The sequence below is a fragment of the Chromobacterium piscinae genome (genome assembly GCF_021129175.1).
Taxonomy (GTDB): domain Bacteria; phylum Pseudomonadota; class Gammaproteobacteria; order Burkholderiales; family Chromobacteriaceae; genus Chromobacterium; species Chromobacterium piscinae.
Map to the genome: position 1 here is coordinate 1 of NZ_JAJOHV010000033.1, position 42,707 is coordinate 42,707.

General features: G+C 64.1%; 47 protein-coding genes and 1 pseudogene. 18 read left to right on the top strand and 30 right to left on the bottom strand.

Annotation, left to right across the window (positions count from 1 at the left end):
• The 4 genes from LQR33_RS11020 to LQR33_RS11035 all read right to left on the bottom strand — a co-directional run.
• The coding region (locus LQR33_RS11020; protein WP_231468931.1) for a UbiA family prenyltransferase at window positions 1-271 on the bottom strand (271 nt) is incomplete at its 3' end.
• The gene (locus LQR33_RS11025; RefSeq protein WP_231468933.1) at window positions 268-1,302 is read right to left on the bottom strand and encodes a COX15/CtaA family protein; all 1,035 of its coding nucleotides are present in this window, start codon (window positions 1,300-1,302) and stop codon (window positions 268-270) included. The genes LQR33_RS11020 and LQR33_RS11025, both read right to left, overlap by 4 nt.
• Before the next feature lie 48 nt (window positions 1,303-1,350).
• Window positions 1,351-1,860: a hypothetical protein gene (locus tag LQR33_RS11030; RefSeq protein WP_046156254.1), complete on the bottom strand. Its 510-nt coding sequence runs from the start codon at window positions 1,858-1,860 to the stop codon at window positions 1,351-1,353.
• Window positions 1,847-2,461, bottom strand: a complete 615-nt coding sequence (locus LQR33_RS11035; protein WP_166439546.1) for an SURF1 family protein — start codon at window positions 2,459-2,461, stop codon at window positions 1,847-1,849. The genes LQR33_RS11030 and LQR33_RS11035 overlap by 14 nt, the downstream gene beginning before the upstream one ends.
• A gap of 103 nt (window positions 2,462-2,564) precedes the next feature.
• Between LQR33_RS11035 and LQR33_RS11040 the strand changes: the two genes are divergently transcribed.
• The gene (locus LQR33_RS11040) at window positions 2,565-2,762 is read left to right on the top strand and encodes a DUF2909 family protein (RefSeq protein WP_021478398.1); all 198 of its coding nucleotides are present in this window, start codon (window positions 2,565-2,567) and stop codon (window positions 2,760-2,762) included.
• Window positions 2,763-2,768: 6 nt separating this feature from the next.
• Here the strand turns inward: LQR33_RS11040 and LQR33_RS11045 are convergent, their stop codons facing one another.
• The 6 genes from LQR33_RS11045 to bioD all read right to left on the bottom strand — a co-directional run bounded on the left by LQR33_RS11045 (window position 2,769) and on the right by bioD (window position 7,947).
• Window positions 2,769-3,626 carry a cytochrome c oxidase subunit 3 gene (locus LQR33_RS11045; RefSeq protein WP_046156255.1) on the bottom strand — a complete coding sequence of 286 codons (858 nt, stop codon included), beginning with the start codon at window positions 3,624-3,626 and terminating at the stop codon, window positions 2,769-2,771.
• Between the two features lie 10 nt (window positions 3,627-3,636).
• Window positions 3,637-3,813, bottom strand: coding sequence for a DUF2970 domain-containing protein (locus tag LQR33_RS11050; RefSeq protein ID WP_166439545.1), 177 nt, complete (start codon window positions 3,811-3,813; stop codon window positions 3,637-3,639).
• The gene (locus LQR33_RS11055) at window positions 3,810-4,358 is read right to left on the bottom strand and encodes a cytochrome c oxidase assembly protein (protein ID WP_231468935.1); all 549 of its coding nucleotides are present in this window, start codon (window positions 4,356-4,358) and stop codon (window positions 3,810-3,812) included. The genes LQR33_RS11050 and LQR33_RS11055 overlap by 4 nt, the downstream gene beginning before the upstream one ends.
• A 14-nt stretch (window positions 4,359-4,372) precedes the next feature.
• Window positions 4,373-6,010 (bottom strand): cytochrome c oxidase subunit I, encoded by a 1,638-nt coding sequence (gene ctaD, locus LQR33_RS11060; protein ID WP_166439543.1) that lies wholly within the window; start codon window positions 6,008-6,010, stop codon window positions 4,373-4,375.
• A gap of 13 nt (window positions 6,011-6,023) precedes the next feature.
• Window positions 6,024-7,139 carry a cytochrome c oxidase subunit II gene (coxB, locus tag LQR33_RS11065; protein WP_166439542.1) on the bottom strand — a complete coding sequence of 372 codons (1,116 nt, stop codon included), beginning with the start codon at window positions 7,137-7,139 and terminating at the stop codon, window positions 6,024-6,026.
• 175 nt (window positions 7,140-7,314) lie between these two features.
• Entirely contained in the window at window positions 7,315-7,947 is a 633-nt protein-coding gene (gene bioD / locus LQR33_RS11070) for a dethiobiotin synthase (protein WP_166439541.1), read from the bottom strand.
• A 223-nt stretch (window positions 7,948-8,170) separates the two neighbouring features.
• On the opposite strand from bioD, the gene LQR33_RS11075 reads away from it, so the two are divergent.
• Window positions 8,171-8,614 (top strand): hypothetical protein, encoded by a 444-nt coding sequence (locus LQR33_RS11075; RefSeq protein ID WP_166439540.1) that lies wholly within the window; start codon window positions 8,171-8,173, stop codon window positions 8,612-8,614.
• Window positions 8,615-8,894: 280 nt separating this feature from the next.
• On the opposite strand, the gene LQR33_RS11080 is transcribed toward LQR33_RS11075, so the two are convergent.
• The 3 genes from LQR33_RS11080 to LQR33_RS11090 all read right to left on the bottom strand — a co-directional run bounded on the left by LQR33_RS11080 (window position 8,895) and on the right by LQR33_RS11090 (window position 12,917).
• On the bottom strand, window positions 8,895-10,682 hold the full coding sequence (locus tag LQR33_RS11080) for a 2-isopropylmalate synthase (RefSeq protein WP_166439539.1): 1,788 nt from the start codon (window positions 10,680-10,682) through the stop codon (window positions 8,895-8,897).
• A 185-nt stretch (window positions 10,683-10,867) separates the two neighbouring features.
• On the bottom strand, window positions 10,868-12,271 hold the full coding sequence (locus tag LQR33_RS11085) for a sensor histidine kinase (protein WP_166439538.1): 1,404 nt from the start codon (window positions 12,269-12,271) through the stop codon (window positions 10,868-10,870).
• Window positions 12,261-12,917: a response regulator gene (locus LQR33_RS11090; RefSeq protein WP_046156262.1), complete on the bottom strand. Its 657-nt coding sequence runs from the start codon at window positions 12,915-12,917 to the stop codon at window positions 12,261-12,263. Before LQR33_RS11090 ends, LQR33_RS11085 begins: the two co-directional genes overlap by 11 nt.
• 206 nt (window positions 12,918-13,123) lie before the next feature.
• Here LQR33_RS11090 and LQR33_RS11095 point away from each other — a divergent pair, with 206 nt between their 5' ends.
• The gene (locus tag LQR33_RS11095) at window positions 13,124-14,110 is read left to right on the top strand and encodes a DUF2860 domain-containing protein (RefSeq protein WP_221663739.1); all 987 of its coding nucleotides are present in this window, start codon (window positions 13,124-13,126) and stop codon (window positions 14,108-14,110) included.
• Between the two features lie 216 nt (window positions 14,111-14,326).
• A complete protein-coding gene (gene asd, locus LQR33_RS11100) occupies window positions 14,327-15,169 on the top strand; it encodes an archaetidylserine decarboxylase (protein WP_166439536.1) in 843 nt (280 codons plus the stop codon).
• 130 nt (window positions 15,170-15,299) lie between these two features.
• Here the strand turns inward: asd and LQR33_RS11105 are convergent, their stop codons facing one another.
• The 4 genes from LQR33_RS11105 to ilvB all read right to left on the bottom strand — a co-directional run bounded on the left by LQR33_RS11105 (window position 15,300) and on the right by ilvB (window position 19,172).
• Window positions 15,300-15,662 (bottom strand): hypothetical protein, encoded by a 363-nt coding sequence (locus LQR33_RS11105; RefSeq protein WP_166439535.1) that lies wholly within the window; start codon window positions 15,660-15,662, stop codon window positions 15,300-15,302.
• A 178-nt stretch (window positions 15,663-15,840) separates the two neighbouring features.
• On the bottom strand, window positions 15,841-16,857 hold the full coding sequence (ilvC, locus tag LQR33_RS11110; RefSeq protein ID WP_166439534.1) for a ketol-acid reductoisomerase: 1,017 nt from the start codon (window positions 16,855-16,857) through the stop codon (window positions 15,841-15,843).
• 46 nt (window positions 16,858-16,903) lie between these two features.
• Window positions 16,904-17,395: an acetolactate synthase small subunit gene (gene ilvN, locus LQR33_RS11115; protein ID WP_011134142.1), complete on the bottom strand. Its 492-nt coding sequence runs from the start codon at window positions 17,393-17,395 to the stop codon at window positions 16,904-16,906.
• Window positions 17,396-17,405: 10 nt separating this feature from the next.
• Complete coding sequence (ilvB, locus tag LQR33_RS11120; RefSeq protein WP_231468937.1) at window positions 17,406-19,172, bottom strand: biosynthetic-type acetolactate synthase large subunit; 1,767 nt, start codon at window positions 19,170-19,172, stop codon at window positions 17,406-17,408.
• Window positions 19,173-19,365: 193 nt separating this feature from the next.
• On the opposite strand from ilvB, the gene LQR33_RS11125 reads away from it, so the two are divergent.
• Genes LQR33_RS11125 through LQR33_RS11140 form a run of 4 tightly spaced genes read left to right on the top strand, consistent with a single transcriptional unit; the run spans window position 19,366 to window position 21,215 of the window.
• Window positions 19,366-19,932 carry an RNA polymerase sigma factor gene (locus LQR33_RS11125; RefSeq protein ID WP_021478381.1) on the top strand — a complete coding sequence of 189 codons (567 nt, stop codon included), beginning with the start codon at window positions 19,366-19,368 and terminating at the stop codon, window positions 19,930-19,932.
• Window positions 19,929-20,309 carry a DUF3619 family protein gene (locus LQR33_RS11130; protein ID WP_231468938.1) on the top strand — a complete coding sequence of 127 codons (381 nt, stop codon included), beginning with the start codon at window positions 19,929-19,931 and terminating at the stop codon, window positions 20,307-20,309. The genes LQR33_RS11125 and LQR33_RS11130 overlap by 4 nt, the downstream gene beginning before the upstream one ends.
• Entirely contained in the window at window positions 20,302-20,697 is a 396-nt protein-coding gene (locus LQR33_RS11135) for a DUF3106 domain-containing protein (protein WP_231468940.1), read from the top strand. Before LQR33_RS11130 ends, LQR33_RS11135 begins: the two co-directional genes overlap by 8 nt.
• Window positions 20,694-21,215 carry an RDD family protein gene (locus tag LQR33_RS11140; protein WP_221663742.1) on the top strand — a complete coding sequence of 174 codons (522 nt, stop codon included), beginning with the start codon at window positions 20,694-20,696 and terminating at the stop codon, window positions 21,213-21,215. The genes LQR33_RS11135 and LQR33_RS11140 overlap by 4 nt, the downstream gene beginning before the upstream one ends.
• A 70-nt stretch (window positions 21,216-21,285) precedes the next feature.
• On the opposite strand, the gene LQR33_RS11145 is transcribed toward LQR33_RS11140, so the two are convergent.
• The gene (locus tag LQR33_RS11145) at window positions 21,286-22,179 is read right to left on the bottom strand and encodes a LysR family transcriptional regulator (protein ID WP_231468942.1); all 894 of its coding nucleotides are present in this window, start codon (window positions 22,177-22,179) and stop codon (window positions 21,286-21,288) included.
• 98 nt (window positions 22,180-22,277) lie between these two features.
• On the opposite strand from LQR33_RS11145, the gene LQR33_RS11150 reads away from it, so the two are divergent.
• Together LQR33_RS11150 and LQR33_RS11155 are read left to right on the top strand one after the other, a co-directional pair.
• Complete coding sequence (locus tag LQR33_RS11150) at window positions 22,278-22,547, top strand: DUF2798 domain-containing protein (protein WP_221663744.1); 270 nt, start codon at window positions 22,278-22,280, stop codon at window positions 22,545-22,547.
• A 4-nt stretch (window positions 22,548-22,551) separates the two neighbouring features.
• Window positions 22,552-22,974, top strand: coding sequence for a carboxymuconolactone decarboxylase family protein (locus LQR33_RS11155; RefSeq protein WP_166439528.1), 423 nt, complete (start codon window positions 22,552-22,554; stop codon window positions 22,972-22,974).
• 116 nt (window positions 22,975-23,090) lie between these two features.
• Here the strand turns inward: LQR33_RS11155 and guaD are convergent, their stop codons facing one another.
• Window positions 23,091-24,407, bottom strand: coding sequence for a guanine deaminase (gene guaD / locus LQR33_RS11160; protein WP_221663745.1), 1,317 nt, complete (start codon window positions 24,405-24,407; stop codon window positions 23,091-23,093).
• A 252-nt stretch (window positions 24,408-24,659) separates the two neighbouring features.
• Between guaD and LQR33_RS11165 the strand changes: the two genes are divergently transcribed.
• Complete coding sequence (locus LQR33_RS11165) at window positions 24,660-25,157, top strand: MarR family winged helix-turn-helix transcriptional regulator (protein WP_021475538.1); 498 nt, start codon at window positions 24,660-24,662, stop codon at window positions 25,155-25,157.
• 181 nt (window positions 25,158-25,338) lie between these two features.
• On the opposite strand, the gene LQR33_RS11170 is transcribed toward LQR33_RS11165, so the two are convergent.
• Genes LQR33_RS11170 through LQR33_RS11180 form a run of 3 tightly spaced genes read right to left on the bottom strand, consistent with a single transcriptional unit; the run spans window position 25,339 to window position 29,035 of the window.
• Entirely contained in the window at window positions 25,339-26,646 is a 1,308-nt protein-coding gene (locus LQR33_RS11170; protein ID WP_221668487.1) for an Nramp family divalent metal transporter, read from the bottom strand.
• Between the two features lie 41 nt (window positions 26,647-26,687).
• The gene (locus LQR33_RS11175) at window positions 26,688-27,329 is read right to left on the bottom strand and encodes a lytic transglycosylase domain-containing protein (protein WP_166439525.1); all 642 of its coding nucleotides are present in this window, start codon (window positions 27,327-27,329) and stop codon (window positions 26,688-26,690) included.
• Window positions 27,329-29,035, bottom strand: a complete 1,707-nt coding sequence (locus LQR33_RS11180; protein ID WP_221668488.1) for a proline--tRNA ligase — start codon at window positions 29,033-29,035, stop codon at window positions 27,329-27,331. Before LQR33_RS11180 ends, LQR33_RS11175 begins: the two co-directional genes overlap by 1 nt.
• Before the next feature lie 303 nt (window positions 29,036-29,338).
• On the opposite strand from LQR33_RS11180, the gene kup reads away from it, so the two are divergent.
• Window positions 29,339-31,204: a low affinity potassium transporter Kup gene (gene kup, locus LQR33_RS11185; RefSeq protein WP_021475534.1), complete on the top strand. Its 1,866-nt coding sequence runs from the start codon at window positions 29,339-29,341 to the stop codon at window positions 31,202-31,204.
• A gap of 61 nt (window positions 31,205-31,265) precedes the next feature.
• On the opposite strand, the gene LQR33_RS11190 is transcribed toward kup, so the two are convergent.
• A complete protein-coding gene (locus LQR33_RS11190) occupies window positions 31,266-31,832 on the bottom strand; it encodes a phosphohydrolase (protein WP_166439523.1) in 567 nt (188 codons plus the stop codon).
• 452 nt (window positions 31,833-32,284) lie between these two features.
• On the opposite strand from LQR33_RS11190, the gene LQR33_RS11195 reads away from it, so the two are divergent.
• The 4 genes from LQR33_RS11195 to LQR33_RS11210 are packed head-to-tail and all read left to right on the top strand — an operon-like array spanning window position 32,285 to window position 35,326.
• Window positions 32,285-32,812 carry a helix-turn-helix domain-containing protein gene (locus LQR33_RS11195; RefSeq protein WP_166439522.1) on the top strand — a complete coding sequence of 176 codons (528 nt, stop codon included), beginning with the start codon at window positions 32,285-32,287 and terminating at the stop codon, window positions 32,810-32,812.
• On the top strand, window positions 32,809-33,552 hold the full coding sequence (locus LQR33_RS11200; RefSeq protein WP_231176750.1) for a queuosine precursor transporter: 744 nt from the start codon (window positions 32,809-32,811) through the stop codon (window positions 33,550-33,552). The genes LQR33_RS11195 and LQR33_RS11200 overlap by 4 nt, the downstream gene beginning before the upstream one ends.
• Entirely contained in the window at window positions 33,549-34,874 is a 1,326-nt protein-coding gene (locus LQR33_RS11205) for a chorismate-binding protein (protein ID WP_231468944.1), read from the top strand. Before LQR33_RS11200 ends, LQR33_RS11205 begins: the two co-directional genes overlap by 4 nt.
• Window positions 34,871-35,326 (top strand): hypothetical protein, encoded by a 456-nt coding sequence (locus LQR33_RS11210; protein WP_166439519.1) that lies wholly within the window; start codon window positions 34,871-34,873, stop codon window positions 35,324-35,326. Before LQR33_RS11205 ends, LQR33_RS11210 begins: the two co-directional genes overlap by 4 nt.
• 4 nt (window positions 35,327-35,330) lie before the next feature.
• Here the strand turns inward: LQR33_RS11210 and ampD are convergent, their stop codons facing one another.
• Both ampD and LQR33_RS11220 read right to left on the bottom strand, forming a co-directional pair.
• On the bottom strand, window positions 35,331-35,876 hold the full coding sequence (ampD, locus tag LQR33_RS11215) for a 1,6-anhydro-N-acetylmuramyl-L-alanine amidase AmpD (RefSeq protein WP_260454673.1): 546 nt from the start codon (window positions 35,874-35,876) through the stop codon (window positions 35,331-35,333).
• Window positions 35,877-35,930: 54 nt separating this feature from the next.
• Window positions 35,931-36,350, bottom strand: a pseudogene (locus tag LQR33_RS11220) (GNAT family N-acetyltransferase); the annotation flags it as partial.
• Between the two features lie 196 nt (window positions 36,351-36,546).
• On the opposite strand from LQR33_RS11220, the gene LQR33_RS11225 reads away from it, so the two are divergent.
• Window positions 36,547-37,077 carry a hemerythrin domain-containing protein gene (locus LQR33_RS11225; RefSeq protein ID WP_231468946.1) on the top strand — a complete coding sequence of 177 codons (531 nt, stop codon included), beginning with the start codon at window positions 36,547-36,549 and terminating at the stop codon, window positions 37,075-37,077.
• An 81-nt stretch (window positions 37,078-37,158) separates the two neighbouring features.
• On the opposite strand, the gene tal is transcribed toward LQR33_RS11225, so the two are convergent.
• From tal to phoB, 3 genes are all read right to left on the bottom strand, one after another.
• A complete protein-coding gene (gene tal, locus LQR33_RS11230; protein WP_021475525.1) occupies window positions 37,159-38,220 on the bottom strand; it encodes a transaldolase in 1,062 nt (353 codons plus the stop codon).
• Between the two features lie 94 nt (window positions 38,221-38,314).
• A complete protein-coding gene (phoR, locus tag LQR33_RS11235; protein WP_166439515.1) occupies window positions 38,315-39,622 on the bottom strand; it encodes a phosphate regulon sensor histidine kinase PhoR in 1,308 nt (435 codons plus the stop codon).
• Window positions 39,622-40,311: a phosphate regulon transcriptional regulator PhoB gene (gene phoB / locus LQR33_RS11240; RefSeq protein ID WP_021475523.1), complete on the bottom strand. Its 690-nt coding sequence runs from the start codon at window positions 40,309-40,311 to the stop codon at window positions 39,622-39,624. Before phoB ends, phoR begins: the two co-directional genes overlap by 1 nt.
• Window positions 40,312-40,731: 420 nt before the next feature.
• On the opposite strand from phoB, the gene LQR33_RS11245 reads away from it, so the two are divergent.
• Window positions 40,732-41,175, top strand: coding sequence for an Lrp/AsnC family transcriptional regulator (locus LQR33_RS11245; RefSeq protein WP_166439514.1), 444 nt, complete (start codon window positions 40,732-40,734; stop codon window positions 41,173-41,175).
• Window positions 41,176-41,243: 68 nt separating this feature from the next.
• Here LQR33_RS11245 and gap read toward each other — a convergent pair whose 3' ends face one another.
• Entirely contained in the window at window positions 41,244-42,242 is a 999-nt protein-coding gene (gene gap / locus LQR33_RS11250; protein ID WP_166439513.1) for a type I glyceraldehyde-3-phosphate dehydrogenase, read from the bottom strand.
• A 229-nt stretch (window positions 42,243-42,471) separates the two neighbouring features.
• The coding region (locus tag LQR33_RS11255; RefSeq protein WP_231468948.1) for a PTS transporter subunit EIIB at window positions 42,472-42,707 on the bottom strand (236 nt) is incomplete at its 5' end.

Here is a 42,707-nt window from a genome sequence, read left to right on the forward strand (position 1 = left end):
CCTCGCCGGTGGCCGTGGCCCGCCAGGCGGTGCGCCGCATCCTGACATCAACGCCGCGCTCCACCAAGCAGTTGACCATGGCCGCCGCGCCGGCCACCAGCGCGATGCCCAGCGTGGCCGGCGCCACCACCGCGGCATCCGGCACGCCCGGGCTGGCGAGAAACATGCCGATGACCGCGCAGAACACGATCAGCGCCACCACCCGCGGCTTGGACAGCTGCCACAAGGCGTAAGCATGTTGCCGCCATAACGGCAGGCCGACGGCGCTCATCTCCCCTCTCCCGGCCCGCCCGCGCGCCTCAAGTTAAAGGACGGCAGCCGCCAGCGGACAGACGACGTCCGCGCCACCCCCGCCTCAACTCGCAGCCGGGATCGCAGCAGCAGCGCCACGGCTAGCAGCAAGGCGGCGCCGACGTTGTGCGCCACCGCCAGCGGCAAGGGCAGTTGCAGCAGCACGTTGGCGACGCCCAAGCCCACCTGAACCAGCCATGCGGCGCCCAGGCACAGCAGGTGCGGGCGCAAAGCGCGCTCCCGCCAGCCCAGCCACAATGATGACAACAGCAGCAACGACACCAGCAAGGCGCCCAACCGGTGCAGCCAATGTATGGTCACCAGGCTGGCGAAATCGAGCAGGCTGCCGTCCGGCGCTTCGCCCAACTCGCGCAACAGATGAAAAGCGTGATCGAAACGCAACGCAGGCCAGCTTTCGCCGTTGCAGGCTGGAAAGCCCTGGCAAGCCAGCGCCGCGTAGTTGCTGGACACCCAGCCGCCTAGCGCCAGTTGCAGCGCCAGCGCCGAGACCAGCCAAGCGGCAAGCCTGACTTGCCTTGCGGGAACCGCGACAGGCGGCAAGCCCGGGGACAAGGCCATCCAGCCGAGAATCTGCAGCACCGCCATGCCGCCCAACAGATGCGAAGTGACAATGACGGGCTTGAGCAGCAAGGTGACGGTCAGCATGCCCAACAGGCCCTGCAAGCCCAGCGCCGCCAGCAACAGCCCCGCCGGCAGGCACTGGCGCTTTTCCCGCCAGGCCCGCCAGGCGATCAGCGCGATCAGCGCGCCCAGACTGCCCGCCAGATAGCGGTGCAGCATCTCGCGCCAGGCCTTGCCTGGGCTGACCGGGCCTTCCGGCGACAACGCCTGGGCCTGGAGTATGCTGTCGGCCGCATGCGCTGGCGAAATCTGGCCATAGCAGCCCGGCCAGTCGGGGCACCCTAGGCCCGCGTGGGACAATCTGACATAGGCGCCGAACGGCACCACGACGACGGCCAGCAGCAAAGCCAGCCAAACCAGTTTCCGCATGGCGAGCGCCCCCCCAGTGCACAGCGTGTCCGCCGGTCAACCGCCGGCTCAGCCCAGCCCGTTGTTCACCTTCAACACCTTGGCCACTTCATCGATGATCAAGCGCGGATCCGCGCCGTCTCGATAGAACATCACCTGATTGCCCAGCGGATCGACCAGATAAAAGCCCAGGTTGCCGGCCGGCAAGGCCGACTCCGTCGAATGCGGCAGCCGGTGCGGCACATCCAGCCGCGGCGCCTGCTCCGAAACCTGCAAGGCCACTCTGGTCAGGCGACCAGCCGCTTCGCCCTGCGCCCTTTCTATCTGGCGCATCGCATGCCAGCGCTGCTGGCAACGCCCATGGCACTCCGTGCCCAACACCGCCGCCAGCACCCACTTGCCTCGCGGCCATTGCGGCTGCGCCGCGGCGGCAAAAGGATGGGTGGGCAGCAATTGGCCATAGCTGCGCCCGCCTTGGGGCGGCAACAACCAATAAGCCAACAACGCGGCCAGCACCGGCGCCAGGCACAGCAAGCCCATCGCCAGCAACGCCACCCGCCCTCGGTTAATGGATTTCATGCCTGCGCCTCCACATCAGCCAGCTGGCACCGCTGATGCAGACGCCCAGCAAAAACCATTGCAGCGCGTAAGCATAGTGGCGGTCTGGCATGAACTCCGGCACCACCGGCCAGTGCAACAGCGGTTCAGGGGAGCTTTCCAGCACCACCACGCCCTGGAACCAATGCCCAGGATATCGGCGGCGCAAGACCGCTTCGTCCACCGCGTCGACAGGACCTTCGGCACCCTTGACCGCGCCAGACAGCACGAAATGGCGCGGCGTCGGCATCCGATAACCCTGGGCCTGCACCTGCTCCGGCCGGAAAGCCGGCAAGGGAGCGCCGTCGACCAGCCATCCCAGATCCAGCAATACCAGCGAACGATCGTCCCCCTGCCGCCAGGGCTGCAGGATGCGCCTCCCTGCCTGGCCGGCCATGAAGCTGTTGCGCAGCTCGATCACCGGTCCGGCCGGCTCGGCCCGATTCAGCCTGACCCGGGTGAACTCCGGCGGCGGCTCCGCTTCGCGGTAGACCAGGTCCACCGGCGCCACGCTCATCGCGCTGGTCAGTGAGTTCAGCAGCGCCTCCTTGTCTTGCCCCCTTTGCCACTGCCATACTGCCAATACATATGGTAATAAGTTGATTACCAAAAGAAACAGCCACAACGTTCGTTGCCATTTAGACTTTGGCTTGTTTTCCGGATCAGTTTGCGTGGAGGATACGGTCATGAAACTCGTCATCCTGTTGTTGCTTGCCTGTATCGTCCTGGCCCTGTTCTGGGGTTTGACTGGGCTGATGAAGGCCGAACACGGCTCTCAGCGCCTGGTGCGCTCCCTGACCCTGCGGGTTGGACTGTCCATTGGATTATTCCTGCTGCTGTTGCTGGGCGCGCTGTTCGGCTGGTGGCGCCCGCACCATGTCTGATTTCCCTCATAGCCAGTAAACGAAGATAAACAGCAGCAGCCACACCACGTCCACAAAGTGCCAGTACCAGCTGGCCGCCTCGAAAGCGAAATGGTGATGGGCGTCGAAATGTCCGTTCATGCTGCGCAGCCACACCACAAACAGGATGATGGACCCCAGCAGCACATGCAGGCCATGGAAACCGGTCAGCATGAAAAAAGTCATGCCGTACGCGCCCGAAGCCAGCGTCAGGTTCAGCTTGCTGAAGGCGTGCCCATACTCGTGCATCTGCAAGGCCAGGAAGGTGCAGCCCAGCACCACGGTCAACAACAGCCCCAGCGTGAACTGGCTTCTCTTCTCCTGCAGCAGTCCCCAATGCGCCCAGGTGACGGTGGCGCCTGAACTCAACAAAATCATCGTATTCAGCGATGGCAAGCCCCAGGCTTCCATCGCCTGATAAGCCTGGGTGATGCCCGGGCCGGTGGACAGCGGCCAGGACGCTTCGAAATCCGGGTACAGGATCTTGTAGTCCAGCGATCCCAGCTCCGGCACCGACACCGTTCTCACCCAGAACAGCGCGCCGAAGAACGCGCCGAAGAACATCACCTCGGAAAAAATGAACCAGCCCATGCCCCAGCGGAAGGACATGTCCTCTCGCCCCAGATAGACGCCGAGCCTGCTTTCCCGAATCACGTCGCCGAACCAGCCCACCAGCATCGCCACCAGGATCAGCATCCCAAGCGCCAGCGACACCTTGCCCAGCAGCATCCCGTTGACTGCGAACGCTGCGCCCAGGCCGATGCAGAACAGAGCCAGCGAGCCCACCATGGGCCAGCGCGACGGCGTCGGCACGAAATAACGGTCCTGCTCTTCTACGCTTGCCATCTCACTCCTCCTAGCGGGTCACCCAGGACACCAGCAGCAGCAGGGCTGCGATCAGCCCTGCCGCCAACACCAGCGCGGTGACGATCAATTGCCACGGCTTGAGCGCCTGGTCGACCTGCGAGGCCGCCCCCTTGCGCACGCCGATGAATGCGCCCAGCACTGCCTTGACCCCTTGTCCCCAGCTCATGGCAATCCCTTCCCTTGGCCCGGCACGTCGAACACGGTATAGGCCAGCGTGATGCTGGTGATCGAGGCCGGCAGCTTGCGGTCTATCACGAACACGACCGGGAAGGTGCGGGTCTCGCCCGGTTTGAAGCGTTGCTGGGTAAAGCAAAAGCATTCCAGCTTCTTGACATACTCGCCGGCCTCGGCCGGCAAATAACGCGGCAGCGCCTGGCCTACCACCTCGCGCGAACTGGCGTTGGTGATCCGGTACTGCACCTGGACGAAGGTCCCCGGCTTGACCTTGAGGTGGGTTGTCATCGGCTGCACCTGCCACGGCAGCCCGGCCTGCACGGTAGAATCGAAAGTCATCCTGACTTCGCCGTCACCGGCGATCAGGTCCTCCTTCTCCAGCTCGTCCGCCTTGACGACATCGTTGAGGCCGGTTTTCTCGCACACGATGCGGTACAGCGGAATCATCGCCCAGGCGAAAGCGAACATCAGCGCGACAATCAGTACCAGTCGCTTCACCAGCCGATGGTTGCGCCGCCGCATCGCCATCGCGTCCATGCCGGCCTCCCTTCTCAGTGCGAATGCCCCCCACCGCCTTCCTGGCAGGACAGGATCACGCCGTTTTCGCCAACCTCGACCCGCGGCGCCTGTTCGAAGCTATGGTAGGGCGCAGGAGTCGGCAGATCCCACTCCAGCGTGTTGGCGCCCTCCCAGGGCTTGTGCGGCGCTTTTTCGCCGTGACGCAGCGCATGCAGGATGTTGTACAGGAAGATCAGCTGGCCCAGTCCGAACATGAAGGCGCCGACGCTGGCGATGCGGTTGAAGTCGGTGAATTGCAGCGCGTAGTCCGGAATCCGCCGCGGCATCCCGGCGAGCCCCAGAAAGTGCATCGGAAAGAAGGTGACGTTGAACCAGATCATCGACCACCAAAAATGCAGCTTGCCCAGCTTCTCGTTGTACATCCGGCCGCTCATCTTGGGGAACCAGTAGTAGATCGCGGAAAACAGGCTGAACAACGCGCCCGCCACCAGCACATAGTGGAAATGGGCCACCACGTAGTAGCTGGCGTGCAACTGGATGTCCACCGCCGCCACGCTGAGCGTGATGCCGGACAGGCCGCCGATGGTGAACAGCAGGATGAAGCCTATCGAGAACAGCATCGGCGTCTCGAAGCTCATCGCGCCTTCCCACATGGTGGCGATCCAGTTGAACACTTTCACGCCGGTGGGCACCGCGATCAGCATCGTCGCGTACATGAAGAACAGCTGCGCGGTGGCCGCCATGCCGGTGACGAACATGTGGTGCGCCCACACCATGAAGGACAGGATGCCGATGGAGCTGGTGGCGTACACCATCGAGGTATAGCCGAACAGCGGCTTGCGGGCGAAGGTCGGGATCACCTGGCTGACGATGCCGAAAGCCGGCAGCGCCATGATGTAGACCTCGGGGTGGCCGAAGAACCAGAACACATGCTGGTAAAGAATGGGGTCGCCGCCGCCCGCCGCATTGAAGAAGTGAGTGCCGAAATGGCGGTCGGTCAGCACCATGGTCACCGCGCCGGCCAACACCGGCATCACCGCGATGATCAGGTAGGCGGTGATCAGCGAGGCCCAGGCGAACATCGGCATCTTCATCAGCGTCATTCCCGGCGCGCGCAGATTGAGGATGGTGACGATGATGTTGATCGACCCCATGATGGAACTGATGCCGAGGATGTGGATGGCGAAGATGGTCATGTCCATGCCCATGCCCATCTGCGTGGACAGCGGCGCGTACAGCGTCCAGCCGGCCGCGGCCGCGCCGCCCGGCACCGCGAACGACATCAGCAGCAGCAGCGCCGCCGGCGGCAGCAGCCAGAAGCTCCAATTGTTCATCCGCGCGAAAGCCATGTCCGGCGCGCCTATCATCAGCGGCAGCATCCAGTTGGCCATGCCGGTGAAGGCCGGCATGATGGCGCCGAACACCATGATCAGGCCATGCAGCGTGGTCAGCTGATTGAACAGCTCCGGCTGGAAGAAGCGCAGGCCGGGGCTGAACAGCTCGGCGCGGATGCATAGCGCCAGCACGCCGCCGGTCAGGAACATGGTGAACGAGAACCACAAATACATCGTGCCGATGTCCTTGTGATTGGTGGCCATCAGCCAGCGGGCGATGCCATGCGGCTTGCCGTGGTGGGCGCCGCCGGCGTGGGTGGTTTCCGCGATTGCCATGAGGTCCGACTCCTTATGCCGCCTTGCCGCGCGCAGCCTTCACTTCCTTGGGCTGCACGATCTGGCCGGTATGATTGCCCCAGCTGTTGCGCTCGTAGGTGATCACCGCCGCGATGTCGGTATCGGACAATTGCTTGCCCCAGGCCGCCATCGCCGGATTCTTCTTGCCGCCGAACAGCACGATCTCGATGTGGCCGGCCTTGTCGCCGGTGACGATGGGCGAGCCGTCCAGCGCCGGGAAAGTGCCCGGGATGCCCTTGCCGTTGGCCTGGTGACAGGGCACGCAGTTCTGGGCGTAGATTTTCTCGCCGCGCGCCTTCAGGTCCTCCAGCTTCCACACCTTGTTGGGATCGTCGGCGGCGGCTGCCATCTGCTTGAGCTTGGCCCCGCGCCATTTCTCATAATCGGCCGGCGACTTGGCCTCCACCACGATGGGCATGAAGCCGTGGTCCTTGCCGCACAGCTCCGAGCACTGGCCGCGGTAGACGCCGGGCTTCTCGATCAGCATCCAGCTGTCGCGCAGGAAGCCGGGAATCGCATCCTGCTTGACGCCCAGCTGCGGCACCCACCAGGAATGGATCACATCATTCGCCGTCAGCAGCAGGCGGATCTTGCGGTCGGTCGGCACCACCAGCGGCTCGTCGACTTCCAGCAAGTAGTTGGCAGGCTTCTGGATGGTTCCCTCGATCGCTTCCCTGGGAGTGGCGAGATGGCTGACGTAGCCGAAATTGTCGTCCAGGTAGTCATAGCGCCACTTCCACTGGTAACCAGTGATCTTGATGGTCATGTCCTCGCTGCGCGTGCTCTTCTGCGCCAGCACCGCGCGGGTGGCGGGAACCGCGATGACTACCAAGATCAGCAGCGGCACCACGGTCCAGATGATCTCCACCGTGGTGTTCTCGTGGAATTGCTTGGCCTCGTTGCCAGCCGATTTGCGGTGATGAAAGATGGAATACAGCATCACCAAGAACACCACGGCGAAGATCACGCCGGTGACGATCAGCAGCATGGTGTGCAGATGATATTCAGTGCGCGCCAGTGGGGTGACCGGCTGCTGCAGGTTGAATTCGGCCGCGGCCGCGCTCTGAACGGCCAGCAGCAGGCATAGCGGAATGCGCAAACAAGACATGTTGCCCCCTAGGTCAAGACGACCGACACAATGCACTGCATGCACAAGCACCGGCTTGTCGCCGGCATGTTTTCATCGTAGGAGCAATGTCAAGAAAAACAAGAATGCGTCATGACGCGGCGCAATGCGCGCGGACCGGGGCCATGGACGGCGGCGGCCGCCCATGGGAAGACGCTCAGGCCGCGGGCCGGTAGGGGATTTCCAGCAGCAGCGGAGCCGGAATGTGGCGTTTGAGCGTGGCCAGGTTCTCCGCGTAGGCCGCCTGCGGCGGCTGCGCGCAGTTGGCCACCCAGCCGGCCAGCTCCAGCCCGCTGTCTCGCACCGCCTTCGCCGTCAGCAAGGCGTGGTTGATGCAGCCCAGCCGCATGCCCACCACCAGGATCACCGGCAGCGCCAACGCTTGCGCCATATCGGACATGAACAGGCTGTCGGACAGCGGGGCCAGCCAGCCGCCCGCGCCCTCCACCAGCACGATATCCGCCTGCTCCCGCAAACGCCGGTAATGATCGACGATGCGCGGCAACTCGATTTCCACCCCGGCTTCGCGCGCGGCGATGTGCGGCGACACCGGCGGCAGGAAGCGGTAGGGGTTCATCAGCTCCAGATCAGTCTGCCCGGTAGCCGCGGTGAGCCGCGCCACATCATCGTTCCACCAGCCGCCGTCCGGCAGAATTTCACAACCGGACGCCACCGGCTTCATCGCCAACACGATCTTGCCCTGCTCTCGATACGAACGGATCAGTTCGACGGCGGAATGGGTCTTGCCGATCTCGGTGTCGGTGCCGGTGATGAAATAGCCTTGGCCCATGCTCTCTCCCGATATGGTTGTCCCGCGCCGCGCTCCATGCGGGCCGGGACCGACGTTTTACACTAGGCCGCGCCGATCTTTCAATACTTCCGGCGTCCACTGGCCACGGCCTCCGCTCTCGACGGAAACACACAACCCATCAAGCATAAAGATCAGGTAGCCAGGTCAAGGCCTGTTTGCGCCATGCGAAAATCGCAATTCTCAACTTTTTTAGGAACTCGCCATGAAAGAGAGCGAAGCTTTGGCCGCCTTGGCCGGCATGGGCATCATGGTGCTGGTGGTGGTGGGCGCGCTGGTGCTGGCGGTCAGCATCTTCTATTTCCTGACCTTGCACCAGACGATGAATGCCGTTGGGGAGGAACGCCGCCCGCTAGCCGGCGGCCTGATCTGGCTGGCGCTGATTCCGGGCCTGGGATTGGTCTGGTACATGATCTACATCCTGCTGCTGTCCAGCGCGTTAAGAAAAGAGCTGGCCCAGCGGCAATTGCCGGGCGACGGCGGCTTCGGCATCAGCCTGGCGCTGGTGATCTTGCAGGTGCTGTGCTTCATCCCCTACATCAATCTGTTGGCCGCGATTCCCGCCCTTGCTCTGTGGATTGTCCATTGGGTAAGGATGGCCGGCTACCGCAGATTGCTGCAACCCGCCCAGACAGCGCTGGCGGTATAAACACCGGCGGTCTAGCAGTGGACGCCCGCGATGCCGGTTGCGGGGGCCGCGCCCTCGACGTGCCAACGCCGACCTTGTGGGTCGGCGTCGTGCCGTCGGCCTTTTGGGCGTGGGCGCGATGAGTTCGGCCGGATAGGCCTGCGCAGGATTTCACGCGGGATGGAGTGAAAGCCTTTTGGCTTGGCGGCTCGGGCCGCGGGGCGCAACGACAAGAACGGGATGTAAAACCTTGCCGCCTCCCCGCGGCCACGGACCGCCGCGCCGGGAAACTTCAGTCGGCTCAGACCACGGCCTGAGCGCTCACCTTCTCCTCTACGGTCAGCTTGTTCAGCGCCGACAGATAAGCTTTGGCGCTGGCGACGATGATGTCGGTGTCTGCGCCCTGGCCGTTGACGATGCGGCCGCCGCGCGACAGGCGTACCGTCACCTCGCCCTGGGACTCGGTGCCCTTGGTGATGGCGTTCACCGAATACAGCTCCAGCTCGGCGCCGCTGTCGACCACCGCTTCGATCGCCTTGAACGCCGCGTCCACCGGACCAGAGCCGCTGGACTCGCCGCGCTGCTCTTCTCCGTGCTCGACGAACACGATGCTGGCCAACGGCGGCTCGCCGGTTTCGCTGACCACTTTCAGCGACACCAGCTTGTAGTCCTCGCGCTCGATGTTGACCATCTCGTCGGATACCAGCGCGTGCAAGTCTTCGTCGAAGATCTCGCGCTTCTTGTCGGCCAGCTCCTTGAAGCGGGCGAAGGCGGCGTTCAATGCCTCCTCGCTGTCCAGCACGATGCCCAGCTCGGACAACTTGGTCTTGAACGCGTTGCGACCGGACAATTTGCCCAGGGTCAGGCGGTTGGCGCTCCAGCCCACCGATTCGGCCGACATGATTTCGTAGGTTTCGCGGTGCTTGAGCACGCCGTCCTGGTGGATGCCGGACTCGTGGGCGAAGGCGTTGGCGCCGACGATGGCCTTGTTCGGCTGCACCGGATAGCCGGTGACGGTGGACACCAGCTTGGATGCCGGGACGATCTGGGTAGCGTCGACGCGGCTGTCCACGCCGAACACGTCGCGGCGGGTCTTCACCGCCATCACGATCTCTTCCAGGCTGGCGTTGCCGGCGCGCTCGCCCAGGCCGTTGATGGTGCACTCCACCTGGCGCGCGCCGCCCAGCACCGCCGCCAGGCTGTTGGCCACCGCCATGCCCAGGTCGTTGTGGCAATGGGCGGACCAGACCACCTTGTCGCCGCCCGGGGTGCGGGCGATCAGCTCGCGGAAGAAGGCTTCGGTCAAGCGCGGCACCGCGTAGCCGACGGTGTCCGGCACATTCAGCGTAGTGGCGCCGGCCTTGATCACCTCGCCGAAGATGCGGGCCAGGAAGTCGATGTCGGAACGCAAGGCGTCCTCGGCGGAAAATTCAACGTCGTCAGTGTATTCGCGGGCGATCGTCACCGCCTTCACCGCAGCCGCCACCACCTCGTCCGGGCTCATCCGCAGCTTCTTTTCCATGTGGATCGGGCTGGTGGCGATGAAAGTGTGGATGCGGCCGCGCGCGGCCGGTTTGATCGCTTCGCCGGCGGCGCGCACGTCGCGCTCGTTGGCGCGCGCCAGGCTACAGACGGTGGAGTCCTTGATGGTTTCGGCGATCGCGCGGATAGCGTCGAAATCGCCGGGGCTGGCGGCGGCGAAGCCAGCTTCGATGATGTCCACGCCCAAGCGTTCCAGTTGGCGCGCGATGCGGATCTTCTCTTCCTTGGTCATCGAGGCGCCCGGCGACTGCTCGCCATCGCGCAAGGTGGTGTCGAAAATGTAGAGGCGCTCGCCCATGTCGATAGTTCTCCCTGCCGCCTGGTTCGGCTCTCCGACCAGATAGTCGTTGAAATCAAAGCGCCTGCCCTGTCCTGCGGCCAGCTGCGCCAGCCGGCTCAGCTGGGTCAGCGGCAGGCTGCCGCGTTCTCTCCATTTGTATATCGCTGCGCGGCTCACCGGCTCGTCGGGGAACAGACGGTTCAGTTCGTCGGCCAGATGGCTCGGCCCTCCGAAGTCCGCGACCAGTCGTTCAATATCCACTTGCATCAATGTGCTCCTGCAGCATGTTTTGAATCAGACTACTCAAAAATGAGACATAAGGTCAAATTTGACAGGAAAAATCTGTATCAAATTCGTCACAGTACATGTCCAACTTTATTTTTTAGACAAATTGTAGAATTTAACTGTAAAAAAGGGTGCCCGCAGGCACCTGGACAAACCTTGCCAAGCCTCTAATTTGGCGACCACCAAGGCAGACTGACATGAAACGCCACGCCCCGGCCCTCCAGCCCCTCCGCCATCCGGATGCGGCCGCCCTGCGCCCGCACCGCCTGCCAAACAATGGCGAGCCCCAGGCCGGAACCCGGAGTAGATGCCGCCTTGCCCCGGTAAAAGCGCTCGAACAGATGCTGTCTGTCCTCGGCGGCGATGCCAGGCCCGTCATCCGCCACCGCCAACTCGATTCGTCCATCTACGGCGGCAAGGCGCACCCGGACGCGACCGCCGGCGCGGCCATACGCCACCGCATTGGACAGTAAATTGTCCACAATCGAGAGGAAGGAAACCAAGGCCAGGCTGGCCAGCAAGCCATCTGGCGAGTCCAGCTCCAGCTCCATGCCCTTTTCTTCCGCCCGCGGCGACAAGCCGATCAAGGCATTGCGCGTCACCTCGACCAGATCAACCTGTTGCCGGCGCTCGCTCTCCGCGCCTTCCAGCGCCGCCAGCCGCAACAGCTGCTGCACCAAATGGGAATGGCGGGCCACCGCCTGCTCCAAAGCGGCTAGGTTTTGCTGCCTGGCTTCGGCATCCTCCTCGCGGGCCAAGGCATGCGCTTGCGTGGAAATCACCGCCAACGGCGTGCGCATTTCATGGGCGGCGTCCTGCACGATGGCGCGTTCGCGAGCGATGCTGTCGCGACTGCGCCTGAGCAACTGGTCCAGCGCCAGGACAATCGGCTTCAACTCCCGATAAGGCAAGCGCATGGACAAGGGAGAAAAATCATCGGAGGCGCGATGGTTCAGGTAATCGGCCAAGCGCCTCAGCGGCAGCAAGCCGCGCGAAATGGCAAACCACAGCGGCAGCAGGGTGAACGAAAAGGAGATGGCCAGGGGCGCGATAAATTGCTTAGTGAGGAAAGGCAGCACTTCCTCATCAGGAATCACCGGCTCGAACAAAGTCAAATATCCAGCAGGATAGAGACGCTCCTCCACTCGATACGCTTTTCCTTGCAGCTGCACCACGCCCTTATTCAAATCGCGCGCCGGCAGCGCGATGGCTGGGACGCCCGGCGAAGCATAGATCCGCTCACCTTGCCGCGTGCGCGCGGAAATCAACAAATCGCCCGGGTAATCGACCTCGACCTTGGAAGCCACATTGATGCGCCGCGATGCGTTGAACAAGCGATCCGCCGTCTCCAAGGCTTGCCGATTGCGCTCCATTCTGTCAGGCGACAGCGTCACGGAAATCAGATCGGCCACTTTCCACAAAACTTGGCGGCGGGATTCCGATGACCTCGACTCCTGATATTCCCGCCCGACCAGCGCGAGCCATATCAAGGCGAAAGCCAGCAACAAAGCCAGCAACACCCGCCTCGTCAGCGACGGCGCCAAACCGTCCGCCAGCCGCTTAAACCACATATTGATAGCCCACGCCGCGTACGGTGCGGATGCGTTCGGCGCCGATCTTGCGGCGCAAATTGGACAAGTGCACCTCTATCGTCGCGCCATCGACAATATCGCCAAGCGGCTCCAGGCGTTGCCCCAGCACCGTTTTCGACACGATGCGGCCAGGATCGCGCGCCAGTTCCACCAGCAAGCGGAATTCGCGAGGCGACAAGTCCAACGCCAGTCCGTCCAGCCAAGCCAAATGCACGCGGGGTTTAAGACTCAGCGCGCCCAGGCTCCAGACTTCGCTGGCCTGGCGGGCGCTGCGGCGGCATACCGCCCGCACTCTCGACACCATTTCCGACACCGCGAACGGCTTGCACAGATAATCATCAGCGCCATCGTCCAAACCCGCCAATTTATCGTTCAAATCAGCGCTGGCCGTGATCATGATCACCGGCACGGCGATCTGCCTGGCCCGCCAGGCGCGCAACAATGCCAAGCCGCTGCCGTCCGGCAGGCCCAAGTCCAGCAATACGCAATCGAACCGGTCCGGCTCGAACAGGGCGTCCGCATCCGCCAACTGGCGCACCCATTCGGTCGTCACCGCTTCGGCTTTCAATGCGGCCTGCAAAGCCCGCCCCAGGTCCAAGTCATCCTCAACAATCAATAGATGCATTTTCGTTTTCACCGCGACCATCTTTGGCTTAGCAAAAGGTTGGCATACGCATACTTACACCATGCAAACGGGATGCCCTCTCTTTGCGCTAGCCATGGAGTATATGGTCGCGCGCTCAAGACAGACAATCGGCTTGGCCATCCAACGCCAGGGTGAATTGCCCGCCCGGCGACCCGCTCTTTTCACTCCATCCAAAGGAATATCCGATGAAACATCATGCCGTATTGATACTGCTCGCACCTTTGCTGGCAGTCGCCGCAGAGAATGAACAAGACGGTTTCTCCGGGACCTTCCAGTTAGGCGTCAGCCACTATCAACTGGCCAGCAATTTCCTCAAGGCGCCGAACGATGGCCGCCCCAGCGCCACCAGCCTGACGCAATCGCCGGCTTCGCAATCCGGCACCGCCCCCCTGTTCGACGGCGAATGGAGCTATGGCTTCGCCGGCACAGGCACCCGGCTCTTCATATCGCCTTCCAATACCAGCACGTTTGCTGCGGGAGGCGGCATGCAGTTCGGAGTGCGCCAGCAACTGCCGCAAGCCGGCGCGGTGTCGGCAGCACTGACTTATGGCCAGAGCGAGGTCTGGCTGGACCCCTATGCTTTGAATGTCGCCCGCCAGGACGGCAAGCTGAAAAGCGCCGGCCTGGCGCTGGGTTGGTCGAACATACTGAATACGCCGTTCAGCGCCAACTTCAGCTACTCCAGGCAAAAGCTAGACAATGAGCGGAGCGGACAGGCGCAAGGCTTGACGCTGGCCAATCAAGCCCTACTGCAGCGCAATGGCAACAACTACGGCGTCCAAGCCGCTTATGCTTGGAAATTGGACAGCCAGGGCGCGCATACGTTGTCCCCCGGCCTGATATACGCGCGCGCGGATCTGGACGGCAAGGCGATGAGCACCCGACGCTACGGGGTGCAATTGGCTTACGCCTATCAAGGCGCGGACTGGGACGCCACGACCTCACTCCTCGCGCTTCGCACCCGCTATCAAGCCGGCAATCCGGTTTTCGCCGGCCAGAAAGCGGATAGCCGCAACGCTTTGCTCAGCCTGGGCCTGACCCGGAAAAACCTGTTCGGCGCCAAAGCCTGGTCCGCCTTTCTCAGCGGCAACTATGGCCGCTCCAACTCGGACCTCGCTTATTTCAACGAGCATATCCGGGAGGTGTCCATCGGCATGGGCTACCATTTCTGATCCAGCCGAAACGCGCGGCTATCGTCGCCAAGGCGCACACTGGCGGCCCGCCATTCAGCGCAGCGCCAGATGGCTGCGGCGCTTTCTGTCGCGCGCTCGGCCATCAGGGAAAATCGGCATGGCCCGCGCGAAAGCGCCGCGCCCTCGGCAGACGGCGGGCCAGCCTCGCTTAGCTGCGATATAATGGGCGGTTAAACTCATCATCAGGAAATGCCCGTGTCCGAGCGCCTGTTCGTGCTGTCTCAACATATCCTGCCCAAACTGGCGCTGACCCGGCTGGCAGGCTGCTTCGCCGGCTGGAAGGGCGGCGGCTTCACCACGGCCGCCATCCGCCGTTTCATCGCCCGCTACCACGTAGACATGAGCGAAGCCGCCAACAGCGACCCGGCCGCCTACGCCACCTTCAACGACTTCTTCACCCGCGCGCTGCGGCCCGGCGCGCGGCCGCTGGCCGACGCCCGCCTGGTTTGCCCGGTGGACGGCGCGGTCAGCCAGCTGGGCTCTATAGACAGCGGCCGCATTTTCCAGGCCAAGGGCCGCGACTACAGCGCCGCGGCGCTGCTGGCTGGCGACGCCGAGCTGGCCGCCCGCTTCGCCGACGGCCACTTCGCCACCATCTACCTCAGCCCGCGCGATTACCATCGCATCCACATGCCCTGCGCCGGCAAGCTGATGGAAATGACTTACGTTCCCGGCGAGCTGTACTCGGTGAACCCCGCCACCGCCCGCGGCGTGGACCGGCTGTTCGCGCGCAACGAGCGCGTGGTGTGCGTGTTCGAGGACGAGCAAGGGCAACCGTTCGCGATGGTGCTGGTGGGTGCCACCATCGTCGGCAGCATGGCCACCGTCTGGCATGGCGTGATCAACCCGCCGCGCCGGCCGGCCGTGGAAAAATGGGATTACCGCGGCCAGGACATCCGTCTGGCCAAGGGCGAGGAAATGGGCCGCTTCCTGCTTGGCTCCACCGTGGTGCTGCTGTATCCGGCCGGCCCGCTGAAGTTCAATCCTCAATGGCAGGCCGCCAGCCCGGTGCGGCTGGGCGAGGCGATGGCGTCGTAAAGCCGCGCCGCGGATTAGAACGCAAAACGGCTGTCCTTGGTACGCAGCGCCCACTGCGATACCGACAGCCGTTTGTCCAAGCCGCGCCAGCCACAAGGCCGACAGAAGCTAGGCGAAGCGATGCCTTAGCTTACTCGCACTTGCACTGCAGCGTGACCTTGTAGTCCTCATCCCCGCCGCGGGAAACAATGCCCAGCGTGCCCAGCTTGAGCACGATGTCCGCGGCGGTTTTCGCCGCCTTCATCACCTCGCCGTCTCCCTGGTCTTTGGACTCTTCCTTCCGATCCAGGATGACCAGCTTCTTGTCCTGCTTCTTGCAAACCTCGCCAGCCTTGCCGACCGCGTTCTCCACCGCATCCTTGTATGAAGCCGCGGTGGCCACCGCAGTGAAGCTGCCTTCCTGCTGCGGCAGGATCGTGGCTTTAAAAGACGAGCATGCCGACAACCCTGCGACGACACCCACCAACAACGGCAAACAGATTCTGTGTTTCATGAATTTATCTTGGTTTTCAACAGCTTTTCAGCAGTAGATCAATTACTCGGAATCTACAATATTAATGAAAACTAACATTTACTACAAAGTTTATTTATAAGCTTATTTCTTTATGTTATTTGCGTGGAAAAGCCGGGCTTGCGCCCGGCTTCGTCATCGAAAACAGAACGTTGGCCGATCAGTTCTTGGACTGGTCCACCAGCTTGTTCTTGGCGATCCACGGCATCATCGCGCGCAGCTCGGCGCCGACCTTCTCGATCGGGTGGGCGGCGGTCAGGCGGCGGCGGGCCGTCATGGCCGGGTAGTTGGTCTTGCCCTCCAGGATGAACATCTTGGCGTATTCGCCGCTCTGAATGCGGTACAGCGCCTTCTTCATCGCTTCCTTGGTGGCGGAAGTCACCACTTCCGGGCCGGTCACGTACTCGCCGTACTCGGCGTTATTGGAGATCGAGTAGTTCATGTTGGCGATGCCGCCTTCGTACATCAGGTCGACGATCAGCTTCAGCTCGTGCAGGCACTCGAAGTAGGCCATTTCCGGCGCGTAGCCGGCTTCCACCAGCGTTTCGAAGCCGGCCTTGACCAGCTCGACGGCGCCGCCGCACAGCACGGCCTGCTCGCCGAACAGGTCGGTCTCGGTTTCCTCGCGGAAGTTGGTCTCAATCACGCCGCCCTTGGTGCCGCCGTTGGCCGCGGCATAGGACAGGGCCACGTCGCGCGCCTTGCCGGACTTGTCCTGGTAAACGGCGATCAGGGTCGGCACGCCGCCGCCCTTCAGGTATTCGGAGCGCACGGTGTGGCCCGGGCCTTTCGGCGCCACCATGATCACGTCGACGTCAGCCGGCGGCACGATCTGGTTGTAATGGATGTTGAAGCCGTGGGCGAAGGCCAGCGCCGCGCCCTTCTTCAGATTGGGCGCGATGTCCTTGTGATAGACGTCCGGCTGGGATTCGTCCGGCAGCAGGATCATCACCACATCGGCCTTCTTCACCGCCTCGGCCACTTCCTTGACCTTGTGGCCGGCCGCTTCGGCCTTCTTCCACGACGCGCCGTCCTTGCGCAGGCCGACGATGACGTCGACGCCCGACTCCTTCAGGTTCTGCGCATGGGCATGGCCCTGCGAGCCGTAGCCGATGATGGCCACTTTCTTGCCCTTGATGATGGAGAGGTCGGCGTCTTTGTCGTAATAAACTTTCATTTCTTTATCCTTGGTATTTGATTTGCTAAGGGACTTGCTGCCCTGCTCAGATTTTCAGAACCCGTTCGCCTCGACCGATGCCGGATGCGCCGGTACGGACCGTTTCCAGGATCACTGTGCGGTCCACCGCCTCGATAAAGGCGCCGAGCTTGTCGCTCGTACCGGTCAGCTCGATGGTGTAAGTCTTTTCCGTCACGTCGATGATGCGTCCGCGGAAGATGTCGGCCATCCGCTTCATCTCCTCGCGGTCCTTGCCTACGGCGCGGACCTTGATCAGCATCATCTCGCGTTCGATGTGCTCGGATTCGTTGAGGTCTATCACCTTGACCACCTCGATCAGCTTGTTGAGCTGCTTGGTGATCTGCTCGATGACTTCGTCGGAACCGTGGGTGACGATGGTCATCCGCGACAATGTCGGGTCCTCGGTGGTGGACACTGTCAGCGAATCGATGTTGTAGGCGCGGGCCGAAAACAGCCCGACGACGCGCGACAGCGCGCCCGCCTCGTTTTCCAAAAGTATGGATAGGATGTGTCGCATGCCGGCCGCCTTAGCACATATTGCCGTAGTCACGGTTGTTCTCGAAAGGCACCTGCTGGATGGCGCGCATATGCGGCGGCAGGTCCATCTGATCCAAGCCCTTGCCGTTCTGGATCATCGGGAACACGTTCTCCGACTGGTCGGTGCGGAAGTCCAGGAACACCAGGCGCTCCTTCAGCTTGTCGCTGAACGCCTCGCGCAGCACCGGCTCCACGTCGGCCGGGTTCTCCACCTTGAAGCCGATATGGCCGTAGGCCTCGGCGATCTTGACGAAGTCCGGCAGCGCGTCCATATAGGACTCGGAGTAGCGGGTGCCGTAGAAGAACTCCTGCCACTGGCGCACCATGCCCAGATAGCGGTTGTTCAGCGCCACCACCTTCACCGGCGTGTGGTACTGCTTGGCGGTGGACAGCTCCTGGATGTTCATCTGGATCGAGCCCTCGCCGGTGATGCAGGCCACCTGGGCGTTGGGGTTGGCCAGCTGCGCGCCGATGGCCGCCGGCAGGCCGAAGCCCATGGTGCCGAGGCCGCCGGAATTCAGCCATTGCTTGGGCCGGTCGAACTTGTAGTACTGCGCCGCCCACATCTGGTGCTGGCCGACGTCGGAGGTGACGATGGCCTGGCCGCCGGTGATGTCATACAGCGTCTCTACCACCATCTGCGGCTTGATCAGCTCGTCGGACGGCGTATACAGCAGGCAGTCGTGTCCGCGCCATTCCTCGATCTGCTTCCACCACTGGTTCAGCGCCGCGCCGTCCGGCTTCTGGCCGGATTGCTTGAGCTGGTCCAGCATCTCGCGCAGCACCAGCTTGACGTCGCCGACGATGGGTATGTCGGCCTTGACGCGCTTGGAGATCGACGACGGATCGACATCGATGTGGATGATCTTCTTGGCCTGGCCGAGGAAATGCGACGGCACGCTGATCACGCGGTCGTCGAAGCGCGCGCCCACGGCGATCAGCACGTCGCAGTACTGCATCGCCATATTGGCTTCGTAGGTGCCGTGCATGCCCAGCATGCCCAGGAACTGGCGGTCCGAGCCCGGATAAGCGCCCAGGCCCATCAGGGTGTTGGTGCACGGCAGGTTCAGGGACCGCACCAGCTCGGTCACTTCGGCCTCGGCGCGGCCCTGCACCGCTCCGCCGCCGACATAGATATAAGGACGCTTGGCCTCAAGCAGCAGGTTCACCGCTTTCTTGATCTGTCCGCTATGCCCGCGGGTGGCCGGCACGTAAGAGCGGATGTGCACGCTGTCCGGATAGCGGAACTCGGCGCGCGCCTGGGTAATGTCCTTGGGGATATCCACCACCACCGGGCCGGGACGGCCGCTCATGGCGATGTAGAACGCCTTCTTGATGGTCGCGGCGATCTCGTTCACGTCCTTGACCAGGAAGTTGTGCTTCACACAGGGACGGGTGATGCCCACCATGTCCACTTCCTGGAACGCGTCCAGGCCGATTGCCGGAGAAGGCACCTGGCCCGAGATCACCACCATCGGGATGGAGTCCATGTAGGCGGTGGCGATGCCGGTCACGGCATTGGTCGCGCCGGGACCGGAGGTCACCAGCGCCACGCCTACCTTGTCGCTGGAGCGGGAATAGGCGTCGGCGGCGTGGACGGCCGCCTGTTCATGCCTCACCAGCACATGTTTGAATTTGTCCTGTCGGAAGATGGCATCGTAGATTTCCAGTACTGCGCCCCCTGGGTAGCCGAAGACAAATTCGACCCCCTCTTCCTGCAGGCAGCGGACTACTATTTCGGCGCCCGATATCTGCATATCGCCTCTATTTCGTGTTGATTTCATCCCGTTTGCTCAAAGACCTTAGCTTATTGCTCAAAGTACGGTCAAGTGATTTTGTGCAGGTGCAAAATACCGCTAAGCCACGGTTATTTCAGAAGAAAAACTGCCACTAGCCTAGTGAATCATGCTCTGCTACCATCTTTGGTTGGCATCAACCTGAAATGCACAGATGGCAAGCCGCAAGGAAATGGCCGACTTCCTCGAGTCGGTAGAGAAGCGCGCCTTCAAGCAGGCGCTGTACGCGGTTCGGCATGAAGACAATGCGCTCGACATCGTGCAAGACTCGATGATGAAGCTGGCCGACCGCTACGCGCACGCGCCCGCGCACGAGCTGCCGCTGATCTTCCAGCGCATCTTGCAGAACACCATCCGCGACCACTACCGGCGCAGCAAGGTGCGCAGCTTCGTCAGCACGCTGCTGTCGTCGCTGATCCCCACCCACGCCGAAGACGACTCCCTCGACCCGCTCGAAACGCTGGATGTCGCCGCCGACGAGGCGCACACCAATCCGGAGCAGTGGTACCAACGCAAGGAAGTGGCGCTGATGATAGACGCGTCGCTGCAACTACTGCCCGCCCGTCAACGCGAAGCGTTTCTGCTGCGTTACTGGGAAGGACTGGATGTTGCCGAAACCGCTCTGGTCATGGGTTGCTCCGAGGGCAGCGTGAAAACGCACTGCTCGCGCGCCAACCACACCCTGGCGGCCATTCTTGCGCAGAAGGGAGTTTTGCTATGAAACACACCAATGACGGGCAGGGGGACCATTTGCCCGTCCATATCGCCCGCATACTGGACAATCCCCATTCCGATCCGACGCCCCGGCAGCTTGCCCGCCTGAGGGACGCTCGATCCGCCGCGATGCGCCGCTTCGAACAGCGCGCCGCCGAAAACTGCGGCCTGCAGGAGAAAATCCTGCTCTGGGCGCAACGCCACACCCTGCTGTTGAAGCGCGGCAGCGCCGCTCTGGGCTTCGCCGTCGTCACCGGCGTCGGCCTGATGCTGGTGGAAGGCCTGATGGCCGAAACCGACGCGGTGGACGCCACCGTGCTGTCCCAGGACCTGCCGCTGGATTCCTTGCTGGAGCCGCATTTCAGCCGGGGGTTGCATGAATAAGGCCGGATGGCTGGCCAAGGCTGTCTGCCTGGCCGGCCTGCTGATTCCCAACTTCGTCCACTCCTCCCCCCTGGCGGATCCGCGCTGGGAACAACTGAACAGCGAGCAGCAGCAGGTGCTGGCGCCGCTGGCCGCCGACTGGAACCGCTACGCGCCCGACAAGAAGCAGGATCTGCTGACCATCGTTCCGCGCTTCTCCGAGCTGACATCCGGCCAACAGCAGCGGCTGCAACGCCGGCTGAAGGCCTGGACCGAGCTGAGCGAACCCCAGCGCGACGAAATCCGCGCCAACTGGAAAAAACTGCAGCAACTGCCTCCCGCCCAGCGCGAACAGGCGCTGAGCCGGCTGCGCTCGCGCGACGCCAAACCACTCGCCCCCTCCCCATGACCGATAACGCCACTCCCAGCCTCGCCCGCTGCCTGGCCAGCCTGTTCTATGAATCGCTGCTGATCGTCGCCATGCTGCTGATCACCAGCGCCGCGATCACGCCGCTGCAACTGGCGCTGGGCCAGGATTCCTGGCTGCTGCACAGCCTGATCCAGCTGACCGCCGCCAGCGTGCTGTTCGCCTACTTCGGCTACTGCTGGACCCGCGGCGGCCAGACCGCCGCGATGAAAACCTGGCACATCCGGCTGGTGACCGCCGATGGCCGGCTGCTGAACTGGCAGCAATCGCTGATGCGCTTCATCGTCGCGGCGATGCTGTTCGTCGGCCTGCCGGTGATCTCCTACCTAGGCTGGCAGCGCAGCTACGGCGACCATCCGGCGGCGAAATGGCTGGCGCTGGTCTGGTGGCTGCTGCCTTTCCTGGCCCGCTATTACGACAAGGACCGCCGCCACCTGCACGACCGCCTGTCCGGCACCCGGCTGGAGCTGCTGCCCAAGCCCCCGCGCGGCGGGAAGTAAGCGCGGCAGAGCCGCGCCGCCGGTGCTGCATGCATTGGCACGCGCGGCCTCGAACGCACGCCGATGCTTGTCAACCACGCAGTTGCGGCAGATCCTCGGAAAATTCCAACAGCGCGTCCAGCACCGCGCGCACCCGCGCCGGCAAGGCGCGCCGCTCCGGCCACACGGCGTAGACCGGCCGGGTGGCGATTTCCCATTCTTCCAGCACCCGGACCAGACGGCCGTCCGCCAGCTGCCGATGGCAGATGCTGAGCGGGCTGACCGCGATGCCGGCGCCGCCCTCGGCCAGCCGGCGCGTCAGCAGCATGTCGTTGGCCAGCAGGCCCGGCTCGGCCGGCCAAGCGGCCTCCTCGCCGCTGTCCCGGCGCCGCAGCTTCCAGCGCTCGAACGGCTCGGCCAGCAGCAAACGATGCGCGGCCAGGTCCGCTGGCCGCTCGGGCGCGCCATGCGCGGCCAGATAGGCGGGCGATGCCGTCAAGATGGTGCGCACCTCGCCCAGCCTGCGCTGCCGCAGCGAGGCGTCCGATTGCTCGCCCACCCGCAAGGCCAGATCGGCCATGCCGCTGTATAAATCGTCCAGGCTGTTGCTCAGCTTCAACTCCAGTCGGAGCCGCGGATGCTCACGCAGCAGGCTAGCCCACACCGGCACCAGCATGTCGTTGGCCATGCTCAGCGGCGCCAGCAGCCTTACTACCCCCTCCACCCGGTTCAAGGTCCCGTCCAGCGACGCCGTCTCCTGCCGCAACGCCGCCAGCAGCGGCTTGCAGCGCTCGTAGTACTGCCAGCCCTCATTGGTCGGCGCCAGCCGGCGCGCGCTGCGGCTCAGCAGCTTGCAGCCCAGCCGCGCCTCCAGCGCCTGCAGGCGACGCGTCAGCGTCGGGGCCGGCATCCGCAGCCGGCCGGCCGCCGCGCTGAGGCTGCCGGCGTCCACGATCGCCACGAACAAGTCCAGATCATCCAGCATGATTGCAAAAATGGAATTTGAAATTGATTCTTTGATTCTATTTTCATAATGCGCTTTTGACTAGACTCGTCTCATCGCTAACCCGAATGGAGCGCGCCATGAGCCCCGCCCTGCGCCAACGCCTGCTGTTCTCTTCGCTGATGTCGGCGGCGATGTCCCTGGTGATGACTGCCTGGTTCACCGCCCTGAATCATGGACTTCATTCGGGCTTTGCCGGCTGGTGGCTGCTCGCCTTCGCCGAAGCCTGGCCCGTGGCGCTGGGCTCGGTGCTGCTGCTGGCGCCGGCCGTGCAGAAACTGACCCTGCGCCTGCTGAACAGGCGCGGCCCTGCCGCCGGCAGCCAGCCGGCGCTGAAACCGAGAGGATGAAATCATGAGAATCGACTATGCCCAGCTGTCGCCCAAGGCCTACCAGGGGCTGCTCGCCTGCAAGAACGCGCTGGCGGAAAGCAGCCTGGGGCTGCCGCTGATCGAGCTGGCCTACCTGCGCGTTGCTCAGCTCAACGGCTGCGCCTTCTGCCTGAAACTGCATAGCCAGGCGCTGCGCCGCCGCGGCGAAAGCCAGGAAAAACTGGACATGCTGGCTGGATGGGACGTGGCGGACTCGCTGAGCCCGCGCGAGGCGGCCGCCATCGCCTGGACCGAAGCGGTGACCCGGATAGGCGAAACCCGCGCGCCGGACAGCGTTTTCCAGCCGCTGCGCGAGCATTTCAGCGACGCGGAAATCGCCGACCTGACGCTGGCCATCGCTCTGATGAACGCCTTCACCCGAGTGGCGGTGGCGGTGAGACAGTAAGCGTCTGTCGCGCCGGGTCCGGCGAAACCACGGGCGTATCCGGACCCGATCAACTTATGCACAGAAATGGAAATAAACCGGAGTTATCCACAGCAAGCGGATTCACCCGCCGCCACTCAGGCGGAACGCCCGGACTTGCGGTATACCCGCTTGCCCGCGGCATAGGTGGCGGCGACCGCGCGATCGTCGCCCAGCATCATCTGCACGAACAGCGCCTCGGACAGGTCGCGGACATGGCGCATGCGGAAGTCCAGCAGCGGGGTGGAGCGCAGGTCCAACACCGCCAGATCGGCCTCCATGCCGGCTTCGATGCCGCCCACCTTGTCCGCGATGCCCAGCGCCTCCGCGCCGCCGCGGGTGGCCAGATAGAAAGCCTGGGCCGCGGTCAGCGGCTTGCCATGGGTCTGCGACGCCATGTAGGCGGCGTTCATCGTCTGCAGCATCGAGAAACTGGTGCCGGCGCCCAGATCGGTGCCCAGCCCCAACTTGACCGGTTTCTCCGCCTCGACGCAGCGGCGCAGGTTCAGGCTGCCGGAACCGAGAAAGAAATTGGACGTCGGGCAATGCGCCAGCGAGGCGCCGCTGTCATGCAGCATTTCCAGCTCCGCATCAGACAGATGCACCCCGTGGCCGTAGATCGCGCGCGGCCGCAGCAGGCCGTAGCGCTGGTAGACGCCGGCGTAATCGCGGCAGCTGGGGAACAGCTGGCGAACCCAGGCGATCTCGTCCAGGTTCTCGGAAATATGCGATTGGATGGCGATATCGGGAAACTCCGCCGCCAGCGCCCCCAGCATTTCCAGCTGGCCGTGGCTGGAGGTCGGCGCGAAGCGCGGCGTGATCACGTACTCGGCGCGCCCCTTGCCGTGCCAGCGTTCGATCAGCGCGCGCGACTCCTCGTACGCGGTCAGCGGCGTGTCCAGCAGCGCGGCCGGCGCGTTGCGGTCCATGCACACCTTGCCGGCCAGGATGCGCAGATCGTGGCGCGATGCCTCTTCGAACAACGCGTCCACCGACGCCGCGTGGACGGTGCCGAACACGCAGCCGGTGGTGACGCCGTTGCGCAGCTGTTCGCCGAGAAACACCCGCGCCACTTCGCGCGCGTGGTCCGCGTCGCCAAAGCCTTGCTCGGTGACGAAGGTGTAATGGTTCAACCAGTCCAGCAACTGTTCGCCGAAGGCGGCCATCATCTCGGTTTGCGGATAATGGACGTGGCAATCGATGAAGCCCGGTAGGATCAGGTGGTCGGGATAGTGCTCTATCCGCGCGTCCGGCGGCAGCGACGGCAACAGCTCATCCGCCGGGCCCCAGGCCGCGATGCGTCCGTTTTCCATCACCACCAGCGCGTCGCGCTGGAACACCAGGCTGTCGCGCTCGGCCTCCCAGAACGGATTGCCCCGGAAAGTCAGCACATCGCCGCGTACCGCTGTTTTCACACTCTGCTCCCGCCGCGCTGTGCGGCCTTCGCGCCGGGCAGAGATTGCTGAGCCCGACAATTATCTTCATATAAAGAATCTTTATGTGTAAATATAGCTTCGTTCCCTCCCCGAAGCAAGTTCGCCCTGGATAAACGGCCAGTGCCTGATGCGCGGCAATTGTCTTTAGATGAAGATAGTATATTTTTAAGTCGTGATACTCTTGCGCCCGACCGGATTTGCCGCATTTACCTTTGCTCAGGAACCCGCAGCATGCAGCACGCACCCGACCAGATTGACCGCATCGTCGCCCTTTGGAACGAAGTCCGCCCCGACCTGGACACCTCAGCCACCCAGGTCATCGGCCGCATTGTGCGGATGGAGTACTTCATCACCCGCCGGGTATTGCAGGATTTGGCCCGCCATAATCTCAATGTAGGCGAATTCGACGTGCTGGCGGCGCTGCGCCGCGGCGGCGAACCCTACCAGCTGTCGCCCAACCAGCTGCAAGGCATGGTGCTGATCTCCTCCGGCGCGCTGACCAACCGCATCAACCGGCTGGAAGAAGCCGCCCTGGTCAGCCGCTCTCCCGATCCCGACGACCGCCGCGGCGTGATCGTCACGCTGACGCCCAAGGGCCTGCAGGTGATCGAAGACGCCGCCGGCCACCACCTTGCCGCCGAGGCCGAGCTGATCGAGATGCTGGACGCCGATGAGCGCCAGACCCTGTCCCGCTTGCTGAAAAAGATGCTGCAGGCGCAGGAAGACTGATCGCTGAACAGGCCGCCCCCGGGCGGCCTTTGTTTTGCCCGTCGCACGACAAAGAGGCGCAATCCCGCAACGGCCTTTCCCCTGAGCTGCTGGGAAACGCCCGAGGCAAGGCGCGCCGACGCAGACAGTGCCCGTTGCACGACAAGGAGGCGCAACGCCGCATCGAGCGTTTTCCAGCCGCTCAGCCGAAAAGCAGCGCGCAATTGGCGGCCAATATCAGCCAGAACAATCCCCAGCCGCAGACGACTACCCAGCGCGGCGCGGCGTGCGCGCCCATCAACGTTTCATCCCCCGTCATCCGCAGCAACGGCCACATCGCCAGCGGCAGTTGCAGGCTCAACACCACCTGGCTCCACACCAGCAGCGGCCCCACCGCCTGCTCGCCCAGCCACGCGATGCCGGCCGCCGCCGGCAGCAGGGCCAGCGCGCGGGTGATCAGCCGCCGCTGGTAGCAGGGGATGCGGATCTTGAGGAAGCCATCCATGATCACCTGGCCGGCGACGGTGCCGGTCAAGGTGGCGCTCTGCCCGGCCGCCAGCAGCGCGACGCCGAACAGCAGCGCCGCCAGCGAGCCGGCCAGCGGACGGATCAGCTCGTGCGCGTCGGCGATGTCGGCCACCGCGATATGGCCCGCGGCGTGAAAGGCGCTGCCCGCCAGCACCAAGATGGCGCCGTTGACCAGCATCGCCAGCAACAGCGAGCCTATGGTGTCGATCCGGCACAGCAGCAGCGTCTGCCACAGCGCGCCGTCCCCGCCGCCGTCCACCCGCCGGGTCTGCACCACCGACGAGTGCAGATAGAGGTTGTGCGGCATGATGGTGGCGCCGACGATGCCCAGCGCCAGCACCACAGCTTTGTCCATGCCCTGCGCCGGCAAGCTGGGCGCCAGGCCCGCCGCCACCGCCGGCCAATGGGTGTCCAACAGCGCCAACTGCGCCAGGAAGCACAGCGTGATGGTGGCGATCAGCCCCAGCACGATGGCCTCCAGCTGGCGGAAGCCACGCCCCTTCAGCCCCAGCACGATTAGCGTGTCGAACGCGGTCAACCCCACGCCCCACAGCAGCGGCACGCCGAACAGCAGCTTGAACGCCAAGGCGCAGCCCAGCACTTCGGCGACGTCGCAGGCGATGATGGACACTTCGGCGCTCAGCCAGTGGAGCAAGCGGCCGGCGCGGCCGTAGCGCGCGGCGCTGGCCTGCGCCAGATCCATACCGGTCACCAGCCCCAGCCGCGCCGCCAGCATCTGCAGCAGCATCGCGGCGACGCCGGACAGCATCACCACCCACAGCAGCTGATAGCCGAAGCGCGAGCCGGCCTCGATGTCGGTCGCCCAGTTGCCCGGGTCCATATAGCCGACGGCGACCAGCAAGCCGGGGCCGGCGAAGCGGCGCAAGCGCTGGCCGAAGGAAGCGTTCGGGTCTATGCGCACGCTGCCGTTGACCTCGGATGGGCAGAACGGCGCGGTGGCGGTGCGGGGAAGGGAGAACATGGCGGCCGGAAGGAGTCAGTCCACCGGCAGCATAGCGCGGATCAGCGGGGGCGCGGAAGGCTGTCGCCGGCCATCTTCAATGATGGCGGCGCGGTCCACGCCCAGCGGCGCTTCCAGGCGCCGACCACCAGATCGGGGTAGTCCGGCTTGCCCAGGCTGCCGTTGTAGCGGCCCAGCGCGCGGTACAGATCGCCGCGCTCGATGTCGAGATAGTGGCGCAGGATGGTGCAGCCGTAGCGCAGATTGGTGCTGAGGTCGAACAGATTATGCTGCGGCGTGCCGATGTGGCGCGGCCAGAACGGCATCACCTGCATCAGGCCGCGCGCGCCGGCGCCGGAGATCGCGTACTTGTTGAAGCCGCTTTCCACCTGGATCAGGCCCAGCACCAACTGCGGATCGAGCCCGGCGCGGGTGGATTCATACTGGATGGCGGTAAGCAGGCGCTCGCGCATCCAGGCATCGGGAATCTTCTTCTGCAGCCGCGTCGACATCTCCGCCAGCCAGGCCTGGCCCTGCCGCGGGTCGTCGAACACCAGCCGGGGCGCGTTGACGTCGGAGATCGAGCGGCTCATCGCCGAGGCGACGTTGGCCGACAGCGCCTCCTCCTTCTGCGCGCCGGCCCATGCCGGCGCATGCGCCAGCACAAGGCAGAACGGCAGTAGAAAAAGGAGGCGCGTCTTCATCAGGCCAGCTTGGAGAGGACATGCTCCAGAATAGCATCGGCGGCGACGGCGGTGGCTTCGCTGTCGCGGCGGTGCTGGTACTCGACCTTGCCTTCCTTCAGGCCGCGGTCGCCGATGGTGACGCGGTGCGGCGCGCCGATCAGCTCCCAGTCGGCGAACATCGCGCCCGGGCGCTCGCCGCGGTCGTCGAGGATGGCGTCCACGCCCTTGGCCAGCAGTTCGGCGTGCAGCTTGTCGGCGGCTTCCTTCACCGCTTCGGAGCGGTCGTAGCCCACCGGGCACACCGCCACCGCGAACGGGGCGATGGAATCGGGCCAGATCATGCCCTTGTCGTCGTAGTTCTGCTCGATGGCGGCGCCCAGGATGCGGGTCACGCCGATGCCGTAGCAACCCATCTCGAACGGTTTCGGCTTGCCGTCTTCGTCCAGGAAGGTGGCGTTCATCGCGGCGGAATACTTGGTGCCCAGGTAGAACACGTGGCCGACCTCGATGCCGCGCTGGATCGCCAGCGCGCCCTGGCCGTCCGGCGACGGGTCGCCTTCCACCACGTTGCGGATGTCGAACACTTCCGGCTCGGCGCAATCGCGGCCGAAGTTGGCGCCGGTGTAGTGCTGGTCATCCTCGTTGGCGCCGATGACGAAGTCGGCCATCTTGGCCACGGTGCGGTCGGCGATCACGCGGCCCTTGAAGCCCACCGGGCCCAGCGAGCCGGGATTGGCGCCGAAAGCGGCGCGGATGGCGGCCGGGCTGGCGAAGGTCAGCGGGTTCTTGATGCCGGCGATCTTCTGCGCCTTCACCTCGTTCAGCTCGTGGTCGCCGCGCACCATCATCAGCACCGCCTCGTCCTCTGCGCCCTCCACCACCACCGCCTTGACGGTTTGCTTGATGTCGATCTTGAGGAAGTCCACCAGCTCGGCGATGGTCTTGACCTTGGGCGTGTGCACTTTGGTCAGCGCCGCCGATGCGGCGGCGCGCTCGCCGGCCGGGGCCACGGCCTCGGCCAGCTCGATGTTGGCCGCGTATTCGGAGTTCGGGCAGTAGACGATGGCGTCCTCGCCGGTGTCGGCAATCACCTGGAATTCGTGCGAGCGATCGCCGCCGATGGCGCCGGTGTCGGCAGCCACCGCGCGGTAGGTCAAGCCCAGGCGGTCGAAGATGCTGCGGTAGGCGGCATACATATTGTCGTAGCTCTTGAGGGCGTCCTCAGCGCTGCGGTCGAACGAGTACGCGTCCTTCATGGTGAACTCGCGGCCGCGCATCACGCCGAAGCGCGGACGGCGCTCGTCGCGGAACTTGGTCTGGATCTGGTAGAAGTTCTTCGGCAGCGCGCGGTAGCTGCGCAGCTCGCGGCGGGCGATGTCGGTGATTACCTCCTCCGCGGTCGGCTGCAGCGCGAAATCGCGCTCATGGCGGTCCTTGAAGCGCAGCAGCTCGGCGCCCATCGCGTCCCAGCGGCCGGTTTCCTGCCACAGCTCGGCCGGCTGCACCACCGGCAGGCTCACCTCGATGCCGCCGGCGCGGTTCATTTCCTCGCGGATGATGGTCTCGACCTTGCGCACCACGCGCAGGCCCATCGGCATCCAGGAATAGATGCCGGCGGCCTGCTTGCGGATGAAGCCGGCGCGCAGCATCAGCTTCTGGCTGACGATGTCGGCGTCGGCGGGGGCCTCTTTCTGGGTGGAAATGAAAAACTGCGATGCGCGCATGGTGCGTCCTTGAAAATTCGGCTAAATGTAGACGATTGTAGCGTCGTCCCCGCCCCCCGGCCAAGCGCCGCCCGGTCGGACTCGCGGTTTTCGCCAGTTGTTGCAGTACAACAATCCTGCGCACAGCCCGCCGCGCTGTACTTGGCGGCCCCGCCGCTCTGGAGTAACCTGCGCGCTGCCGGGGTTTACGGCTTTTTTATTTTGCCCATGTCGTCGACAATGAGAGGGCATCCAGCCATGAACAACCCGGCCCCTCGCCGCCGCGCCTCCTCCGGCGGCGGCGTCCAACCGTAATGGAAGCTTATGCAGGATCACAATAAACAGGCGATGGCGGGCCTGACCCTGGCCGCGCTCGGCGTAGTTTACGGCGACATCGGCACCAGCCCGCTGTACACCTTGCGCGAGTGTTTCGTCAGCCAGAACCTCCCCACCACGCCCGACAACATCTTCGGCATTCTGTCGCTTATCTTCTGGTCGCTGATATTCGTGGTGTCGATCAAATACGTGGCCTTCGTGCTGCGCGCCGACAACCGCGGCGAAGGGGGCATCATGGCGCTGATGGCGCTGGCCCGCCATTACACCACCCATGCCGCGCGCTGGAAGATCGTGATGCTGGGCCTGTTCGGCGCCGCGCTGTTCTACGGCGACGCCATCATCACCCCTGCGGTGTCGGTGCTGTCCGCTGCAGAAGGCATGGAAGTCCTCTCCCCCGGCATGGAAGCCTATGTGCTGCCGATGGCGGTCGGCGTGCTGGTGGGCCTGTTCCTGCTGCAGCGCCACGGCACCGCCAGGGTCGGCCTGATGTTCGGCCCGGTGATGATGATCTGGTTCGCCATCCTCGGCATCCTCGGCCTGCACCAGATCATCCAGCAGCCGGCGGTGCTGCAGGCGCTGAACCCGTGGCACGCAGTCACCTTCGTCAGCCAGAACGGCTTCCACGCCTTCCTGACGCTGGGCTCGGTGGTGCTGGCGCTGACCGGCGCCGAAGCGCTGTACGCCGACATGGGCCACTTCGGCAAAACGCCGATCCGCCGCGCCTGGTTCAGCTTGGTGCTGCCCGGCCTGGGGCTGAACTATTTCGGCCAGGGCGCGCTGCTGATGAGCAACCCGGCCGCGATCAAGAACCCCTTCTTCCTGCTGGCACCGGACTGGGCGCTGCTGCCGATGATCGCGCTGGCGACGCTGGCCACGGTGATCGCGTCGCAGGCGGTGATCTCCGGCGCCTACTCGCTGACGCGCCAGGCCATCCTGCTGGGCTACTGCCCGCGCCTGGAGGTGAACCACACCTCGGAGAAGGAGATCGGCCAGATCTACATGCCCTTCATCAACTGGGCGCTGCTGGTCGCGGTGCTGGTGGTGGTGCTCACCTTCAAGACCTCGTCCAGCCTGGCCGCCGCCTACGGCATCGCCGTCACCGGCACCATGCTGATCACCACCGCGCTGTTCTTCGTCGTCGCGCGCGTGAACTGGCGCTGGCCGCTGCCGCTGGCCCTGGGCATCACCCTGCTGTTCGGCGTGATCGACACCGCCTTCTTCGCCGCCAACATCCATAAAGTGGCCGACGGCGGCTGGCTGCCGCTGGTGATGGGCATGGTCATCTTCACGCTGATGAGCACCTGGAAACAGGGCCGCGACATCCTGTTCAAGCGCCTGCGCGAACAGGCGCTGCCGCTGGACGACTTCATCCACAATCTGGAAGCCTATCCGCCGGCGCGGGTGGAAGGCACCGCGGTATTCCTGACCAGTACCCTGCACGGCGTGCCGCACGCGCTGCTGCACAATCTGAAGCACAACAAAGTGCTGCATGAGCGCGTCGTGCTGATGACGGTGCGCACCGAGGACGTGCCCTATGTGGCGGAGGAGGAGCGGCTGGAAATCGTGCAGATGTCGGCGTCGTTCTGGCGGGTGATGGCCCGCTACGGCTTCAAGGAAGACCCGAACGTGCTGGAAGTGCTGGATATGTGCGCCAAGGAAGGCTTCCAGATGGAGCTGATGGACACCTCGTTCTTCCTGTCGCGCGAAACCATCGTCTCCACCGACCATCCCGGCATGGCCCGCTGGCGCGAGAAGGTATTCGTGTGGATGAGCAAGAACGCGTTGCGCGCCACCGACTTCTTCCAAGTGCCCACCAACCGCGTGGTGGAGCTAGGCGCCCAGGTCGAGCTGTAGCGCCGGTTTCGCCCAAGAAAAAAGCGCGCCTCGACGGCGCGCTTTTTTATTTCCCGGCGCGTCAGCGCGCCGCAGGCTGTCGCAGCCGGATCTGCGCCGATGACGACCAGGCCCGGCACTGCTCGTACATCGCGCAAAAACTGGCCAGCCCCTGGGCGATGGTCATCGGCCAGATGCGCTCCGGCAGCGGCTGCACCCCAGTCAGGATGGGCCAGTCGATATTGTCCGGCGGCATCAGGTCGCGCCGCTCGGTCGCCAGCAGGCGGGCGTCGGCCATCGCCAGCTCTGCCCGATCGTCGCCGGACAGGTGCAGGCCGAAGCGCGCCTCCACCGCCGCGGTCAGCCGGTGCTGCAGCGGCGGGCGGTCCTGAATGTCGGGCCTCACCACCTCGCCGGCGTACGCCTTGGCCGCGCCATACAGCAAGCCCGCCAACTTCAGCCGCGGCGGCAGCAGATCCGCCATCCTGACCGCATGCTCGGCCTCGCTGTAAAACTGGCGGCAGGCACCGCCGAAGCGGCAGACATGCGCCAGATGATGGGCGATGTCGGCGATGTCGATGTCGTCCGGCTGGGGATCCAGCACGTTCAGATAGCGTCCCGACACCGTTTGTATGAATGCGCCTCTCATCGCCTCTCCCTCCCGCGGCGGCCGATGCCGCCGCGCAACCATCCCGCCGTCACTGATTTCATCCCTGTCATCCCTGCGCCCAGCAATTATTTCGACTTGATCATTGATCAAAACAATTTCAACAGCATAAAATCTCAAAGACTAAAATGGCCCCGCCTGGACGGACTAAATAATCCTGGCATTTTCAAACCAAAATGGTTCCTACTCCAAGGCAAAAAAGGAACGATTTCATTCTACGGAAAACCCTGGAAAAACTTTCTAGAACTGTCCAGATTTATCTCTTTCAAAACAACAACTAATAATCCAGATATGACATAGATCATAAGAACTCAAATCTAGCACAGCCACCTGGTCTTTTTCCAGAAAAACGTTAAACGCCTTTTGGTATTTATTCTTGAATAAATATATCAAAACTTAAAATATTTGAATAAGGACCAATTGGAAAATCCGAAATGCAGGCAAAGAATCTTTTCAAACCCCACTCTGTATTGCATGAATTCAAGCTCAACGCGCTGCGCAGAATCCGGGACCGCAAACTATCGATCAGCGAACTGGCGCGCATTACCGGTATCAAGCAGTCCACGCTGCACCGCGGCCTGTTTGAAGACCGTGAGCTGACATTCAGCAACGCCCACGCGATTGGACATGCGCTGGACATCAATCTGGGTGGCGGCGAGCCCCCCAGGATGGCGCCGGTCATCACCGGTTTCGACCAATTGAGCGGGTTGAGAGAAGGCAGACAGCCCCTCTGGGACGAATTCATCCTGCTGGAGCCCGCGCTGGACGACACGATGCTGGCCATAGACCAGGCACTGTTCCGCCAACGCGTATTCCCCCGCCGCGCGGTGGTGCTGTTGCAAACCGACCACCCCAAGCACGGCCGCCTGGCGTATCCCGACCACGGCGCGCTCAGCCTGGAAGACAACGGCCATGCCGCCATCGGCGTGGTAGCGGGCATTCTTTTCCGGAAAAACGCATGAAACTGCTCAAAAACTTGGCTGGCCGCATGCTGGCCTGCATTGATCCCATCGTGATCCTGTCCTTCCTGATCCTGATTTCGGCGATCGCCTCCAATCTAACCTCATACAAGGTGGTGCAGGTGTTCGGCACCGAGGCCAGCCTGGGCACCTTCACCATGCCCATCATCCTGATGCTGCTCAACCCGATCGCCGAGGTCTACGGCAAGAAGCGCTCCAACCAGATCCTGTTCGCCACCTGTCTGGCCGAGATCCTGTTCGCCGTCTCCTTCACCGCGCTCAGCCAATCTCAGCGCGACTGCGGCCTACTGCCGCTGGCCGACCGCGGACATTGCGAGGCGCTGAACCAGAGCTATGTGCTGATCAGCGAACACATCGTGCGCGGCTCGATCTCGTTCGCGATCGGTTGCTTGATCGGCAGCCAGTTCAACACGCGCTTCCTGCTGTACCTGAAGAACCTGTGGTCGAGCCGGCTGTACTTCATCCGCGACATTTTTTCGTCGGTGGTAGGCGAGGTGGTGTACACCGCCATCTGCTTCATGATCGCCTTCTACGGCGTCTTCCCCTTCGCCACCATCCTGAAGATCTTCGCCTTCAGCCTGATGTTCAAGTTCTCGTCCACCGTGGTCCTGTCCTGGATCTCGCAATACATCGTGCTGCTGCTGTACCGCTACCAAGCCTGGAGCGAGGGCGTTTCCGGCGGCCGCAAAGTCAAATTTTCTTCCCGGTATCTGCAAGTATGAACAAAATCAGGCTGCACTCCGTCGAGGCGCCGTCCGTAAGCGCCCGCCCGCCGCTGTTCGCGCTGCGCTGCAACTACGACTACAGCGGCAAATACGCGCTGCACAGCCGCGCCATCGAACGCGCCGCGCTCAGCGCGCTGTTCTTCGCCGACCGCGTTCTGCTCGTCCCGCGCAGCCGCAACGGCGTCCGCATCGCCGAGGCGCTGGCACCGCGGCTTGGCGATGCGGACGCCGCCGCGCCCAGCGCGCTCCGGCTGCCTCTCGACCCCGCCGCGCCGCTGGCATCCCGGCTGCAGCGGCTGCTGGACATCCCCGCCTGCTTCGACGCGGATCCGCGCTTCGGCCTGTACGGCTTTTTCTGCTATGAATTGATCCACGCCAAGCTGGGCCTGGACGCCGGCCTGCTGGGCGTGTTCCACCTGCCGGAACGGCTGAGCGAAAACGGCGCCGCCATCGACCTGCTGCAGGACCCGGCCGCTGCCGGCGGCGAAACCTGGCCGCTGGCGCTGGGCCCGCTGCTGGACGCGGAGGATTTCGCCGCCGGCAGCGGCCTGCCCTACGAGCGGATGTACGCCATCGCCAGCCGGCGCATCGCCGACGGCGGCCTGCGCTCGGTCAATCCCAGCTATGCGATCCAGCGTCCCTGCCCGCGCGACGGCTACCAGATCCACCAGGACCTGCTGGCGCGCAATCCCGCGCCTTACAACCTGTATTTCGACGGCGGCGACTTCCAGCTGGCCGGCTCCTCGCCGGCGATGTTCCTGCGCCTGCGCGACGGCCGGCTCTCCACCAGCCCCATTTGCGGCACCGTCGCGCGCGGCCGCGGCGAGGCCGAAGATCAAGCGCAAGTGGAAAAGCTGCTGGCGTCGGACAAGGACAGGTTCGAGCTGGAGGAATGCGTGAAGGCCGACATACAGGCCAAAAAAGCAAGCTGCGAGGACATCCGCATCGACGTCGAACGGGAAGTGGAGCGCTTCGCCAATGTATTCCACACCTCGGCCAGCGTCAGCGCGCGGCTGAAGCCGGGCAAGACCCTTGCCGACGCGATCTGCGACCACCTATGGCCGGCCACCGTCATCGGCACGCCGGTGGACTCGGCTGCTCGATTGATCGCGGAACATGAAAGCCGCCGCTGGTACGCCGGCGCCTTCGGCTATCTGTGCGCCGACGAAGCGGAGCTCGGCACCATGATCCGCACCGCGCTGCTGACGGACGGAAAAGCCACCACCCGGGTCGGCAGCACGCTGAGCGCGCGCTCCAGCCCGCAGTTGGAGCGCAGCGAACTGGAAGCCAAAGCCTCTCTGATCCTGGAGGTGTTGTGAGCGCCCTCACCATAGAGGACATCGACGCCGACGCGATCACGATACGACTGGTCAACACCGCTAAGACTTACCTTGTGCCGCTGGACCGGGTGATCCGCTTGCAATGCCTGCTGGGGCTGCCGCGGGATGAAATCCTGTTAGCCGGCGTGCTGGCCGGCAAGGTGGCGCGCAAGCGCCCCGCCCTCTTGGCGCAGTACGACTTCTCCGACGTCGCCGTCTCCGGCGACTTCCGGCCGCAACATGTGGTGTTCGAACGCAGCGTCGGTTTCCTCGCCGACGGCGACGCCCGGGTGGACCTGCCGTTCCGCGAGTTGCTGGGCAATCTGGACGCCATCTCGCGGCTGAGCGACGAGACGGCGTTCTATCTCGGTTTCAGCTACGCGTTGTTCGCGCTGCCGGGCGAGGATCTGGCCTTCGACGACCACCCCCGCCCCTACCTGACGCTGAAATAGCGGCTCAGAACCCCAGCCCGCTGTCGTCCTGGGCGCGGCGCCAGTCGAACCAAGGGCCAGGGTCTGTCTTGCGCCCGGGCGCGATATGCTCGTGGCCGGCGATGGCGGACAGCGGCAACGCGCGCCGCAGCTCGCGCGACAACGCCGCCAGCGTGCGGTACTGCGCCTCGCTGAAAGGCTCGAAATCGCAACCTTCCATCTCCACGCCGATGGAGAAGTCATTGCACTTCTCGCGCCCCCTCCAGCTGGAAACGCCGGCATGCCAGGCGCGCTTGCCCACCGGCACGAACTGCAGCAGGCGGCCATCGCGCCGGATGAAGAAATGCGATGACACCCGCAGCTGGTGCACGCCTTGGTAATAGGGGTGCTCATCCGGGTCCAACCGGTTGGAAAACAGCTGCTCGACGCCGGCGCCGCCGTAGCGGTAAGGCGGCAGGCTGATATTGTGGATCACCAACAGCTCTGGCGCGCAGCCTGGGCTGCGTTCGTCGCAGTTCGGCGACGGCAGCTGCTGGGCGCCCTGCATCCAGCCGTCCGCGCCCAGCGCCAGCGCCGGCGCCGCGGACGGCCGGTAAACCAGCCGCCACAGCGCCAGCCCGTCGGTGGTGTTCCAACGCTGCTCCAGCACGAAACCGGCCTTGTGGTACAGCGCGATGGCCGCCTGGTTGACCTCGGCGGTATCCACGCTGACGCGGTCTTCGCCCTGCAGCGCGCGGTTCAGCAACCGATAACCCCAGCCCTGCTGCAAATGCGCCGGATCCACCACCGTGCGTTCGATGTGCATGCCCCCATCGGAGCCCCGGGACGTCACCAACAAGCCGCGCAGCTCATCCCCTTCGAAGGCCGCCAGAATCCGGTCCCGGCAAGAATGCAACGCCGCCAGGTCCGTCCACATCACCGGCAGGGCTGGATAATTCAGCCACTCCACCTCCAGCCTGTGCGCGTCCAGCTGCAGCCGCAGGGCACGCCGCGCCAGCGCCGCGTCGCCGCGGGCCAATTCCGTCACTTCGAACGGCAACTCCATTTCATCTCTCCGTCATCTTCGGATCGGATCATCTCGTACAATTCCGGCTTGTGTTCCATCGCGCAAAGCGGTATCAAGAACTTGCGTCGCGCGTCGCGCGGGCGGAAAAGCGTCGCTCACCGCTTGAGGCGCATCATGTCCACGGCCCTGGCATGGCGGCACAATCATGCCAGAACCCACGCAGGAGACCATCTTCATGCTCACACTCGACACCTTGGGCAAAGCCGCCACCGCGCCCAGCTTCGAACAACCGCTGGAAATGCTGCAGGCCTGTCACGACAAGATCCGCCGTTTCTGCGATCAACTGGACAAGCTGCCGCCCTATATCGAGGAGCACGGCGTCGACGACGCCGCGCGCAACACCATAGACGACGTGGTCCGCTACTTCGACGTCGCCGGCCCCGCCCATCATACCGACGAAGAGGAAGAGCTGTTCCCTCTGTTGGAAGAGCGCCTCCCCACCGCGGCCTCGCGGCTGGAGCAGCTATCGGCCGAACACGGCTATCTGCATTCCTGCTGGAACGCCATTCGCGACGACCTGGTCGCGCTGCGCGACGGACGCATCCGCCAGATCAGCAGGACCGAGCTGCAGGAATTCGCCCGCCAGTACCGCGAGCACGCGGCAACCGAGGAAGAATGGCTGTTCCCCGCCGCGGCCAACGCGCTCAGCGCCGAAGAGCTGCGCCAGGCCGGCGCCAATATGGCCAGGCGCCGCCAGAGTGGCTAAACCCGCCTCTGCAAGCGAAACGGGCTGCCCGCTTCCGCCGGCAGCCCGTCGCTGTCTTCACCCTTTGACTCGGCGGTCCGCTCAGGCGGTCAGCTTCAGCAACTGGGCGAAAGCATCCTCGAACAACTTCAAACCATCTTGCTGCAGCTTCTCGCCGACCGCGGCCAAGTCGATGCCGGCGGCTTCCACCGCGGCCAGCAGCGCCTTGGCTTCATCCATGTTCTGCGGCAGCGTCAGCGCGGCGTCGCCGTGGTCGCGGAAGGCGGCCATGGTCGCATCCGGCACGGTGTTGACGGTTTCGTCGCCGATCAGGCTCTCCACGTACAGCACGTCGCGGTAAGCCGGGTTCTTGGTGCCGGTGGACGCCCACAGCAAGAATTGCGGACGGGCGCCGGCGGCGCGCAGCTTGGCGAACTCTTCGCCGTGGAAGCGCTCCTGATAGCGGGCATACGCAGCCTTGGACAGCGCGATCGCCACCTTGCCCTGATGCGGCTCGGCCACTTGCGGATCCAGCAGGCTGTCGACGCGCGACAGGAAGAAGCTGGCCACGGCCTTGACGCCGGCCACCGGCTGGCCGTCGGCCAGGCGAGCGGACAGGCCGGCGATGTAGGCGTCCCAGACCGCTTCCACCTGCGGCAGCGAGAACAGCAGCGTGATGTTGACGTTGACGCCTTCGCGGGTCAGCGTCTGGAACGCGCGGATGCCTTCGGCGGTGGCGGGGATCTTGATCATCGCGTTGGCGCGGCCGATCTCGGCCCACAGGCGGCGCGCGGCGGCCAGGGTGCCGGCCTCGTCGCGCGACAGCTCGGGCGACACTTCCAGGCTGACGTAACCGTCGTTGCCCTGGCTGGCTTCGTACTGCGGCAGCAGCAGGTCGCAAGCGGCCTGGATGTCGGCCACCACCAGCTTCTCGTAGCGGGCCTCGGCCGACAGGGCGGCGTTCTGCTTCAAAACGGCCAGTTCGCCCTGGTAGCTGGCGTCGCCGCTGATCGCCTTGTAGAAGATGGCCGGGTTGGACGTCACGCCGGCGATGCCGTCGTCGGCCAGCAGGCGGGCCAGTTCGCCGGAGGCGATCAGTTCACGGGACAGGTTGTCCAGCCAGATGCGCTGGCCGAAGGGACGGATGGCTTGCAAACGATTCATGGTGAGGCGTCCGGGTATTGCTTGAGATAAAGAATCCATCCTACCCCGGCAACGCCGCCGCGCCAAGAGGAGAGGCGCGGCGATTTGCGCTGGCTCAGGCGGCCTGGCTGTCGTTGCGGCGCTCGCGCGGGAACACCGCGCTGAAGGTGCTGCCTTTGTCAGGCTCGCTCTTGATTTCCAGCCGGGCGTGGTGGCGGGCCAGCACGTGCTTGACGATGGCTAGGCCCAGCCCGGTGCCACCACTGCCGCGCGAGCGGCCGCGGTCGACGCGGTAGAAGCGCTCGGTCAGCCGCGGGATATGCTCGCGCGGGATGCCGATGCCAGTGTCGGCGACGGAAAAACGCAGCTGCTCGCCCTCGTCCTGCCAGGACAGGGTGATGCTGCCGCCCTCAGGCGTGTAGCGCACCGCGTTGGACACCAGATTGCCGAACGCCGAATGCAGCTCCTGGCCGCTGCCCCAGAGGCCGGCGTCGCAGCAGCGCGCCAGCTTCACCTGATGCCTGCCCTGGGACAGCCCTTCGGCCTCCACCATCAGCGTGTCCAGCATCATCTGCATGTCCACGTGCTCGGAGCTGACCGCCTTGGGGCTGTTCTCCAGCCGGGACAGCGCCAGCAGGTCTTCCACCAGGCTCTGCATCCGCCGCGACTGCTCCATCATCATCGGCAGGAACTGGCGCAGCGTGCGCTCGTCCACTTCCGGCATGTCGTTCAGCGTTTCCAGGAAGCCGCCGACCACGGTCAGCGGCGTGCGCAGCTCATGCGAGACGTTGGCGACGAAATCGCGGTGCACGGTCTGCACCCGCTCCAGCTGGGTGATGTCGCGGGTCAGCAGCAGCTTGCGGGTGGAGTCGAACGGCACCAGCTGCAGCGAGATCACCAGTTCGCGCGGCTGGCTGAAGCTCAGCGTCAGCGGCTGGCTGAAGCTGGCGTTCTTCATATAGGCGTGGAAGGCAGGCTGGCGGATCAGGTTGAGGATCTGGTTGCCGACGTCGCGCTTGCGGTCCAGGCCCAGATGCTCCACCGCCATCGGGTTCACCCATTCGATGCGGTCGTGCTCGTCCAGCACCACCACGCCGTCCGGCATCGCCTCGCCGGCGTTGATGAAACGCTCCAGCGCGTGGGTCAGCTTCTTCTTGCTCTGGCTCTGATTGCGCATGGTGCGATAGAGGATCATGAACACCGAGTGCCAGACGCCGAAGCCGTCCGGCACCCGCTCGGGCACCGGATGGCGCAACCAGCGCAGCAGCAGCGCGATGTGGTAGAGGTTGAAGGCCAGCCAGCCGCCCAGCGAAATGGCCAGCACCAGCAGCGCGTCGGTCGCCGACGACAGCGCCCAGAAACCGGCGCTGACGATCAGGATGGCCGCCAGCCACAGCGCGGTGCGTTGCAGTAGTTCTCGCATTACTGCTGGACGGAGAAGCGGTAGCCGGTGCCGCGCACGGTCTGGATCAGGCTGTCGTGCTCGGTGCCCTCCAGCGCGCTGCGCAGGCGGCGGATGTGCACGTCCACCGTGCGCTCCTCGACGAAGACGTGGTCGCCCCACACCTGGTCCAGCAGCTGGGCGCGGGAGTGGACGCGCTCCGGATGGGTCATGAAGAAGTGCAGCAGGCGGAATTCGGTGGGGCCAAGCTCGATCACGCTGCCGTTGCCGGTGACGCGGTGGGTCACCGGGTCCAGCCGCAAGCCCTGCACATCGACCGCGTCGTCGGTCATCTGCGGCGCGCGGCGGCGCAGCACGGCCTTGATGCGTGCCAGGAGCTCGCGCGGCGAGAACGGCTTGGTGATGTAGTCGTCGGCGCCGGTTTCCAGGCCGGCTACCTTGTCCTGCTCGTCGGAGCGGGCGGTCAGCATGATGATGGGGATATGGCGGGTGCGCTCGTCGGCGCGCAGACGCTTGGCGACGTCGATGCCGCTAGCTCCCGGCAACATCCAGTCCAGCAGCACCAGGTCGGGCAAGGCGTTCCTCACCAGCGTCAGCGCCGCCTCGGCGGTGCCCGCGCGCAGCACATGATGGCCGGCCTGGGCCAGATTGAAGGCGATCAGCTCCTGAATCGCCGGTTCGTCTTCGACAAGCAGAATGTTGGCGGCCATGTGGCTATCCTCGGGTTTGATTTTGCGGCAAGCATACAAACGCCAGATGACACTAATATGACATGTCTTGGAAAGTTCCCGCGCCGCGATTTTCCCGTAAACCGCCCTCTCGCGCCAGACCCCAAAAAAAACGGGCCTGCCTATCAGGCAGACCCGGAATGGTCGTCGTCAAAAACATTGATCTGACAAGAGACCAGGGACAAAGAGATCACCAGGACAGTCTCAAATGAGGGGGTCGAGCGACTCGCTCATCCGCAACCAATCTTGGAGCGGAGCAAACGGCGGGACGTGCCGCTTGTTCCAGATACGGGCTGCATTTTACGTAGCAATACCGCTGCACTGACCACTCGACAATAGGATTTTTCTACATTTAGCTTTATTATCCATCTTTATTTCGTCATATTTCCTTTGATTCGAAACATGGATAGATTCGATCGAAAAATCCTCGCTGCGCTGCACGAAAATGCCAGGATCAGCTTCGCCGAACTGGCGCGGCGGGTGAACTTGTCGGCGCCGGCGGTGGCCGACCGAGTGGCCAAGCTGGAGCAATCCGGCGTGGTCACCGGCTACCATGCCCGCATCGATCCCAACCGGATCGGCCTGCCCATCGCCTGCCTGATCGAATTGACAGTCAAGCACTTGGAGTACTACCTGGTGATCGAGCAGATCCGCAATACGCCGGAAGTGATCGAGTGCGCGTCCATCACCGGCACCAGCGGCCTGATGATACGGGTGGCGGTAGACACCATGCCGGCGCTGCAGGCGCTGATCGCGCGGCTGATGCAGTTCGGCGACACCAAGACCTCGATCATCATCGACACGCCGGTTCCGCCGCGGATGCCGATGCTGAGCGAAGACGAATGAAAAAACGGCCGGGGCCCCGATGGGCGCCGGCCGGAACAGAGAACAACTCTCCCTTACAGCGTCGCGGCTCAACCTGCCACGTGCTTGACGAAGCGCAGCATGTTGCAGGTGTAGCCGTACTCGTTGTCGTACCAGGCCACCACCTTGATGAAGGTCTTGTCCAGCGCGATGCCGGCGTCGGCGTCGAAGGTGGACGGCGCGGTGTTGCCGACGAAGTCGGTCGACACCACTTTTTCATCGGTGTAGCCCAGCACGCCCTTCAGTTCGCCTTCGGCGGCGGCCTTCATCGCCTTGCAGATGTCGGCGTAGTCGGCTTCCTTCTCCAGTTCCACGGTCAGGTCGACCACGGACACGTCGGAAGTCGGCACGCGGAAGGCCATGCCGGTCAGCTTCTTGTTCAGCTCCGGAATCACCTTGCCCACGGCCTTGGCGGCGCCGGTGGACGACGGGATGATGTTTTCCAGGATGCCGCGGCCGCCGCGCCAGTCTTTGGACGACGGGCCGTCCACGGTCTTCTGGGTGGCGGTGGCGGCGTGCACGGTGCTCATCAGGCCGCGCTTGATGCCCCAATTGTCGTGCAGCACCTTGGCCACCGGGGCCAGACAGTTGGTGGTGCAGGAAGCGGCGGAGACGATGGTTTCGCCGGCGTACTTGTCATGGTTGACGCCGTAGACGAACATCGGAGTGTCGTCCTTGGACGGCGCGGACTGCACCACTTTCTTGGCGCCGGCGTCGATGTGCTTCTGGCAGCCTTCCTTGGTCAGGAAGAAGCCGGTGCAGTCGATGACGATCTCGGCGTCGACCTCGTTCCACTTCAGATCGGCCGGGTCTTTCTCCGCGGTCAGGCGGATGGTCTTGCCATTGACCACCAGGCTGCCGCCCTCGACCTTCACATCGCCCTGGAAGCGGCCATGCACCGAGTCGTACTTCAACATGTAGGCCAGGTATTCCGGGTCGAGCAGATCGTTGATGCCGACCACTTCCAGCTCGGGAAAATCCTTGGCGATGGCGCGGAACACCATGCGACCGATACGACCGAAACCGTTGATACCGACTTTGATAGCCATGATGAAGTCTCCTTGTCAGCTTGTGGCAGCTCAATGAACGATTCGATGGAGTAAACATCGCCACCGAAAAATGCGAATTCCGCGGACGGGGCCTGTCGCCGCCGGGCAGGGGCAGCGCGCCCCGCCAAACAAAAACAGCGCAGACCGTTTCCGATCCCGCGCTGTCACTTTCCTCTGATTTTCGCTTGTAATCAACACGCTACATCAAGTGTTTGCGATTTTAGCGGCCTCATCCTTGCAAAACCGCGGCATACGGCGCGGCATCGGCCTGCAGCACCACGTGCAGCAGGCTGGAGGACACCGCCGTAACGCCGCTGGCGCCCAGCTGCAGCAGCGCGGCCTGGTCCACCAGCGCAGCGTCGGCCACTTCCACCCGCAGCCGGCTGCCAGCCACCGCCTCGATCTTGCACACATTGCCGGCGCCGCCCAGCGCCGCCAGCCAGCGCGCCTTGTCGATGCTGGCGC

What these genes read in the sequence shown, in the direction of transcription:
- LQR33_RS11045 (WP_046156255.1), bottom strand. Translation starts at nt 3,626, where the DNA reads ATGGCAAGCGTAGAAGAGCAGGACCGTTATTTCGTGCCGACGCCGTCG.
- ilvN (WP_011134142.1), bottom strand. Translation starts at nt 17,395, where the DNA reads ATGCGACACATCCTATCCATACTTTTGGAAAACGAGGCGGGCGCGCTG.
- LQR33_RS11205 (WP_231468944.1), top strand. Translation starts at nt 33,549, where the DNA reads ATGAACAAAATCAGGCTGCACTCCGTCGAGGCGCCGTCCGTAAGCGCC.
- LQR33_RS11135 (WP_231468940.1), top strand. Translation starts at nt 20,302, where the DNA reads ATGAATAAGGCCGGATGGCTGGCCAAGGCTGTCTGCCTGGCCGGCCTG.
- bioD (WP_166439541.1), bottom strand. Translation starts at nt 7,947, where the DNA reads ATGGGCCAAGGCTATTTCATCACCGGCACCGACACCGAGATCGGCAAG.
- LQR33_RS11030 (WP_046156254.1), bottom strand. Translation starts at nt 1,860, where the DNA reads ATGAAATCCATTAACCGAGGGCGGGTGGCGTTGCTGGCGATGGGCTTG.
- phoB (WP_021475523.1), bottom strand. Translation starts at nt 40,311, where the DNA reads ATGGCCGCCAACATTCTGCTTGTCGAAGACGAACCGGCGATTCAGGAG.
- LQR33_RS11175 (WP_166439525.1), bottom strand. Translation starts at nt 27,329, where the DNA reads ATGAAGACGCGCCTCCTTTTTCTACTGCCGTTCTGCCTTGTGCTGGCG.
- LQR33_RS11085 (WP_166439538.1), bottom strand. Translation starts at nt 12,271, where the DNA reads ATGTGGTTTAAGCGGCTGGCGGACGGTTTGGCGCCGTCGCTGACGAGG.
- LQR33_RS11145 (WP_231468942.1), bottom strand. Translation starts at nt 22,179, where the DNA reads ATGCTGGATGATCTGGACTTGTTCGTGGCGATCGTGGACGCCGGCAGC.
- LQR33_RS11165 (WP_021475538.1), top strand. Translation starts at nt 24,660, where the DNA reads ATGCAGCACGCACCCGACCAGATTGACCGCATCGTCGCCCTTTGGAAC.
- LQR33_RS11055 (WP_231468935.1), bottom strand. Translation starts at nt 4,358, where the DNA reads ATGGACGCGATGGCGATGCGGCGGCGCAACCATCGGCTGGTGAAGCGA.
- LQR33_RS11155 (WP_166439528.1), top strand. Translation starts at nt 22,552, where the DNA reads ATGAGAATCGACTATGCCCAGCTGTCGCCCAAGGCCTACCAGGGGCTG.
- kup (WP_021475534.1), top strand. Translation starts at nt 29,339, where the DNA reads ATGCAGGATCACAATAAACAGGCGATGGCGGGCCTGACCCTGGCCGCG.
- LQR33_RS11170 (WP_221668487.1), bottom strand. Translation starts at nt 26,646, where the DNA reads ATGTTCTCCCTTCCCCGCACCGCCACCGCGCCGTTCTGCCCATCCGAG.
- gap (WP_166439513.1), bottom strand. Translation starts at nt 42,242, where the DNA reads ATGGCTATCAAAGTCGGTATCAACGGTTTCGGTCGTATCGGTCGCATG.
- tal (WP_021475525.1), bottom strand. Translation starts at nt 38,220, where the DNA reads ATGAATCGTTTGCAAGCCATCCGTCCCTTCGGCCAGCGCATCTGGCTG.
- LQR33_RS11245 (WP_166439514.1), top strand. Translation starts at nt 40,732, where the DNA reads ATGGATAGATTCGATCGAAAAATCCTCGCTGCGCTGCACGAAAATGCC.
- LQR33_RS11075 (WP_166439540.1), top strand. Translation starts at nt 8,171, where the DNA reads ATGAAAGAGAGCGAAGCTTTGGCCGCCTTGGCCGGCATGGGCATCATG.
- coxB (WP_166439542.1), bottom strand. Translation starts at nt 7,139, where the DNA reads ATGTCTTGTTTGCGCATTCCGCTATGCCTGCTGCTGGCCGTTCAGAGC.
- phoR (WP_166439515.1), bottom strand. Translation starts at nt 39,622, where the DNA reads ATGCGAGAACTACTGCAACGCACCGCGCTGTGGCTGGCGGCCATCCTG.
- LQR33_RS11025 (WP_231468933.1), bottom strand. Translation starts at nt 1,302, where the DNA reads ATGCGGAAACTGGTTTGGCTGGCTTTGCTGCTGGCCGTCGTCGTGGTG.
- LQR33_RS11225 (WP_231468946.1), top strand. Translation starts at nt 36,547, where the DNA reads ATGCTCACACTCGACACCTTGGGCAAAGCCGCCACCGCGCCCAGCTTC.
- LQR33_RS11150 (WP_221663744.1), top strand. Translation starts at nt 22,278, where the DNA reads ATGAGCCCCGCCCTGCGCCAACGCCTGCTGTTCTCTTCGCTGATGTCG.
- LQR33_RS11130 (WP_231468938.1), top strand. Translation starts at nt 19,929, where the DNA reads ATGAAACACACCAATGACGGGCAGGGGGACCATTTGCCCGTCCATATC.
- ctaD (WP_166439543.1), bottom strand. Translation starts at nt 6,010, where the DNA reads ATGGCAATCGCGGAAACCACCCACGCCGGCGGCGCCCACCACGGCAAG.
- LQR33_RS11125 (WP_021478381.1), top strand. Translation starts at nt 19,366, where the DNA reads ATGGCAAGCCGCAAGGAAATGGCCGACTTCCTCGAGTCGGTAGAGAAG.
- LQR33_RS11200 (WP_231176750.1), top strand. Translation starts at nt 32,809, where the DNA reads ATGAAACTGCTCAAAAACTTGGCTGGCCGCATGCTGGCCTGCATTGAT.
- LQR33_RS11105 (WP_166439535.1), bottom strand. Translation starts at nt 15,662, where the DNA reads ATGAAACACAGAATCTGTTTGCCGTTGTTGGTGGGTGTCGTCGCAGGG.
- LQR33_RS11190 (WP_166439523.1), bottom strand. Translation starts at nt 31,832, where the DNA reads ATGAGAGGCGCATTCATACAAACGGTGTCGGGACGCTATCTGAACGTG.
- ilvC (WP_166439534.1), bottom strand. Translation starts at nt 16,857, where the DNA reads ATGAAAGTTTATTACGACAAAGACGCCGACCTCTCCATCATCAAGGGC.
- LQR33_RS11080 (WP_166439539.1), bottom strand. Translation starts at nt 10,682, where the DNA reads ATGCAAGTGGATATTGAACGACTGGTCGCGGACTTCGGAGGGCCGAGC.
- LQR33_RS11140 (WP_221663742.1), top strand. Translation starts at nt 20,694, where the DNA reads ATGACCGATAACGCCACTCCCAGCCTCGCCCGCTGCCTGGCCAGCCTG.
- LQR33_RS11090 (WP_046156262.1), bottom strand. Translation starts at nt 12,917, where the DNA reads ATGCATCTATTGATTGTTGAGGATGACTTGGACCTGGGGCGGGCTTTG.
- LQR33_RS11180 (WP_221668488.1), bottom strand. Translation starts at nt 29,035, where the DNA reads ATGCGCGCATCGCAGTTTTTCATTTCCACCCAGAAAGAGGCCCCCGCC.
- LQR33_RS11040 (WP_021478398.1), top strand. Translation starts at nt 2,565, where the DNA reads ATGAAACTCGTCATCCTGTTGTTGCTTGCCTGTATCGTCCTGGCCCTG.
- LQR33_RS11195 (WP_166439522.1), top strand. Translation starts at nt 32,285, where the DNA reads ATGCAGGCAAAGAATCTTTTCAAACCCCACTCTGTATTGCATGAATTC.
- LQR33_RS11050 (WP_166439545.1), bottom strand. Translation starts at nt 3,813, where the DNA reads ATGAGCTGGGGACAAGGGGTCAAGGCAGTGCTGGGCGCATTCATCGGC.
- LQR33_RS11095 (WP_221663739.1), top strand. Translation starts at nt 13,124, where the DNA reads ATGAAACATCATGCCGTATTGATACTGCTCGCACCTTTGCTGGCAGTC.
- ilvB (WP_231468937.1), bottom strand. Translation starts at nt 19,172, where the DNA reads ATGCAGATATCGGGCGCCGAAATAGTAGTCCGCTGCCTGCAGGAAGAG.